The following is a 55,081-nucleotide window of genomic DNA, read 5'->3' as shown; positions in this document are numbered from 1 at the left end:
GGTCTACCGCGTGGCGCGCGTCACCAGCGACATCACGCGGCGCAAGGAGATGGAAGGCCTGCTGCGCGCGGCCGACAGCAACAAGAACGAATTCCTGGCGACCCTGGCGCACGAGCTGCGCAATCCGCTGTCGCCGATCCGCAATGCGGCCGCGCTGCTGGGCTCCACCGGCTCCGCCGCCGCCGAGCTCCAGGCGCGCGCGCGCGAAGTCATCACGCGCCAGGTCGACCACCTGGCCCACCTGGTCGACGACCTGCTGGACGTGGCGCGCATCTCGGAAGGCAAGATCGCGCTGCGCAGGGAAGAAGTCGACATCAAGGGCGTGATCGCGCAGGCGATCGAGACCGCCGGTCCGCTGATCGCGGCGCGCGCGCACCGCCTCGAGGTGGTCCAGCCCGAGCGCCAGGTCTGGGTCTCGGGCGATCCGGTGCGCCTGGCCCAGTCGATGGGCAACCTGCTGCACAACGCCGCCAAGTTCACGCCGAAGGGCGGACTGATCCACGTCGAGGTCCAGCTGGACGGCGATACCGTGCGTATCGCGGTGCAGGACAACGGCATCGGCATCGCCGAGGACAACCTGCCGCGCATCTTCGGCATGTTCGCCCAGGCCGCCGTGCCGCCGGACCGCGCGCCGGAAGGGCTGGGGATCGGCCTGTCGCTGGTCTCGCGCCTGCTCGAGATGCACGGCGGCCGCCTGACCGCCAGCAGCCCCGGGATCGGCATGGGCAGCACCTTCACGGTCGAGCTGCCGGTGCTGCGCACCTCGATGCCGGAACAGGCCGCGCCGGCCGCGGAGGAGGGCGGTCAGGCGGGAACGAAGGGGCGCCGCGTGCTGCTGGTCGACGACAATGTCGACGCCATGGAGATGATGGCCTTCCTGCTGACCGAGATGGGCTACGAAGCCCATACCACGGCCGACGCCAGCGGCATCGTCGAGCTGGCTTCGGCCCTCCGCCCAGAGGTGATCGTGCTCGACATCGGCCTGCCGAACGTCGACGGCTACGAGGTGGCGCGCATGCTCAAGCAGCACCCGGAACTGAAGTCGATCCGGCTGGTGGCCCACACCGGCTACGGTTCGCCGGAAGACCGCCGCAAGGCGCAGGAGGCGGGTTTCGATGCACACCTGGTGAAGCCGGCGGAGCTGGACGACCTCGAAAAAGCCCTGCAGGGCTGATCGAACGATGCGTGGGGTCTTGAGGCCGGGGCCTCAAGACGGGCGTGCCCACGCATTGCGTTCGCCAACGCACGGAATCGCACTGGCCGACGTCCTATTCTGGCGGCATCGCCACCACACGGAGGTCATCATGCCCAAGGGAGCCAGCCCGAAACGCGAGCGCGAGTACAAGAAGCTCGAGACCGAGTTCAAGAAGGAACACCGCTACCCCGGCCGCGAGGAGGAAGTCGCCTCGCGCATCGTCAACAAGCAGCGCGCCGAGCACGGCGAGACCAAGCAGTCGTCGAGCGGCGGCAGCAAGCAGTCGGCCAAGAAGTGATCCGCGGATGAAAAAAGCCTCCCGGGCTCGCACCCGGGAGGCTCTTGCTCGTCCTTGCGAGGGATTACTTGTCGGTGACGGTGAAGTCGCCGAAAGCCTTCAACTGCTCACCCACGGACTTGCTGTCGCCGACCACGACGATCGACTGGTGCTCGGGGTTGAAGTACTTCTTCGAGACGTCGCGCACCTGTTCCGGCGTGACCTTCTGGATCAGCGGCACGTACTGGGACAGGAACTCGGGCGGCAGGCCGACCAGCCAGTTCATCGCCAGGGTGGCGGCCACCGCGCGCTGCATCTGGTTGGACAGCACGTAGCCGCCGGCCACGTAGCGCTTGTGCATCTCCATTTCCTGCGGCGAGATCAGCTCGCCGCCGATGCGCTTGTACTCGTTGAAGTACTCGGTCAGGGCCGCGCCGGTGACTTCGTTGCGTACGTCGGCGCCGCCGACGATGCTGCCGCCTTCGCGCATCATGCGCGCGCCGGCCGAGGCGCCGTAGGTGTAGCCCTTTTCCTCGCGCAGGTTGATGTTGACGCGGCTCGAGAAGCCGCCGCCCAGGATGGTGCTGGCCAGGCGCAGCGGCACCTGGTCGCCGGCGGTGGCGGCGATGCCGGAGCCGGCCACGCGGATGGTCGACTGCACGCTGCCCGGACGCTCCAGCAGGATGTGGACCGGCTTGGCGGCGRCCGGCGCCGTTGCGCTTGCCGCCGGGGCGGAGCCTTCGGCCTTCCAGTCGCCGAAGGCATGCTGGGCCAGCTTCATGGCATCAGCCTCCTTGATGCGGCCGGTGATCACCAGCAGCGCCTGGTCCGGACGGAAGCGCTTGGCGTGCTCGGCGCGCAGCAAGGCTTCGTCGACCGAATTGATGCCTTCGACGGTCGGCGTGGTGTGGCCGTAGGGGTGCTCGCCGAATACTGCGCGGTTGACGGCGCGCTCGGCGCGGAAGCGCGGCTGGGTTTCCTGCACGCGCAGGGACTGCAGCGCGTTGGCCTTGGCCAGTGCCACTTCCTTGGCCGGGAAGATCGGTGTGCGCGCGACTTCGGCCAGCAGCTGCATCATGGCGCCGGCCTGCGACGCCAGGGCGTTGGCGCTGACGGTGATGCCGTCGGCGCTGGCGCCGCCGCCCACCGAGCCGCCCAGGCCCTGGGCCAGTTCGGCGATGGCGCGCGAATCGTGTTTGGCGGTGCCTTCGTTCAGCAGGCCCGCCAACATGCTGGCGAAGCCCGGGTGGGCGGCGTCGTCGGCGATGAAGCCGGCGCCGCGCACGGCCAGTACCATGTCGACGCGCGGCACGCCGTTGCGCGGCACCACCCAGACCTGCAGGCCGTTGGCCAGGGTCTTCTTGGCGATGTGCGGGGAGGGCAGCGGTTTGTCCTTGCCGTAGGCGGGCATGCCGGCCGGCTTGGCCGGGGCGGCGGCTTCGGCGGCGAAGGCCGGGCTTGCAAACGCCATCGAGATGGCGGAAATGAGCATCAGTTTTTTCATCGTGCTCTCCTTATTTCTTGTCGGTTGGGGCCGGGGCGGTGTCGGCCTTGTTGGCCGGCTGCGGCGCGGCCGCCGGTGCGGGCTTCGCCACCGGCCTGCGGTCGATCACGGTGCGGTTGGCCTTCACCAGGTAGGTGGCGGCGACGCGCTGGACATCCTTCGACGTCACGCCTTCGATCCAGCCCGGCACCTTGTTGACCACGTTGGCGTCGCCCCACAGGGTCTGCAGCTTGGCCAGGGTATCGGCGCGGCTCAGGATGTTTTCGAGACCGTTGTTCCAGTCGGACAGCATGCTGGTCTTGACGCGCTTCAGGGTGGCTTCGTCGACGCCGTCCCTGGCGACCTTGGCGATCTCCTCGTCCATCGCGGCCAGCATGGCGTCGGCGCTGCTGTTCGGCTTGTACAGGCCGGTGACGGTGAACAGGGTCGGGCCGTCGTACTCGAACGGCCCGGTCAGGCCGAAGCCGCCGGAGATGTTCAGCGCGATCTCGCGGCCCTTCACCATGCCCTGGTAGAACAGCGAGGCGTCGCCGCCGGCCAGCAGTTCGGCCAGTACGGCCATCGGGGCCTGGTCGGCGGTGCCGCGGGCCGGTACCTTCCAGGCGGCGGCCACGGCCGGCACCTGGGCCAGGGCGTCGCTCTGCTCGATGCGTTTTTCCTGGGTGTTCAGGCCTTCCGAAAAGTCGGTGGCTTTCGGGGTCGCGCGCCTGGCGATGCCGCCGAAGTATTTCTGGGCCAGCGCGAAGCCCTGGGCCGGCGTGACGTCGCCGGCGATCGCCAGCACCGCGTTGTTCGGGCCGTAGTAGTCGCGGTGGAAACCGCGCACGTCGTCCAGGCTGGCGCCCTCGAGGTCTTCGAAGCTGCCGTAGCCGTCGTGGTTGTTCTCCCACTTGTTGAAGGCCAGCTTGCTGATGTCGATCCAGTTGAAGCCGCCGTAGGGCTGGTTCTTCACGTTCACGCGGATCTCTTCCTTCACCACGTCCTGCTGGTTCTTCAGCGTGGCCGGGTTGAAGTCGAGGGTCTTCATGCGGTCCGCTTCCAGCCACAGGATGGGCTCGAGCGAGGACACCGGCGCGGTCTCGATGTAGTTGGTGAAGTCCGGACGGGTCGAACCGTTGTTGCGGCCGCCGCCGCCGGTGATGGTGCGGTCGAAGACGCCCTTCGGCGAATTCGGCGTGCCCTGGAACATCAGGTGTTCGAACAGGTGGGCGAAGCCGGTGCGGTTGCGCGGCTCCAGGCGCATGCCGACATGGTAGACGACCGACACGCCGACGGTCGGCGAGCTGTGGTCTTCGGAGACGACGACCGTCAGGCCGTTGTCGAGCTTCTTGACGTTGACCGGCAGGGTCCACTGGTCGCTGTTCGCGGCGTACGCGGACATCGACAGCGACACCCCGGCCAGCAGGGCGGGTAATAGGCGCATGCGCATTGATAACCTCTGGTTTGGGCTGAACTAGAAACTGCGTCTTTCTGTCCGGATCGTATCCAGGCAGCGGCTAATATTAACGCAATGTCATGCAAATAAGTAACTTTTTGTTTGGGTGGCAACTAAAAGCGGAGACGATTCGATGACAAATCCGTACAGTTTTTCATGGTGGGGCGGCGCATAATGGCCGGTTCCGCCGCGTCTCCGGCCTGCATGTCATTCCCGCCATCGTGTCGCTCGGGGCCCGCTTTCTGCAGTTCGTCGCAATCCCGTGGGCGTGGACGCGCCGGGGCTTTACTCTGACCATGTGTGATGCCATCTTGAAAATTGTCGAACTGGCACAATTTCATCGAGCACGGTACGCTTGCACAACAAGAACATGGATTCGGAGAACTGGATGAACAAGGTTTTTAAGCTCGGCATGGCGGCCGCGGGAATTGTTGCCTGTTTCGGTGTAGCGCAGGCAGCGCCCGAGGTCGCCACCGAGACCCGCCCCATCGATGCGCGCGTGGTGCGCGTGAAGCTCGACGGCGCGGTCGACCTGCGGATCAGGCAGGGCAGCACGGCCACCCTGACCCTGAGCGGCGATCCGCGCTGGCTGGCCAAGACCGTGACGGTGCAGAGCGGCGATACGCTGAACATCGATACCGACGTCCACGGCCGCGTGCGCCTCGGTTCCCTGCACGCCGAGCTGACCCTGCCCGCGCTGCGCGAGGTGAGTTCCGAGAGCCTGGGTTCGACCGACGTCTCCGGTTTCTCCGGCGACGAGCTGGAACTGAGCCTGGATGGCGCCGGATCGATGCGCATCTCGTGTAATTACAGGATGGTGACGGCCAGCCTGGGCGGCATCGGCAGCATGAACCTGACCAGCCTGAGCGGCGAGGGCGTCGACTTGAATCTGCGCGGCGCCGGTTTCGTGACCCTCAATGGACGTGCCAGATGGCTGAAGGCCGACCTCGGCGGCCTGGGCAGCCTGGATGCGAAGGAATTCGTCGCCGACAGCGTCAACGTCGACCTGTCCGGCCTCGGCAATGCCAGCGTCACGGCGCACCAGAACGCCAGCCTGAACCTGTCCGGCATGGGCTCGGTAACGGTGTACGGCAAGCCCCTGAACCGCAAGGTGGCGGTCGACGGCCTGGGCAAGGTCAGTTGGAAGTAGCACAACAATAAAAATACCGTTCCGAACGAGACAATGAGAAAACACATCGTTGCCATCCTGCTGGCCCTGGGGCTGCACAGCAGTGCGATGGCAGGCTTCACGGAAGGCGCCAACGCCTACAACGCCCGCAACTATGCGCTGGCGTTGAAGGAGATCACGCCGCTCGCCAAGGCCGGCGACGCGGATGCCCAGCACTTGCTGGGCCTGATGTATTACATGGGCCGCGGCGTGCAGCGCGACTACAAGCAGGCCTTCGCCTGGCATTACAAGGCGGCCCAGCAGGGCAAGGCCGACGCCCAGTACGTGATCGGTGCGATGTACTACACCGGCAACGCGGTGCCCGTGGACCAGAAGCTGGCCGTCACCTGGTTCCGCAAGGCGGCCGAGCAGGGTCACCCGGATGCCCAGCACGCGCTCGGCCTGATGTACCGCTACCACGTGGCCGGCATGCCCCAGGACTTCGTCATCGCCTACATGCTGTGGAACCTGGCGGCCGCCAGCGGCCACCGCAGCGCCACCGAGCAGCGCGCCCTGATCGCGCGCCAGATGACCCAGGAGCAGGTCGAGGAAGGGCAGGCGCTGTCGCGCAACTGGAAGCCCGGCAGCCCCTTGCCGACCCAGTCCAGAACCGGCAACAACACCCCTTGAGTTGCTTTCAGGTGCAAAGACCAGGCTGACGTGGCTTGAAGGCCCGATCCTACAAAGCCATGGGGCTTTCATGGTGGGCGGGTTGGTGCGTGGTGACTACCATGGTCTTGTCTCAGCCAGTTTTCGAACGGGCTGGTGCATAACTCACCAATTATCGGAGGTAAGCATGGCATCGAACAATCAAGGCGGCGGCAACAAGGGTAACAACCAGAGCGACACCAGCAACCGCGGCTTCGCATCGATGGATCCGCAAAAACAGCGCGAAATCGCTTCGGAAGGCGGCAAGGCAGCACACGCTTCGGGCAATGCCCACGAGTTCAACTCGGAAGAAGCCCGCCGCGCCGGCTCCATGAGCCACAAGAACGACGGCAGCCAGCAGAGCCAGGGCGGCGGCAGCCAGCAGAGCGGCAGCGGTGGCAGCGGCGGCGGCACTCGCGGCGGCTCGTCGGCGCAGCATGCGAAGGCTGGCTCGCAGAGCCACAAGAACGACAACAAGAAGTAATTACCACCAACCACTCGGTAATTACTAACCACCTCGTCCCCGCCTTCGCGGGGACGACCTTTATCCCGGCGTGGCCGCCGCCGGCTGCACCAGCCCTTCACCGCCGCGGTCCCCAGCGAAACGGAACAACTCCAGCGGCACGGCATTCCCCATCGCCTGGTAGCCCAGGCCGTTCGGGTGCAGGTGGTCGCCGCTGGGCGCGGGCGCGCCCATTCCGTTCGAGATCCGAATCCGGACCTTATTTCCTCCGATACTGGAGTGCGCGATCAGGCGCAAGGTCTGGTCAGTGAAGGTCCGGCGGGCCGCCCTGGCCCGCGCTCCAGGTGCCGACCCGGCGCTCGGTGCTCCAGTCCTGGGCCCCCTGTAAGCTCAACTTCATGTTTCGTTCATTGGTGATGGGGAATGCGCTACGCATCAGCCCGCTGAGCCAATCCGGCAGCCGCGACCGTCCCAACACGCCGGCCCGGCACTGTTGTTGAGCTGACGCCAAGCCCCGTTGCATTTTGGCTGCGGCTGAGCATTTAGTTGCGCAATGGTAACGTTATCAGCAATTTCCGGGCGGCAGTTCGCTTGGTCGCAGCTTGCCGGTGGCGTACAATTGCCACTTGTTCAACAGGCCTATCCGCACAGGAGTCTCCATGCACGCAATCGAAATCACCCAGCCCGGCTCGCCCGAGGTGCTGCAGCCCTGCGAACGTCCGCTGCCCGTGCTGAAGGCCGGCGAAATCCTGATCCGCGTGATCGCGGCCGGCGTCAACCGTCCCGACGTGTTCCAGCGCCTCGGCCAGTATCCGGTGCCGCCCGGCGCCTCCGACCTGCCCGGCCTCGAAGTGGCCGGCGAGATCGTCGACGGCGAACTCGGCGACAGCGGCTTTAACAAGGGCGACCTGGTGTGCGCCCTGGTGCAGGGCGGCGGCTATGCCGAATACTGCRCGGCCCCGCTCGAGCAATGCCTGCCGGTGCCGAAGGGGCTGAGCCCGCTGGAAGCGGCCTCGCTGCCCGAAACCTTCTTTACCGTCTGGAGCAATGTGTTCCAGCGCGCCGCCCTGCAGCCGGGCGAGACCCTGCTGGTGCAGGGCGGCAGCTCGGGCATCGGCGTCACCGCGATCCAGCTCGCAAGCGCCATGGGCCACCGCGTGTTCGCCACCGCCGGCAGCGAAGACAAATGCCGCGCCTGCGAGCAGCTCGGCGCCGAACGCGGCGTCAACTATAAGACCGAGGATTTTTCGGTCGTGGTCAAGGAGCTGACGGGCGGGAAGGGCGTCGACGTGGTGCTCGACATGGTCGGCGGCGACTACATCAAGCGCGAGATCGCCTGTCTGGCCGACGATGGCCGCATCGCCCTGATCGCGCTGCTGGGCGGCGCGCGCGCCGAAGTCGACCTCGGCCAGGTACTGCGCCGCCGCCTGACGATTACCGGCTCCACCCTGCGTCCGCGCCCGGTGGCCTTCAAGGCGCAGGTCGCACGCGAGTTGCGCGAACTTGTCTGGCCGCTCATCGAGGCCGGCAAGATCAGGCCGGTGATCTACCGCAGCTTCCCGCTCGAGCAGGCCGCCCAGGCCCATGCCCTGATGGAGAGCAGCGCCCACGTCGGCAAGATCATGCTGCAGGTGGCGCCCGCCTGAGCCGGCGCAGGCTACCGGGAAACGAATACCCACAACTTTGGAAAACACCATGAATGACAAGCCTTTGGTCAGCCTTCGTTTGACCGTCCATTCAACGACCGCTAAAATAGCGGGTTATTTGACCGTGAGGTTCTGATGCGGCCCAAGCTCATCGTAGGTAACTGGAAGATGAACGGTAGCCGTTTGGTCAATGCGGCCTTGTTGGCGGATATCGCCGCGGGACTCGGCGATGCGAAGGCATCGGCCGCCGTGTGTGTGCCGGCACCCTATCTGCAGCAGTGCGAAGACCTGCTTTCAGGCAGTGCCATTGCCTGGGGTGCGCAGGACGTGTCCGCGTATGAGGGCGGCGCCTATACGGGCGAAGTGTGCGCGAAGATGCTGTCCGACTTCGCCTGCCGCTACGTGATCGTCGGCCACTCGGAGCGCCGCGCCTACCATGGCGAGAGCAGCGAGCTGGTGGCGCGCAAGGCGCAGGCGGCGCTGAAGGAGGGGCTGACCCCGATCGTCTGCGTCGGCGAAACCCTGGAGCAGCGCGAGGCGGGGCAGACCTTCGACGTGGTCGGCGCCCAGCTCGATGCGGTGCTGGAGCTGCTGCCGGCCGAAGCGGTGGCGAAGATCGTGGTTGCCTACGAACCCGTGTGGGCGATCGGTACCGGCAGGACTGCGACGCCGGAGATGGCGCAGGAAGTACATGCGCGGCTGCGCGAGCAGCTGCGGGTGCGTAACGCCGAAGCGGCGGATGGCGTGGCCATCCTGTACGGCGGCAGCATGAAGCCGGAGAATGCGCGCGAACTGCTGTCCCAGCCCGACATCGACGGCGGACTGATCGGCGGGGCGGCGTTGAAGGCGCAGGATTTTCTGGCTATTATTCACGCGACCTGAGCATGCCGCCAGAATAGAATTTGCAACGTAGTTAACCTTGGAATGGAATAATAATGAACGTGTTGTTCAATCTGATCGTTGTTCTGCAGGTCGTGTCCGCGCTGGCCATCATCGGCCTCGTGCTCGTCCAGCACGGTAAGGGCGCCGACATGGGCGCCGCCTTCGGTTCCGGCGCGTCCGGCAGCCTGTTCGGCGCCAGCGGCTCGTCCAACTTCCTGTCGAAGTCGACCGCAGTGGCCGCAGCGATCTTCTTCGCCTCGACCCTCGCGCTGGCCTACTTCGGTACCAACCGTCCGGCAGCCAGCATCGGCGGCGGGGTGATGGAGCACGCGACCGTTCCGGCGACTGCGCCTGCAAACAATGCCGGCAATGCCGTGCCGAACACGGCGCCGGCCGCCCAGGCTCCGGCGCCGGCCGCGACCCAGGACGTCCCGGCGGCCGCCGGCGTGCCGTCGGCTCCGGCTGCTCCGGCTCCGGCTCCGTCCAAGTAAGGCAAGCTCCGCTCCGCACGGTCAAATGCGGACCCCTCCGTGCAGGCTTGCGCGGGGTGGTGTAGTATCGGTGGATTCTCTCCGCCAGCAAGCCCTGGCGGCTTCTCGACCCGCCAGGCTGTGAATACAGCGAAAACACAGTAGAGAAAAAACAGTAGTTTTCCTTGATCTAGCGCAATTTGAGCATTGAAAAAAGGTGCTAAGGCAGGGTAGAATACTGGTCTCCAGCCGACGTGGTGAAATTGGTAGACACGCTATCTTGAGGGGGTAGTGGCGCAAGCTGTGCGAGTTCGAGTCTCGCCGTCGGCACCAAGATACAGAAGCCAGCTAGGGCGCACGGGCTCCGCTCCTGCACTAGCTGGCTTTTTTACGAGGATCTCTGAGGATCCTGGAAAACATCCCAGGGTCTTCGGTCGTACGATCCTGGTGGTAGGCAAAAAGCCAGGATTGCGCGATGCGGTGCTGCAGTCAATGCAGTGTTTTATCAACCGATCGTTCAATAAGGCTTTTCTGCTGTGAACCTCGAGAATTACTTCCCCGTCCTTTTGTTCCTTCTTGTCGGCATCGGCGTTGGCGTCGCTCCGCAAGTCCTTGGCCGCATCATTGCGCCGCACCGTCCCGACGCTGCCAAGCTGTCGCCGTACGAATGCGGTTTCGAAGCATTCGAAGATGCGCGCATGAAATTCGACGTCCGGTACTACCTGGTCGCGATCCTGTTTATTTTGTTTGATCTGGAAACGGCATTCTTCTTCCCATGGGGCGTCTCGATTCGCGACCTGGGCTGGCCGGCGTTCGTCACGATGATGGTCTTCATCGCCGAATTCGTTGTCGGTTTCTGGTACATCTGGAAGAAAGGTGCCCTTGATTGGGAATAAGCCATGGCTATTGAAGGCGTTTTAAACGAAGGTTTTGTTACCACCACAGCCGATAAGCTGATCAACTGGGCCCGTACCGGTTCGATGTGGCCGATGACGTTCGGTCTCGCATGCTGCGCGGTCGAAATGATGCACGCGGGCGCCGCCCGCTACGACCTCGACCGCTTCGGCGTCGTGTTCCGTCCGTCCCCGCGCCAGTCCGACGTGATGATCGTCGCCGGCACCCTGTGCAACAAGATGGCGCCGGCACTGCGCAAGGTCTACGACCAGATGGCCGAGCCGCGCTGGGTCATCTCGATGGGTTCCTGCGCCAACGGCGGCGGCTACTACCACTACTCCTATTCGGTCGTCCGCGGCTGCGACCGCATCGTGCCGGTCGACGTCTACGTCCCGGGCTGCCCCCCGACCGCTGAAGCTCTGCTGTACGGCATCATCCAGCTCCAGAACAAGATCAAGCGCACCAACACCATCGCGCGATAAAACCAAGCAGCTAACACCATGACGACAAAACTCGAAGTCCTTGAGCTCGCCCTGAAGAATGCGCTCGGCGAGCGCGCCGCCATTTCGTCGGCTCTCGGCGAAGTAACCGTGGTAGTCAAGGCCGCCGACTATCTTGCGGCGATGCAGACCCTGCGCGACGACAAATCGCTCGCGTTCGAAGAAATGATCGACCTCTGCGGCGTCGACTACCTGAACTATGGCGAAGGCACCTGGGATGGCCTGCGTTTCGCGGTGGTGGTGCACCTGCTGTCGATCGAGCACAACTGGCGCGTGCGCGTCCGCGTGTTCTGCCCGGACGACGAAATGCCCCTGGTCCAGTCGATCACCGGCATCTGGCGCAACGCCAACTGGTTCGAGCGCGAAGCGTTCGACCTGTACGGCATCCTGTTCGAAGGTCACGGCGACCTGCGCCGCATCCTGACCGACTATGGCTTCATCGGCCACCCGTTCCGCAAGGACTTCCCGATTTCGGGTTACGTCGAGATGCGCTACGACCCCGAGCAGAAGCGCGTGATCTACCAACCCGTGACGATCGAGCCGCGTGAAAACATTCCGCGCGTGATCCGCGAAGAAACCTACGGGATGAAATAATGGCTGAGCTTAAGAATTACACCCTGAACTTTGGTCCGCAGCACCCGGCAGCGCACGGCGTGCTGCGCCTCGTGCTGGAACTGGACGGCGAGGTCATCCAGCGCGCCGACCCGCACATCGGCCTGCTGCACCGCGGCACCGAGAAGCTGGCGGAAACCCGCACCTACCTGCAGTCGGTGCCGTACATGGACCGCCTCGACTACGTGTCGATGATGTGCAACGAGCACGGCTACGTGCTGGCKATCGAGAAGCTGCTGGGCGTCGAAGCCCCGATCCGCGCGCAGTACATCCGCACCATGTTCGACGAGATCACGCGCATCCTGAACCACCTGATGTGGCTGGGCGCGCACGCGCTGGACATCGGCGCCATGGGCCCCTTCCTGTACGCCTTCCGCGACCGCGAAGACCTGTTCGACGTCTATGAGGCGGTGTCGGGCGCGCGCATGCACGCGGCCTACTACCGCCCGGGCGGCGTGTACCGCGACCTGCCGGACGAAATGCCGAAGCACAAGCCGTCGCTGGTGCGCAACCAGCGCGCCGTGGACGAGCTGAACGAAATCCGCCAGGGTTCGGTGCTCGACTTCATCGAAGGCTTCACCAAGCGCTTCGACGGCTACGTCGACGAATACGAGACCCTGCTGACCGACAACCGTATCTGGAAACAGCGTACCGTCGGCATCGGCGTGGTGACCCCGGAAGACGCGAAGGGCATGGGCTTTTCGGGCCCGATGCTGCGCGGCTCGGGCATCGCCTGGGACCTGCGCAAGGTCCAGCCGTACGCCGCCTACGACAAGGTCGAGTTCGACGTCCCGGTCGGCACCAACGGCGACTCCTACGACCGCTACCTGGTCCGCATCGAAGAGCTGCGCCAGTCCAACCGCATCGTCAAGCAGTGCGTCGCCTGGCTGAAGGCGAACCCGGGTCCGGTCATGATCGACAATAACAAGATCGCGCCGCCGTCGCGCGTCGACATGAAGTCGAACATGGAATCGCTGATCCACCACTTCAAGCTGTTCTCCGAAGGCTTCCACGTGCCGCCGGGCGAGGTCTACACCGGCATCGAGCATCCGAAGGGCGAGTTCGGCATCTACATCGTGTCGGACGGCGCCAACAAGCCGTACCGCCTGAAGATCCGTACCCCGGACTATGTGCACCTGCAGAGCCTGGACGAAATGGCGCGCGGCCACATGATTGCCGACGCCGTGACCATCATCGGTACGCAGGACATCGTGTTCGGTTCGATTGACCGCTGATCCGGTCGATAAGGAAGAGAAAAAATGTTATCTGAGCAGTGCTTACAAAAAATTGACCGCGAGCTGGCGAAATACCCGGCCGACCAGCGTCAATCGGCCGTGATGGCCGCGCTGGCCCACGCACAAGTCGAAAAGGGGTGGCTGGCGCCTGAAACGATGCAGGAAATCGCCGACTACATCGGCATGCCCGCCATCGCCGTGCAGGAAGTCGCGACTTTCTACAACATGTACAACCTGAAGCCGGTCGGCAAGCACAAGATCACCGTGTGCACCAACCTGCCGTGCGCCCTGTCGGGCGGCGAGCGCGCCGGCCAGCGCATCAAGGATGCCCTGGGCATCGACTACCGCGGCACCACCGAAGACGGCCAGTTCACCCTGCTGGAAGGCGAGTGCATGGGCGCCTGCGGCGACGCACCCGTCATGCTGGTGAATAACCACCGCATGTGCTCGTTCATGAGCGACGAGAAGATCGACGCCCTGCTGGAGGAACTGAACAAATGACCAGCCTGCACGACCGCCACATCAATCCGCTGATCCTGAAGGATCTGAACGGCGACAACTGGCACCTGGCCGACTACGTCAAGCGTGGCGGCTACTCGGCCCTGCGCAAGATCCTGGAAGAAGGCATTCCGCCCGAGCAGATCATCGCCGACCTGAAGACCTCCGGCCTGCGCGGCCGCGGCGGCGCGGGTTTCCCGACCGGCCTGAAGTGGAGCTTCATGCCGCGCCAGTTCCCGGGCCAGAAATACCTCGTCTGCAACACCGACGAAGGCGAGCCGGGTACGTTCAAGGACCGCGACATCATCCGCTACAACCCGCACGCGCTGATCGAAGGCATGGCCATCGGCGCCTACGCGATGGGCATCACGGTGGGCTACAACTACATCCACGGCGAGATCTTCCAGGAATACCTGCGCTTCGAAGAGGCGCTGGAAGAGGCGCGCGCCGCCGGCTTCCTGGGCGATAACATCATGGGTTCGCAGTTCTCGTTCCAGTTGCACGCCCACCACGGCTACGGCGCCTACATCTGCGGCGAAGAAACCGCGCTGCTGGAGTCGCTGGAAGGCAAGAAGGGCCAGCCGCGCTTCAAGCCGCCGTTCCCGGCCTCGTTCGGCCTGTACGGCAAGCCGACCACCATCAACAACACCGAGACCTTCGCAGCCGTCCCGTTCATCCTGAACATGGGTCCTGAGAACTACATGGGCCTCGGCAAGCCGAACAACGGCGGCACCAAGATCTTCTCGATCTCGGGCGACGTCGAGCGTCCGGGCAACTACGAAGTCCCGCTGGGTACGCCGTTCGCCAAGCTGATGGAACTGGCTGGCGGTATGCGCGGCGGCAAGAAGATCAAGGCCGTCATCCCCGGCGGTTCGTCCGCTCCGGTGATCCGCGGCGAAGTCATGATGGACACCGACCTGGACTACGACTCGATCGCCAAGGCCGGTTCGATGCTCGGTTCGGGCGCCGTGATCGTCATGGACGAGACCCGCTGCATGGTCAAGTCGCTGCTGCGCCTGTCCTACTTCTACTACGAGGAATCGTGCGGCCAGTGCACCCCGTGCCGTGAAGGCACCGGCTGGATGTACCGCATGGTCCACCGTATCGAGCACGGCCAGGGTCGTCCGGAAGACATGGATCTGCTGAACAACATCGCCTTCAACATCAAGGGCCGCACCATCTGCGCGCTGGGCGATGCCGCCGCGATGCCGGTGGAAGCGATGATCAAGAACTTCCGCGAGGAATTCGAATATCACATCGAGCACAAGCACTGCCTCGTGCCCGCATACCTTTAAACCAGGTCAGGTAACGATCAAATGGTTGAAATTGAATTAGACGGCAAGAAAGTAGAAGTCCCACCAGGTTCCATGGTGATGGACGCCGCGAACAAACTGGGAACCTATATCCCGCACTTCTGCTATCACAAGAAACTGTCGATCGCAGCGAACTGCCGCATGTGCCTGGTGGAAGTCGAGAAGGCGCCGAAGCCGATGCCGGCCTGCGCCACGCCGGTCTCGCCGGGCATGATCGTGCGTACGCACAGCGACAAGGCGGTGCAGGCACAGAAGTCCGTGATGGAATTCCTGCTGATTAACCACCCGCTGGATTGYCCGATCTGCGACCAGGGCGGCGAATGCCAGCTGCAGGACCTGGCCGTCGGCTACGGCAAGAGCGGCTCGCGCTACAGCGAAGAAAAGCGCGTCGTGACCCCGAAGGAAGCCGGTCCGCTGATCTCGATGGAAGAGATGAGCCGCTGCATCCAGTGCACCCGTTGCGTGCGCTTCGGCCAGGAAGTGGCCGGCGTCATGGAATTCGGCATGGTCGGCCGCGGCGAGCATTCGGAGATCACCACCTTCGTCGGCAAGACCGTCGACTCCGAAGTGTCGGGCAACATGATCGACCTGTGCCCGGTCGGCGCGCTGACCTCCAAGCCTTTCCGCTACTCGGCACGTCCGTGGGAACTGCAGCGCCGCCGTTCGGTGTCGCCGCACGACTCGCTGGGCACCAACCTGATCGTCCAGGTCAAGGGCGGCAAGGTGATGCGCGTGCTGCCGCTGGAAAACGAGAACATCAACGAGTGCTGGCTGTCGGACAAGGACCGCTTCGCCTACGAATCGCTGGACAACGCCGAGCGCCTGGTCAACCCGATGATCAAGCAGGACGGCAAATGGATCGACACCGACTGGCAGACCGCCCTCGAGTACGTCGCCCACGGCCTGCGTAACATCCGTCACGAGCATGGCGCCGACAGCATCGCCGCCGTCGCGACCCCGCACTCGACCGTCGAAGAACTGTTCCTGCTGCAGAAAGCCATGCGCGGCTTCGGCATCGAGAACGTCGACTTCCGCCTGCGCCAGAGCGACTTCGCGCTGGACGGCACGGTGGTCCCGCACCTGGGCATGCCGATCGCCGAACTGTCGACGCTCAAGCGCGTGCTGGTCGTCGGTTCCTTCCTGCGCAAGGACCACCCGCTGGCCGCGACCCGCCTGCGCGCCGCCGTCAAGTCGGGCGCCAAGCTGTCGATCGTCCACGGTTCGGACGACGACAACCTGATCCCGACCCACGGCCGCATCATCGCCGCACCGACGGACTGGCTGGCTGCGCTGTCGGAAATCGCCGTCGCCGTCGCCGCCGCCAAGGGCATCCAAGCCCCGGCCGGTTTCGAAGGCATCGAAGTGTCGGCCGCGGTGAAGGCCATCGCCGCGACCCTGGTGGTCGAGAACGCCGCCGACCTGCCGGGCGCCGTCCTGCTGGGTAACGCCGCCATGCAGCATCCGGAAGCCTCGAAGCTGCACGCCGTGGCCCAGTGGATCGCCGAGCAGACCGGCGCCAAGTTCGGTTACTTCGTCGACGCCGCCAACACCGTCGGCGGCTACCTCGTGAACGCTATCTCGAAGAATGCCGCGAACCTGTTCGCCCAGCCGAAAAAAGCCTATGTGCTGCTGAACGCCGAGCCGGAACTGGACGCCGCCAACCCGCAGCAGGCCATCAAGGCACTGCAGGGCGCCGAGATGGTCGTCGCGATGTCGGCCTTCAAGCATGGCATGGACTACGCCGACGTGCTGCTGCCGATCTCGCCGTTCAGCGAGACCGCCGGTACCTTCGTCAACTGCGAAGGCCGCGCACAGAGCTTCAACGGCACCGTCAAGCCGCTGGGCGAAACCCGTCCGGCCTGGAAAGTGCTGCGCGTGCTGGGCAACCTGCTGGGCCTGTCGGGCTTCGACTACGAGAACTCGGAGTCGATCCGCGACGAAGCGCTGGGCAAGGGCAACACCGATCTGTCGGCCAAGCTGAACAACGTCGCCAAGCTGGCGCCGGTGTCGGCCAAGTACGCCGAAGTCAAGGACGGCGAGCTGAAGCTGGAGCGCCTGGCCGACGTGCCGATCTACTTCGCCGACGCCATCGCGCGCCGTTCGGAACCGCTGCTGCGCACCGCCGACGCCCAGGCGCCGCTGGCCACCATCTCGGCCAAGCTGGCCGAAGTGCTGGGCGTGCAGGCCGGCGACATGGTCACCGTGCAGCAAGGGGAGGGCAGTGCGACCCTGGTCGCCGCCGTCGACGCGCGCCTGCCGGCGAACGTCGTGCGCGTGGCCGCGGCTCACCAGCTGACCTCGTCGCTGGGCGCCATGTTCGGTCCGATTTCGATTGAAAAGGCTTAATAAAAATGTCGATGCCTGACGTACTCAATAGTTTTTACGCTGGCGGCGAACACCTGGTGGGTCCGACCGTCTGGACCTTTGCCTGGACGCTGCTGAAAATCGTCTGCGTCCTGCTGCCGCTGATGGGCCTGGTGGCCTATCTGGTGCTGTGGGAGCGCAAGCTGATCGGCTGGATCCACATCCGCGTGGGTCCGAACCGCGTGGGCCCGCTGGGCCTGCTGCAGCCGATCGCCGACGCGCTCAAGCTGCTGCTCAAGGAAATCGTGGTGCCGGCCAAGGCCACCCCGAGCCTGTTCATCATCGGCCCGATCATGACCATCATGCCGGCGCTGGCCGCATGGGCCGTCATTCCCTTCGGTCCGGAAGCGGCGCTGGCCAACGTCAACGCCGGCCTGCTGCTGCTGCTGGCCATCACCTCGATGGAGGTGTACGGCATCATCATCGCCGGCTGGGCGTCGAACTCGAAGTACTCCTTCATGGGTGCGATGCGCGCTTCGGCACAGATGATCTCCTACGAAATCCCGATGGGCTTCGTGATGGTCGTGATCCTGATGGTATCGGGTTCGCTGAACTTCTCCGACATCGTCGGCGCCCAGACACGCGGCCACTTCGCCGGCATGGGCCTGAGCTTCCTGTCGTGGAACTGGCTGCCGCTGCTGCCGCTGTTCGTGATCTACATTACCTCCGGCCTGGCCGAGTGCAACCGCCACCCCTTCGACGTGGTGGAAGGCGAATCGGAAATCGTGGCCGGCCACATGGTCGAGTACTCGGGCATGTCCTACGCGATGTTCATGCTGGCGGAATACGCCAACATGATCCTGGTGGCCACGCTGGCGTCGATCATGTTCCTGGGCGGCTGGGCGGCACCGTTCTCCTTCCTGGAATTCGGCGCGCTGGGCGGCTTCTTCTGGCTGTTCGCGAAAGCCTTCCTGGTCGTGTCGCTGTTCGTGTGGGTGCGCGGTACCTTCCCGCGTTACCGCTATGACCAGATCATGCGCCTGGGCTGGAAGGTGTTCATCCCCCTGACCCTGGTGTGGCTGGTCCTGGTCGCCGGCGTCATGCAGACGTCGTGGAACCCCTGGAAGTAAAGAGGCGCAAGAAATGACTCGAGTAAAAGACTTTTTCGGCAGCCTGATGCTGTCCGAACTGATCAAGGGCCTGGCGCTGACCGGAAAATACGCGTTTTCGCGCAAGATCACGGTGCAGTACCCGGAAGAAAAGACCCCGATCTCGCCGCGATTCCGCGGCCTGCACGCGCTGCGCCGCTACCCCAACGGGGAAGAGCGCTGCATCGCCTGCAAGCTGTGCGAAGCGGTGTGCCCGGCAATGGCGATCACGATCGAATCGGCGCAGCGCGAAGACGGCACCCGCCGCACCACGCGCTACGACATCGACCTGACCAAGTGCATCTTCTGCGGCTTCTGCGAAGAATCCTGCCCGGTCGATTCGATCGTCGAAACCCAGGTGCTGGAATACCACGGCGAAAAGCGTGGCGACCTGTACTACACCAAGGAAATGCTCCTGGCCGTGGGTGACCGCTACGAGAACGACATCGCCGCCGCACGTGCCGCTGATGCCAAATATCGTTAATCGCGCTAATAACAAGAGGGCTCCTGCGTAAGTCATGGAATTCACAACTGTTCTTTTCTACGTGTTCTCGGCGATCATGGTCATCGCCGGGTTGCGCGTCATTACCGCCAAGAACCCGGTTCACGCCGCGCTGTTCCTGGTGCTCGCGTTCTTCAACGCTGCCGGCATCTGGATGCTGCTGAAGGCCGAGTTCCTGGCCATCGTGCTGGTGCTGGTCTATGTCGGCGCCGTCATGGTGCTGTTCCTGTTCGTCGTCATGATGCTCGACATTAACGTCGACCGCATGCGCGAAGGCTTCTGGGGCTACCTGCCCCTGGCCTCGGGCATCGGCGCGCTGGTCGTGYTGGAGATGGCGGCCGTCCTGTGGCGCGGCTTCCTGGGCACTTCGGAAGCGCCGGCTGAAAGCGCCGTCGGCCACATCGGCGGCACCAAGGAATTGGGCAAGCTGATCTATACCCAGTACATCTACGGTTTCGAGATCGCCGGCCTGATCCTGCTGGTCGCGATCATCGCCGCCGTGGCGCTGACCCTGCGCAAGCGCAAGGACACCAAGGCCATCGACCCGGCCCTGGCCGTCAGCGTCAAGCGTAACGACCGTCTGCGCATCATCAAGATGCAGACGGTGAACCAGAAGGCGATCGATGCAGCCGCAGTGGCCGCCGCAGAAGCCAAGAAGGAGGCTCCATGACTCTGTCGCTCGCTCACTACCTGATCCTCGGCGCGATCCTGTTCGCGATCTCGGTGGTCGGTATTTTCCTGAACCGGAAGAACATCATCATCCTGCTGATGGCCATCGAACTGATGCTGCTGGCAGTGAACCTGAACTTCGTCGCCTTCTCGCATTATCTGGGAGACGCGGCAGGCCAGATCTTCGTGTTCTTCATCCTGACTGTCGCGGCCGCCGAATCGGCGATCGGCCTGGCGATCCTGGTGGTCCTGTTCCGTAACCTGGACACGATCAACGTGGAAGACCTCGACAGCCTGAAGGGCTAAGCGGTTTGGTCTGTGAACTCCTCGATAAACAAGACATAAGGCTATAGAAAATGACGGGGCCAATTAACCCTAACCTCTTGCTGGCGGTGCCACTCGCACCGCTCGCGGGCTCGGCGATCGCCGGCCTGCTGGGCACCAAGTTCTTCGGGAACGTGGTCGGTCGCAAGGTGTCGCATACCGCGACCATCGCCGGCGTGTTCATCGCCATGGTCATCTCGATCATGACCCTGATGGACGTGCTCGGCGGCGCGACCTTTAACGGCGACGTCTACACCTGGATGACCATCGGCAGCATGAAGATGACGGTCGGTTTCCAGATCGACGCGCTGTCGGCAATGATGATGTGCGTGGTGACCTCGGTGTCGCTGATGGTCCACATCTACACGATCGGCTACATGGCCGAGGACGAAGGCTACAACCGCTTCTTCTCGTACATCTCGCTGTTCACCTTCTCGATGCTGATGCTGGTCATGTCGAACAACTTCCTGCAGCTGTTCTTCGGCTGGGAAGCGGTGGGCCTGGTCTCGTATCTGCTGATCGGCTTCTGGTACACCCGTCCGACCGCCATCTTCGCGAACATGAAGGCCTTCCTGGTCAACCGCGTCGGTGACTTCGGCTTCATCCTCGGCATCGGCCTGCTGCTGGCCGCCACCGGCACCATGAACTACGGCGAAACCTTCGCCAAGGCCCACGACCTGGCCGGCATGACCGTGCCCGGCCTCGGCTGGCCGCTGCTGACCGCCGCCTGCATCTGCCTGTTCATCGGCGCGATGGGCAAGTCGGCGCAGTTCCCGCTGCACGTCTGGCTGCCGGACTCGATGGAAGGCCCGACCCCGATCTCGGCGCTGATCCACGCCGCCACCATGGTTACCGCCGGTATCTTCATGGTGTCGCGCATGTCGCCGCTGTTCGAGCTGTCGGACACCGCGCTGTCCTTCATCATCGTCATCGGTTCGATCACCGCGCTGTTCATGGGCTTCCTGGGCATCATCCAGAACGACATCAAGCGCGTCGTYGCCTATTCCACGCTGTCCCAGCTGGGTTACATGACCGTCGCCCTGGGCGTGTCGGCCTATAACGTGGCCGTGTTCCACCTGATGACCCACGCCTTCTTCAAGGCCCTGCTGTTCCTCGGCGCCGGTTCGGTCATCATCGGCATGCACCACGACCAGGACATGCGCAACATGGGCGGCCTGCGCAAGTACATGCCGATCACCTGGATCACCTCGCTGCTCGGTTCGCTGGCCCTGATCGGTACCCCGTTCTTCGCCGGTTTCTATTCGAAGGACTCGATCATCGAGGCCGTGCACGAGTCCCACCTGTGGGGTTCGGGCTTCGCCTACTTCGCGGTCATCGCCGGCGTGTTCATCACCGCCTTCTACTCCTTCCGCATGTACTTCCTGGTGTTCCACGGCGAAGAACGTTTCGGCAAGGCCCATGCGCATGACCACCATGACGACCATGCGCATCATGCAAGCAACCAGGGCGACGAGGGCAAGGACCCGACCGCCCTGCACGAAGCCACCGCCCACCACGAAGAGGACGAGGACGACGATCACGGCCACCACGGCCTGGCCCCGGGCCAGAAGCCGCACGAGTCGCCGCTGGTGGTGACCCTGCCGCTGATCCTGCTGGCGATCCCGTCGGTCATCATCGGTTTCTTCGCGATCAAGCCGATGCTGTACGGCGGCTTCTTCGACAAGGTCATCACGATCAACGCCGAGCGTCACCCGGCGATGGAAAAGCTGGCCGAAGAATTCCACGGCCCGCTGCAGATGGCCCTGCACGGCTTCACCGCGCTGCCGTTCTGGCTGGCACTGGCCGGCGTCGTTGCCGCCTACTACTGCTACATGATCAATCCGCGCGTACCGGCCTGGTTCTACAACAAGCTGCGCCCGCTCCACACCCTGCTGGACAACAAGTACTACATGGACAAGTTCAACGAGGTGGTGTTCGCCGGTGGCGCCCGCGGCGTTGGCAAGGCCTTGTGGCAGGTGGGTGACCGCGTGCTGATCGACGGCCTGGTCGTCAACGGTTCCGCCAAGCTGGTGGGCTGGTTCTCGACCGTCGTCCGCACGTTCCAGACTGGTTATATCTACCACTACGCGTTCGTGATGATCCTGGGCGTGCTGGGTACGCTGCTGTACTTCTTCCCGTTCTGGCGCGCTTAAACAGAGAGAAAAACAAGATGCAGTCCACGATTTCCACATTTCCTCCGTACCTGAGCCTGTCGGTCTGGCTACCGATCATCTTCGGCATGATCGTGCTGGCCGTCGGCCGTGACAGCAAGGCGGGCTTCACCCGCGTGCTGTCGCTGATCGGCGCGGTGGTCAGCTTCCTGCCGACCATCCCGCTGATGTCGAGCTTCAGCAATACCGCCCACGGTCCCCAGTTCGTCGAGAAGGCGGCCTGGATCGAGCGCTTCAACATCCATTACTACCTGGGTATCGACGGCCTGAGCCTCTGGTTCGTGCCGCTGACCGCCTTCATCACCATCATCGTCGTCATCTCCGCATGGCAGGTGATCGAGGAACGCGTGGCCCAGTACATGGGTTCCTTCCTGATGCTGTCGGGCCTGATGATCGGCGTGTTCGTCTCGCTGGACGGCCTGCTGTTCTACTTCTTCTTCGAAGCCACCCTGATCCCGATGTACATCATCATCGGCGTGTTCGGCGGCCCGAACCGTGTGTACGCGGCATTCAAGTTCTTCCTGTACACCTTCATGGGTTCGCTGCTGACCCTGATCGCGATCATCTACCTGTACAACAAGTCGGGCGGTTCGTTCGACATCCTGGCATGGCACCAGTTACCGCTGGACATGAAGGAACAGGTCCTGATCTTCCTGGCCTTCCTGATGGCCTTCGCCGTCAAGGTGCCGATGTTCCCGGTCCACACCTGGCTGCCCGACGCCCACGTGGAAGCGCCGACCGGCGGTTCCGTGGTGCTGGCCGCGATCATGCTGAAGCTGGGCGGCTACGGCTTCCTGCGGTTCTCGCTGCCGATCGCACCGGACGCCTCGCACTACCTGGCGCCCCTGATCATCGTGCTGTCGCTGACCGCCGTGATCTACATCGGCCTGGTCGCCATGGTCCAGAAGGACATGAAGAAGCTGGTCGCTTACTCGTCGATCGCCCACATGGGCTTCGTCACCCTCGGCTTCTTCATCTTCAACGAGATCGGCGTGCAGGGCGGTATCGTGCAGATGATCTCGCACGGCTTCGTATCGGGCGCCATGTTCCTGTGCATCGGCGTGCTGTACGACCGCATGCACTCGCGTGAAATCGCCGACTACGGCGGCGTCGTGAACCGCATGCCGAAGTTCGCCGCTTTCTCGGTCCTGTTCGCGATGGCCAACTGCGGCCTGCCGGCAACCTCGGGCTTCGTGGGCGAATTCATGGTCATCCTGGGCGCCGTGAAGTTCAACTTCTGGACCGGCCTGCTGGCCGCCACCGCCCTGATCCTGGGCGCAGCCTACTCGCTGTGGATGGTCAAGCGCGTCGTGTTCGGCAAGATCGGCAACAAGCATGTGGCCGAACTGACCGACCTGAACGGCCGTGAGTTCTTCATGCTGGGCGTGCTGGCGATCCTGACCATCTACATGGGCCTGTATCCGGCGCCGTTCACCGATTCGCTGCAAGTGTCGGTGGCCGACCTGCTGCAGCACGTCTCGGTCAGCAAGCTGCCGCCGTTGCACTAAGCAGGAAACTACAACGATATGAATCCGATGATTAACAACACTGTATCGGTGGCGTCCATCAACATGGCGCCGCTCGCCGCGGAAATCTTCCTGGTGATTGCCGCCTGTGCGATCCTCCTGATCGACATGTTCCTGAAGGAAGGGAAGCGCAACCTGACCTATATCCTGTCGCTGCTCACCCTGGTGGGCTGCGCGGCGATCACCTGGACCGACTTCAGCGCCGGCACCACGACCTACACCTTCTTCAACATGTTCGTGTCGGATCCGATGGCGAACCTGCTGAAGCTGTTCACCTACCTGGCCGTCGGCATCACCCTGGTGTACTCGCGCCAGTACACCGGCGACCGCGGCATGATGTCCGGTAACATGGGCGGCGAGTTCTACGTGCTCGCGCTGTTCACCATGCTGGGCCAGATGATCATGATCTCCGGCAACAACATGCTGCCGATCTACCTGGGCCTGGAAATGATGTCGCTGTCGCTGTACGCCCTGGTGGCACTGCGCCGCGACCATGCGACCTCGACCGAAGCCGCGATGAAGTACTTCATCCTGGGTTCGCTGGCCTCGGGCTTCATGCTCTACGGTATCTCGATGGTCTACGGTGCCACCGGTTCGCTGGACATCACCACCATCGCCAAGCTGACCGCCGCCGGCGCCGCCAACCACACCATCCTGGTGTTCGGCCTGGTCTTCATCGTTGCCGGCATGGCCTTCAAGCTGGGCGCCGTTCCCTTCCACATGTGGGTGCCGGACGTCTACCAGGGCTCGCCGACCGCCGTGACCCTGCTGCTGGGCGCCGCACCGAAGCTGGCCTCGTTCGCGATGATGATCCGTATCCTGGTCGAAGGCCTGCTGCCGATGGCGGTCGACTGGCAGCAGATGCTGCTGGTGCTGGCCGTGCTGTCGCTGGCCGTGGGTAACCTGACCGCGATCGCCCAGACCAACATCAAGCGCATGCTGGCCTACTCGACCATTGCCCAGCTCGGCTTCGTGCTGCTGGCCATGATGGCCGGCGTTACCGGCGGCAAGGATGCGATCAACGCCGCCAACGCGGCCCCGGCCTACAGCGCCGCCATGTACTACAGCATCACCTACGTGCTGACCACCCTGGGCAGCTTCGGCCTGGTGATGATGCTGGCGCGCTCGGGCTTCGAAGCGGAAGAAATCGCCGACTTCAAGGGCCTGGCCAAGCGCAGCCCGTGGTACGCCGTCATCATGACCCTGCTGATGTTCTCGCTGGCCGGCGTGCCGCCGATGATGGGCTTCATGGCCAAGTGGGCAGTCCTGCAGTCGGTCGTGGCCACCGGCCAGTACTGGCTGGCGATCGTCGCGGTGATGTTCTCGCTGATCGGCGCCTTCTACTACCTGCGCGTCGTCAAGACCATCTGGTTCGACGAGGTGGTGGATGCTTCGCCGATCTCGACCCCGCTCGACATGCGCGTGGCCCTGTCGCTGAACGGCGTGCTGGTGGTGCTGCTGGGCGTGATGCCGAACGGCCTGCTGAGCGCCTGCCTCAACGCCATGACCCAGACCCTGGGTTCGTAAGCGCCTGTGGACCTGTCCCTGGCAACCTGGTTGGTGATCGCGGTCGCGATCGCGTTCGCCAACCTGCCTTTCCTGAACGAGAGCGTGTTCGGCTTCATTCCCCTGAAGCCCGCGCAGGGCAGGGCGCACACGAAGTTCTTCGTCGTGCGCCTTCTCGAGTTGTTTGTCTTATACTTCGTCGTCGGCGGACTCGCCCATGTGCTGGAATCCCGGATCGGCAATACCTTTCCGCAAACCTGGGAATTCTATGCCATCTCGGCCTGCATGTTCGTCGTGCTGGCGTTTCCCGGTTTCGTGCTGAGATACCTGCGCAAGCGCCGGCATTGAGCACCCGCGTCCATGGCGCCGGTGCTGTTGAAAACCTACGCATCACCGGAGCATCAACCATGGATTCCCACCTGAGAGAAACCCGCATCGATGGCGAGCTCGCCTACGATGGCCACTTCCTCAAAGTCTCCCGCGACCGCATCAGGCTGCCCGACGGCTCGGAAAGCAAGCGCGAGTTCATCCGCCATCCCGGCGCCGTCGTGATCCTGCCGTTGCTGGCCGACGGCCGCGTGCTGCTGGAGCGCCAGTACCGCTACCCGAACGACCGCGTCTTCATCGAATTCCCGGCCGGGAAGATCGACCCGGGCGAACTTCCTCTGGCCACCGCCAGGCGCGAACTCGAAGAAGAGACCGGTTACACGGCCACCGAGTGGAATTTCGTCTGCACCATCCACAACGCGATCGCCTATTCCGACGAGCACCTCGAGATCTTCCTGGCGCGCGGCCTGAGCGCGGGCGAGGCCAAGCTGGACGAGGGCGAATTCCTCGAACTCTTCACCGCCACCATTCCCGAGCTGCTCGAGATGGTGCGCAAGGGCGAGATCACGGACGTGAAAACCATCATCGGTACCTTCTGGCTGGAGAAGTACGCCGCCGGCACCTGGACACCTTCCTGAGATGCCGAGACTGGCGCCGTGCCTGCCGCTGTGCCTGCCGTTGCTGATCCTGTTCGCGGCCGCCGACGCGGCGGCGCGCACGCCTTTCGAGGCGCGCTGCGAAGCCCGGCAACTGGGGCTGGACAGCGAAGTGCGGCGCCCCGGCGTCAGCGTCGAGGCCCACGACAACGGCTACCGCGTCGACAGCAGCCTGTCCTACCGCAGCCTCACCCGGATCAAGCCGGAACGCGTGGGCGACTACGTGCTGGGCCTGACCCGCGCCGAGTCGCGGGTGGCGATCAGCGTCGAGGGCGCCATCGTCAGCGACCCGGATACCGGCGAGGAATGCCTGCTGCCCCAGGTCGGCGTGAGCCTGTCCTATCTGCCGATCGTGATCTATGTGGGCAGCGAGTTCGCCCCGGGCACTTGTGCATATCGCGAGATACTTGCGCACGAGATGCGCCATCTCAAGGCCTACGTCGATTACCTGCCGAAAGTGGAAAGCAGGGTGCGCGAGGCGCTGGGGCGGCGTTTCGACGGCCGTCCCGTGTATGCCTTGCACGGCCAGGCCCTGGCCCGCGTGCAGGCCGAACTGGACGGGCGCTGGATGCCCTTCATCAAGCGCGAAATGGGCAAGGCCAGGGCGCTGCAGGCAGGTATCGACAGTCCGCGCGAGTACGCGCGTCTCAGCAAAGTTTGCCAAGGTGAGGTACAGTCTCTTATTGGATCGACAAGACGATCGCCTTCATCAACAAGCTCATAAATGAATCAAGCACCACGTTACTTTGCCTTAATTCCTGCCGCGGGCGTCGGTGCCCGCATGGGCGCGGGCAGCCCCAAGCAGTACATCAAGATCGGCGGCAAGCCGATGCTGCGGCATACCCTCGACGCCTTTCTGTCGAGTGACCTGATCGCACACACCTTCGTCGTGGTGAGCCCGGACGACCCCTGCATCGACGCGGTGGCCCCGAGCCATGGCGTGACCGTCCTGCGCTGCGGCGGCGCGAGCCGCATGGAATCGGTGCGCAACGGGCTGGCCGTGCTGGCCAACACCCTGGCGCCGACCGACTGGGTGCTGGTGCATGACGCCGCCCGCCCGGGACTGACCGCCGAGCTGATCGAGAAGCTGATCACGGCTACCGGCGACCACCCGGTCGGCGGCCTGCTGGGCCTGCCGGTGGTCGACACCGTCAAGCGCTGCATCGAAGGCGAAGCCTGCGGCACCATTCCGCGCAACGGCCTGTGGCTGGCCCAGACCCCGCAGATGTTCCGTTTCCAGCTGCTGCGCGAAGCGCTGACGGCGGCTACCGACCCGAATACGATTACCGATGACGCCAGTGCGGTTGAAGCGCTGGGATTGACCCCCAAGTTGGTCGAAGGGCATCCCCGCAACCTGAAAGTGACGCTGCCGGACGATATCCGGATTGCCGAGCTGTACCTGGCAGTGTCCCAACCTGAACTCGTGTGAACACCATGGCTCTTGCATCGTATAACCCAACTCCGCCGTTCCGTATCGGGACCGGCTATGACTGCCACGCCCTGGTCGAGGGGCGCAAGCTGATCGTCGGCGGCGTCACCATCCCGCACCGCCTCGGCCTGCTGGGCCATTCGGATGCCGACGTGCTGCTGCACGCGATCATCGATTCCCTGCTGGGCGCCGCCGCCCTCGGCGACATCGGCAAGCACTTCCCGGACACCGATCCGATGTTCGCCGGCGCCGACTCGCGCACCCTGCTGCGCGAAGTGGCCTCGCGCGTGCTCGCCACCGGCTATACCATCGGCAACATCGACGCCACCATCATCGCCCAGCAGCCGAAGATGGCGCCGCACATCCCGCAGATGGTCTCGCGCATCGCCGAGGACCTGGGCGTCTCGCCGCAACAGGTCAACATCAAGGCCAAGACCAACGAGAAGCTCGGATTCCTGGGGCGGGAAGAGGGAATGGCCGCGCAGGCTACGGCTTTGCTGGTCAAGGTCTGACTCGTCGCTTTCGCGCACCCCTGCGTCGTCCCCGCGCAGGCGGGGACCCAAGTTTGCCGGCGKTTCGATAGCTCAAGCAGAACATGGGCTCCCCGCCTTCGCGGGGCGACGGTTTTGGGGCATCCCTCTGCAGCTTCCCGCACTCCATGCGACACTGTCGAACACAAACGACAACAAGGGAGCCAAGATGACCAGCCAGACCCCGATGACGCCACGCGCCGCGTGGCTGCTCATCCTGTCCGCCAGTGCGATCCTGATGATCACGATGGCGGCGCGCCTGACCACCGGTCTCTTCCTTTCGCCGATCAATACCTCCACCGGCCTCGGCGTCGCCTCGATCAGCCTGGCGATGGCGGTCGGCCAGTTCATGTGGGGCGCTTCGCAGCCGATCTTCGGCGCCGTGGCCGACAAATGGGGGCCGGCGCGCGTGATCGTGCTGGGCGGCGTGATGCTGGCCGCCGGCCTGGCCGCCACCCCCTTCGTCTCCTCGCAGTGGGGCCTGATGCTGACCCTCGGCGTGCTGTCGGCGGCCGGGGCGGGCGCCGGCAGCTTCTCGATCCTGATCGGCGCCACCGCCCAGCGCCTGCCGCCCGAGCGCCGGCCCTTCGCCGCCGGCTTCATCAATGCGGGCGGCTCCTTCGGCCAGTTCGTGTTCTCGCCGCTGGTGCAGCTCGTGATCCAGGCCAGCGGATGGGTCGTGGCGATGTTCGCGCTGGCCGCCACCACCTTGCTGACCATCCCGCTGGCCGCCCTCGTACGCGGGCGCGCGCCGGCGCCGGCCGCCAAAGCCGGCGCCGCCGTCGACGAGTATTCGCTGGGCCGCCAGGTGCGCGAAGCCATGCGCGACAAGAGCTACCTCTGCCTGCACGCCGGCTTCTTCACCTGCGGCTTCCACATCGCCTTCCTGGTCACCCACCTGCCGGGCGAGGTCGCCCTGTGCGGCCTGCCGGCCGGCGTGTCCGCCACCGCGCTGGGCCTGATCGGCCTGTTCAACATCGCCGGCTCGCTGGTTGCCGGGGCGCTCGGCCAGCGCTACCGCATGAAGTGGCTGCTGGCCGCGATCTATGGCGGACGTGCCGTCATCATCGGCCTCTACCTGCTGGCGCCGAAGACCGCGCTGACCTTCTACCTGTTCGCGGCGGCGCTCGGCTTCTCGTGGCTGGCGACGGTGCCGCCGACGGCCGGCCTGGTCGGCAAGCTGTTCGGCATGCGCTACCTGTCGACCCTGTTCGGCCTGACCCTGCTGTCGCACCAGATCGGCGGCTTCTTCGGCGCCTGGCTGGGCGGACTGGCCTTCGTGAAGTTCGGCGATTATTCCTGGATGTGGTACGCCGACATCCTGCTGGCGCTGGCCGCCGCCCTGGTCAACCTGCCGATCCGCGAGGCGGCCGTGCACAGCGCCGCCGCAGCGGCGGCGGCGAAAGCCTGAGGTGGCGCGCGATCCCTGGGCCTACCGCGAGGTTGCGGTCGAATCGGTGATGGACCCGCGCACCGGGATGCCGCATATCCGGCCGATGGCGGGACAGGCCTACGCGACCTCGATGCGCGTGCATTGCTCGCGCGCGCTGCGCGACCCGGAACTGTACCCGCTCGGGACCCGCTTCCTGATCCACGCCAAGCTGACCGACCGGATGGGCGGCGCGCCTTACCTGTACGCCCACCATGGCGATCCGGTGAAGGTGCTGACGGCGCGCGAAACCGAGTCCTTCCTTGACGAATATCGCCGCCGGCGGATTTGACTTCGAAAAAACCTGAATATATCTCAAGATTTCTTCGGTTTTAGTTTTGGGTGGAAGGCAGTAGTCTGTTGTCTCCACTATTCGAGGAGTTTCACAATGCGTTCCTATCCCACCGACAGTCCCAAGGCAATTTCCAGGCTGCTGGCGCTGACCATGATCGTCGACGGCCACCTGGCGCCCTCGGAACTGAAGGCCATGCACCGCTCGGGCATCCTGCAGCAGGTGGGCATCGCCGAGGACGATTTCGACGACGTGGTGCGCGACCTCTGCGAAGACCTGCTCGCGACCGCCGCCCGGCGCTGCAGCCAGGAAGTCGAGATCGACGTCCACCTGCTCGATGCCCTGCTGGGCGAACTCCAGGACACGACCTTGCGCATGGCGGTCATGAAGGCCATGCTCGACATCGTCCATGCGGACAGCGTGCTGGATACCCGCGAGACCTTGCTGATCGAGCGCGCGTTCAAGGTGTGGTCGGTGCCGCGCCTGCATGCCGCGTGAGCTGGTTACCTCGAAGGGCAAGCAATTTTCCTTTTGCATTATTCGAAAGGGCATAAGGACAGGACTTGAGCAGTATGCGCATCAGTTCGACACACCGGTCGGAAGTGCTGCCCTGCGATAATTGATAAACGCTGTCCCCTAATGCCAGCTCACCGGGAAGCTTCTCGGCTTTCTGAAGCTGCTGGAGCGCACAGGCATTCAATCCCGAGATCTGGAATTCGTTGAAATTGGCGGGTCGGCGCTCCTCGGCAAGCCCACGGTCTTTCCAGTAAACGCCAACGACGTGACCGCCCCGATGAAAAATCGCTACACTTGAAGTACTGACATCCATCCCGCAACCTCGAAAGGAATTTCATGGCAACGCGTAAGATCGCAGTTCTCGTCGGCAGCCTGCGCAAGGAATCGTTCACCCGCAAGCTCGCCAAAAGCCTGATGCTGGTAGCCCCGCCCACGCTGGAGCTGGAAATCGTCAACATCGCCCAGCTTCCGATGTACAACCAGGATGACGAGACCGACACGCCGCCGCCGCGCTGGACCGAGTTCCGCGACCGCATCCGCGAGGCCGACGGCGTGCTGTTCTGCACGCCCGAGTACAACCGTTCGCTGCCCGGGGTGCTCAAGAACGCCATCGACGTCGGCTCGCGCCCCTACGGCAAGGCGGCCTGGAACGGCAAGCCCTGCGCCGTGGTCAGCAATTCGCCGGGCGCAATGGGCGGCTTCGGCGCCAACCACGCCTTGCGCCAGTCCCTGGTCTTCCTCAACATGCCCTGCATGCAGCAGCCGGAGGCCTATATCGGCGGCATCGGCAACAAGTTCGACGGCGACAAGCTCACCGACGAATCGCTGCACGGCTTCCTGCAGCAGTTCATGGAATGCTTCGCCACCTGGGTCGAACGCCATGCCGACTGACATGGGAACCGGCGGCGCGATCAGGATCCGCGAGATCGACCACGTGGTGCTGCGCGTGGTCGACCTGGCGCGCATGCAGCGCTTCTACGGCGAGGTGCTCGGCTGCCGGGAAGTGCGGCGCCAGATTGATATCGGCCTGGTGCAGCTGCGCGCCGGCAGCGCCATGCTGGACCTGGTCCCGGTGGACGGCAAGCTGGGCCGCATGGGCGGCGCCGCGCCGGGGCGCGAAGGGCGCAACGTCGACCACATCTRCTTCCGCGTCGAGCCCTTCGACGAAGCCGCGATCCGCGCCCACCTGGCGGCGCACGGGGTCGAGGCCGGCCCCGTCGAATCGCGCTTCGGTGCCGAGGGGGAAGGCCCCTCGATCTACCTGCAAGACCCGGAAGGGAACATGATCGAGCTGAAGGGGCCGGCCACAAAGTGACGCCGGAACCGCGCGCCGACAAGCCCTACGTTTCGCAGGTTCCGGACTCCTACGGCAAGCCGCCGTCCGGCCTGCGGCGGCGCATGTTCGACGTCATCTTCGAGGCCGACACCCCGGCCGGGCGCCGCTTCGACATCGGACTGGTCTTCGCGATCATGCTCAGTATCCTGGCCGTGGTGCTGGACAGCGTGCCCGGCCTGCACCGCGAGTACGGCGAAACGCTGAACGTGGTCGAGTGGACCTTCACCCTGCTGTTCAGCGTCGAATACCTGGCGCGCCTCGCCTGCGTGCAGCGGCCCTGGCGCTATGCGGCCGGGTTCTACGGCGTGATCGACCTGCTGGCCGTGCTGCCGACCTATTTCTCGCTGCTGCTGCCGGGCAGCAATCTCTTCCTCGACATCCGCATCCTGCGCCTGCTGCGCGTCTTCCGCATCTTCAAGCTGACGCTCTACATCGAGGAGTACACGCGCCTGGGCGAGGCGCTGTCCGCCAGCCGCCGCAAGATCCTGGTCTTCCTGTCGGTGGTGCTGATGGCCATCCTGATCCTCGGCACCGTCATGTACGTGGTCGAGGGGCCGAAGAACGGCTATACCAGCATCCCGGTCGCGATGTACTGGGCCACCGTGACCATGACCACGGTCGGCTACGGCGACATCACGCCGCATACCCAGCTGGGCAAGGCGATCGCTTCCTTCATGATGCTGCTGGGCTGGGGCATCCTGGCGGTACCGACCGGCATCGTGACGGCCGAAATCTCGGCGCGCCGCGGCGACCGCAGGGTCGGGCCGGCACGTCTGCTGGCGACGCGCAAATGCGAGGCCTGCGGCAGTCGTGGCCACGAAGCGGGCGCCCGTTTCTGCAAGGATTGCGGCAGGGAGTTGCCGGCGTCCAAGCCCCAGGCGGGGCCGGGTTCGTCCTCCTGAATTCAAGTCCGGCACGTTTAATCTAGATCAAACTCGTGTACAGCCGCGTCTTTAGTCTTCTAGCTTCATGCCACGGACATGCGGCGATGCAGCAAAACCGCCGCCRTGGCCTTTCAGATTCTTCCAATCATTTATCCTGAAAGCGAGGCAAGGCATGTATCCATTTCCGCAAACCGTCGCCCCGGCAGTGAAGACCCACGTCGACGCCCAGACCGCATTCCTGAACGACATGTCGAAGTCGCTGTTCCGCTCCTTCCAGCAGATGTGCGACCTGAACATCCAGCTGATGCAGACCATGATCGAGGAAACCACGCTGGCCGGCAAGCACATGCTCAGCGCCGACCGCCAGACCGAGCTGCTGAGCGCCGCCGCCGCGCGCGCCCAGCCGGCCAGCGACAAGCTGCGCGCCTACCAGCAGCACATCACCCGCCTGGCGGCCGACGCCCAGGTGGACCTGGCAAGAGTGACCGAGCAGCACGTCCAGAATACCACCCGTACCGCACGGGCCCTGGCCGACGAGGTGGCGCGCGACGCCACCGAGCAGACCGAGCGCGGCCTGCGCGCCCAGCAGGAAACCGAGCGCCAGTTCTCCGATCCCTTCGCGCACGTGGGCAACGGCGCCGCTTCCTCGTCGCAATCGAGCGCCGGCGCGGGCACGCAGAGCGGTGCGGCCAATGCCCAGGGCAGCCCGCAGCAGACGCAGTCCGGCGGCCAGGGCGGCAGCCAGAGCCAGCGCGGCGCAACGACGCACTGAGCGGCATTACCTTCCGGTGCAAGCCCCAGTGACCGCGCCCAGCCTTTCCATCACGGCAGCGCGGTACTGGCGGCTGCAGGGCACGCGGGCGCCGCCGCGCAGCACCAGTTCGCAATCCCCCTTGTCGAGCGGGACCACCCGCTCGATCCACGCCAGCTGCACGGCGGCGCGCCGGTGGCAGCGCAGGAAGGCCGGTTCCAGCCGTTCCGCCAGTCCGGCCAGGGTCTGGCGCAGCAGTGGGCTGCCGGACGGCGTGTGCAGGGCCACGTAGTTGTCCGCGCTCTCGATCCAGCCGATCTCGGCCACCGGCACCACGCGCGTGGCGCCGCGTTCGGAAACCAGCAGCTGTTGCACTGGCAGGGCCGGCAAGGCCTGGGCCCCGGGTGCGGCGATGCGTTCCCGCAGGCGCTGTACGGCGCGCGCCAGGCGGGCCGCATCGTAGGGCTTGAGCAGGTAGTCGATGGCGCCGGCGTCGAAGGCGCGCAGTGCATACTCGTCGTAAGCGGTCACGAAGACGATGGCCGGCGCCGGTTCCGGCAGCGAGGCTGCCAGCTCGATGCCGGACAGCTCGGGCATGGCGATGTCGAGGAACAGGGCGTCCGGCCTGAAGGCTTCGATGCGTTCCAGCGCGTCGATGCCGTCCAGCGCTTCCTCGATCGCGGCGACGCCCGTTTCCTGCGCCAGCAGGCGGCGCAGCTTGTCGCGCGCGGGCTTTTCGTCGTCGACGATCAGAATTCGCATGTGAACCTCAGCATGGCACCCTCAGCTCGGCGCGCACGCCGCCACCGTCGCGGGCGGCCAGGTCCAGCGAGGCGCGCGTGCCGTACAGCGCCGCCAGGCGGGCCCGCAGGTTGGACAGGCCGATGCCGCCGCCCGCGCCGGCCGTGGCGCCGAGACGGCCGTCGTCGTCCACCCGCAGCACCATCGCATCCTGTTCGCGCTGGGCCGAGACCTCGATGCGGGTCAGGCCGCGGCGCTTTTCGACCGTGTGCTTGAACACGTTTTCCAGCAGCGGCTGCAGGCTCATCACGGGCAGCGGCTGGGCCAGCAGGGCATCGTCGATGCGCCAGCCGATCTCGACCCGGCCGGCAAAGCGCTCCGCCATCACGCCGGCATAGCTTTGCGCGATCGCCAGCTCGGCCCGCAGCGGCGCCTCGTGCGCCTCCCCCAGGGCGAGGGTGGCGCGCAGCATCTCGGCCAGTTGCTGGAGGGTGGCGTCGGCCTTGTCGACGTCGACGTGCATCAGCGAGGACACCGTGTTCAGCGCATTGAACAGGAAGTGGGGTTGCATCTGCTGGGCCAGGCGCTGCAGCTGGGCCTGCTGCTGGAGGGCGATTGCCCGCTGCGCGCGCAGCTCGGCTTCGACCAGGGCCAGGTAGGACTTGATGCCGAAGCGGACCGCCGTGAACAGGCCGGCGAAGATCGAGATCTTCATCGACTCGTAGACGAACAGGTGCGGCCATGAATCATGGTAGTAGGTAGTGCCCATCAGCGCATACACGGCGTGGCGGATGCCGAAGGCGAGCGGCGTGAAGACGATCCACCACACCGGCAGCCACAGCGCCTGGCGCGCGAACCAGCGACCGGGACTGYCGAGCAGCGCGTCGTCGCGGCGGCTGAAGCGCAGCTGCGCGAGTACCAGCACGGTCGCCACCAGTGCCGACGAACCCTCCCATAACACCGGCTTCCACAGCTCGGGGCTGTGTTCGTTGCGCTGGAAGTCCTGGACGGCCACCAGCACCATCAGGGTCCAGAACAGGACCCATACCAGGATGAAGACGAGATTGCGGCGAGGAATCTGCATGGCGAAATCATCTGCCATCCTTGCCTGATTGTCAAAATCCAGAATACTGGAATCAATTTTCCAGTTCATCCTCGCCCGGCTTGCGCCCGCGGCTGCGGTCGAGCGGCTCCTTCATGCCCTCGACCTCGCGCATGAATTCGTCGATGCCGTGGTCGCGGCTGACCCGCAGACCGGGCGGCATCAGCACCGCCATGTAGAGCTCGTCCGCCAGGCGTCCGGTGCGCTGCAGGTTGAAGGCCAGGATCAGGCCGGAGCCCAGCACCGCCAGGCCGGCGGCGATCCAGCGGTAGCGCAGGCGGTTCTGCGGCCTGACGGTGCAGAGGTGGAAATAGAGCATGCCGGCCACCAGCAGCGTCGCCGCGTGCGAGACATAGCGGGTGAAGAACTCGACCGAGAAGGCATAGGCGGCGGTGGCGCACAGCATCGCCACCAGGCTCAGCGCAGCCAGCCCGCAGCCGAACACGAACAGGTGGCGGCCCAGGCGCGCATGGCGTCCGAACAGGCGGTTGGCGAAGGACCACACGCCGGCCCACAGCAGGGCCGCGCCGACGCCCCATGCCAGGGCCTCGAAATAGCGCACGAACTCGAAATACTGCGTGTCGCTGAGCCAGCGCGCAAACAGGGCGCAGGCGCCGACCAGCAGGACGCCGGCCGTGCCGGGCAGCGCGCCTTCCCAGCGGTGGAAGGTGCGGTCCTCGAGCTCCGGCGCCACCGGAAAACTCGCCGCCCGCACCCGCAGCGAGGTATGGCCGATGCGCACCACGGTATCCCCGGACAGCACCACTTCCTGCAGCCGCTTGCCGCGATGATTCAGGCCGTTCCTGCTGCCGAGGTCGCGCAACACCAGGCGTCCGGCATTGTCCAGCTCGATGCGCGCGTGGCTGGCGGCCACATAGTCGTCGTCGAGAATCAGCTCGTTATCGTAGCCGCGGCCGATCCGGATCGGCAGGGCGTCCACGCAGTGGCGCTGCAGCACGTCGCCGTTGCGCGCCAGGGTCTCGATATACCAGGGGCCGCTCATCGCGCCAGCCTCCGGGGCTGGGTCCGTCCCAGCGAGGACAGGAAGGCGCGGGTGGCGCGCAGGCCGTTCTCGTAGGAGACGCCGGCCAGGTCGAGGCGGCTCTGCAGGCTGGCATGGCCGTCGTCGGTGCTGGCGGTGAGCAGGGTGAAGTTGTACAGGCCGGCAAACTTGCGGTAGGCGCGCACGCAGGTGACGGCGCGCAGCGGCAGGCTGGCCGTGTGCACGAACTGCTCGGTGCAGGACGGGCGGGTCAGGCGCACGTCGCGCGAGGCGCCGATGCGGTCGACCCGGAAGCGGGCGCTGGCCAGTGCCGCGAACTGCAGCGGATGCATGCCGGCCGAACGCAGGTAGAGGTGGGACATCGACACATGCCCGGTCTGCTGGGAATCGGAGACGTACACCGCCACCTCCATCGCGCAGCTGACGGAATCGCCGGTGAACTCGGCTTCGAGGCGGAAGTTGGTGCGCCCCCAGCAGCGCAGCTGCTGCGATTCGCGCACCGGCACGTGATAGGGCCCCATGGTCTTGATCGACAGCGGCTCGGCCAGCAGGCGGTCGATCATCTCGCGCTGGTGGGCCAGCAGCTGCTGGGCGATCAGCGGATTGAAGTCTTTCGGCGGGTGCGGCTGCGCGGCAACCTTGCGCAGCAGTTCCTGGGCGAAGCGTACCGGCACCAGGAAGCTGACCGACTCGCCGTCGCGGCGCTTCGAGACGTTGATCCCGGCCACGCTGCCGGACGCCGTCACGCTGGGACCGCCGCTCATGCCGGAGTTGATCGGCCCCGTGAAGATCAGCTGGTCGTAGAAGCTGCGCGTGACCACACCGTTATAGGCGCCTTCCGAGATCGCGAAGCCGAGGTCGAGAGGATTCCCCAGCGAGTACAGGTACTGGCCCTGGGTCAGCCTGACCGGACGGTCGGGCACCTGGAAGAAACCGGTGCCTTCGCGGTTCACGCGCACCACCGCGAGGTCGTGCAGCACGTCGACCGCCATCAGCTCGACCGGGCCGGTCCTGCCGTCGGTGTCGACGTATTCGCCGATGTAGACGTCGGGGTCGAGCGCCATTTGCGACACCACGTGGTAATTCGTCAGCACCAGCCTGCCGGTGCCGACCAGGAAGCCCGAGCCGACCGAGGACTGGCTGCGGCCGTTCTTCAGCAGCATGCGGATCTGCAGCAGGTCGGACTTGGCGGCCGAGTACAGGTCCTGGGCGGCGGTGGAGGGCGGCGGCAGGGCCGCGGTTTCGTCGGTTTCGCCGGGGAGGGGAGCGGGCGGCGTGGTGGCGGGCGGCGTGGCGGGAGGGATCACCAGCGGCGGCTGCGGCGCCTGCTTGCCGCCGGCGCCCGTCGAAGCGCTCTTCTGCGCGACAGGCGCGGCGCCGGCGATGGCGCAGAGCAGGCACAAGAGGGTGACAAGCGGGAGCGGGCGCATTCCATTCGTCGCTGGAAAGATGACTGGAGTTCATCTTGCCAGAAGATGCAGGAGGGTAGCGCTCGATGGTGCAACGCCATCCCCGCGAAGGCGGGGACGACGTCAAACACTTACAGCTCGCCGTCCAGCACCGGCTCGGCCGCAGGCGTCATCATATGCCCCAGCTTCGCCTGCTTGGTATTCAGGTAGTTGTTATTGAAAGCGTTGCGGTTCACCAGCAGCGGCACGCGTTCGGCGACGTCGAAGCCGAGCTTGGTCAGGGCGTCGATCTTGCGCGGGTTGTTGGTCATCAGGCGCACCGACCCGATGCCGAAGTGGGCCAGCATCGGCTGCACCAGCTCGTAGTTGCGGGCGTCGGCGTGGAAGCCCAGCTGCAGGTTGGCTTCGACGGTGTCGGCGCCGGCTTCCTGCAGGCGGTAGGCGCGGATCTTGTTCACCAGGCCAATGCCGCGGCCTTCCTGGCGCAGGTAGAGCAGGATGCCGCGGCCTTCGGCGGCGATCTTCTTCAGCGCGCCTTCGAGCTGGGCGCCGCAGTCGCAGCGCTGCGAGAACATCACGTCGCCGGTCAGGCACTCCGAGTGGATGCGCATCAGCGGCGCCTCATTCGTGGACAGGTCGCCCAGCGTCATCGCCAGGTGTTCCTTGCCGGTGGCATGCTCGACGAAGGCGTGCAGCGTGAACTGCGCCCACGGCGTCGGCAGGGTGCACGACGTGACGTAGTCGACGAGGTTGGACGAAGCGGCGGCGTTGTCTTGCATGACTGGTTCCTGAGACGTAGGCAATGATTTCTGCAACAGTAAACCCGAAGTTTACCGGAAATCCGACATGGCCGTGTGGCGCCCGGTGTTTACCCACGTTCACACTGTGTCCGTAGGGCATCATCGTGTGCTACGCTGGCGGCGGCCTTTTCCTCGATGATCCCGATGCCGTCCTCACGCTCCTTTCCCCGCAATCTGCTGCCGCGCCGCCTGGGTGCCTGGCTGGCGCTCGCCTTCACCCTGCTGACCGTTGCCCTGTCCGTGCTGCTCGTCACCGTCATCGAGCGCAGGAATACCGAACAGGTCAAGTCCAACATCGGCCACAGCCTGGCCGAGCTGGCGCTGCAGACCTCCGACAAGCTCGAGCGCGGCATGTACGAACGCTATCGCGAAGTGCACCTGATGGCGCAGCGCCGCGGCCTGCGTCCGGAGACCCCGGTGAAGCGGCGCCGCGAAACCCTCGACCAGTTGCAGGGCAGCTACGGCTACTACAGCTGGATCGGCGTGGCCGGCATGGACGGCAGGGTACAGGTGGCGGCCAGGGGCCTGCTGGAAGGCGCGGACGTGTCGAAGCGCCCGTGGTTCGGCAGCGCCCTGAAGGGCGTGCACGCCGGCGACGTGCACGAGGCGGTGCTGCTGGCCAAGTTCCTGCCGCAGCAGCAGGAACCCTGGCGCTTCGTCGACGTCGCCTTCCTGGTACGGGACGATGCCGGCCGCGCAGAGGGCGTGCTGGGCGTGCACCTGTCCTGGCAATGGGCGCGCGACGTCGAGCGCTCGGTGATCGCGCCGATCGCCGCGCGGCGCCAGGTCGAGGCCCTGATCGTCGATGCCAAGGGCGTGGTCCTGCTCGGCCCCGCGGGCTTGCAGGGCAAGACCCTGTCGCTGGCCAGCCTGAAGTCGGCGCAGACGCAGAAGGAGGACGGCTACCTGGTCGAGAAGTGGCCGGACGGCGTCTCCTACCTGGTCGGCTTCGCGCGCGGCCACGGCTATGCCGAATATCCCGGCCTCGGCTGGACCGTGCTGGTGCGCCAGAACGTCGACGACGCCTACGCGCCGGTACGCCGGCTGAGCGAATACGGCCTCACCGCCGGCATCCTGCTGGCGGGCCTGTGCTCGATCGCCGGCGTGCTGGTGGCGCGCCGCATCACCCGCCCGCTGGACGAACTGGCGCGTTCGGCGCGCGGCATCCGCGAGGGCGAGCCGGTGACCATCAGCCCGGGCCGCGGCGGCTACGAGGAAGTCGAGACCCTGTCCGGCACCCTGAACGCGCTGGTGGCCGACCTGGTCCGGCGGCGCGGCGAGCTGGAGGACCTGAACGCGACCCTCGAACTGCGGGTCGAACAGCGCACCCGAGAACTTGAGCAGGCCCTGAGCACGGTGCGCGCCAGCCAGCAGCGCATCGTGAACATCATCGAGACCGCCCAGGACGCCTTCATCAGCGTCGATCTCGACGGCCGCATCACCGACTGGAACTCCGCCGCCAGGGACATGCTGGGCCGGACCCGCCAGGAAGCCGTCGGCCGGATGCTGGTCGACCTGGCGATCCCGGAACGCCATCGCGCCAGCGCGCTGCGGGCCCTCCAGCATTTCCGCGAGACCGGCGAGCTCGCGCTGCTCGGCCACCGCGTCGAGCGCAACCTGGTGCGGCGCGACGGCGCCGAGATCACGGCCGAGATGACGGTGGGCCTGGTCGGGACCGGCGAGGGCGTGTTCTTCAGCGTGTTCCTGCACGACGTCTCGGAGCGCAAGCAGATCGAGCGCATGAAGAACGAGTTCATCTCCACCGTCTCGCACGAGCTGCGCACGCCGCTGACCGCGATCAGCGCCTCGCTGTCGCTGCTGAAGGACGGCATGGCCGGTGAGCTGCCGGCGGATGCGCAAGGCCTGGTCGGCGTCGCCTGCGCCAGTTCCGAGCGCCTGGTGCGCCTGATCGGCGACGTGCTCGACATCCAGAAGATGGAAGCGGGGCAGATGGACTACCGCTTCGAAGCGCAGCAGGTGGCGCCGGTGGTGGAGGGCGCGGTGGCGGCAATGGACAGCTTCGCGTCCCAGGCCGGCGTGCGGCTGGCCGTCGAGGCGGCGGGCGATGCGCAGGACCTGCGCGCGAAGGTCGACCGTGACCGCTTCACCCAGGTGCTGACCAATCTGCTGTCCAATGCGATCAAGTTTTCCGCGCCGGGCAGCGAGGTGCTGACCCGCCTGGAACGCGATGGCGGGATGCTGAAGATCGCCGTGACCGACCATGGGGCCGGCATTCCGGAAGCCTTCCGCGAGCGCATCTTCCAGCGCTTCGCCCAGGCCGATTCGGCCGACTCGCGCCAGAAGGGCGGCACCGGGCTGGGGCTGAACATCTGCAAGACCATCGTCGAGGAACACGGCGGGCGCATCCGCTTCGAGAGCGTGGAAGGCGAGGGGACCAGTTTCTTTGTCGAGCTGCCGGCTTTAACGACGGCTTAAGTGTTCGAGCCTTGCGTTCGTGTTAAGTTGTGATCCAGCCCATTGTCGACGAGTCCGACRCCATGATCCTCGACCTTCTCTTCCAGGCAGGTGCCGAAGTCGCGCTGAACGTCGCCGCGCGGCGCAGCAGGGCCGTGCGCAGCTCGCTCATCGCCGCAAGCGTGCTGGTGGTGGCGGTGACCCTCGCCTATGCGCTCGCCTGAGCCGCCCCGGGTAGTCCGCTGGAAGGCCGTCGAGGGCCACGGCCTGGAACACCTGCTGCTGCGCGCGGACGAGCGCGGTGTGAGCGCGGACGGCATGATCATTGGGGAGCGCTTCGGCGGGCGTTTCGGCGAACCCTACGCCGTGCGCTACAGCATCCTCTGCGATGCCGCTTGGCGCGTGCGCAGGCTGAGCGTGGACAGCATCGACGGCGGCGGACTGGTCCTGCTGGGCGACGGGCAGGGCCGCTGGACCGATGGCGCCGGCCAGCCGCTTGAAGCACTCGACGGCGCCATCGATGTCGACCTGACCGCCAGCTGCTTCACCAATACCTTGCCCTTGCGCCGCCTCGGCAGGGCGCTGGCCGGGCGCACGGTCATCGAGGTGGCGTATGTGCATATTCCCACGCTGGACTGTGCGCCGGCGCGGCAGGCCTATACCCGCATCGCGCCGGGCCGTGTCCTGTACGAAGGAATCGGCAGCGACTTCCAGGCCGAACTGGATGTGGACGAGGAGGATCTCGTCCTGCGCTATCCCGGCCTATTCGACCGTATCGAGGCCTAGGCGACCGCCGAGCCTTCGCCGGTACAGGGGCAGCACGTGATCGCGGGTCAGTGGGGCGAGTTCGAGAGCCGTCGCGGAATCGGCATCGACCCAGACCGCCTCTTCGATCTCGGCCGCGGGCACGACCGGAGGGTCCACCCGGATCTCATACAGCTCGCAGCACACTTCGAAGCCCGGCTCGTTCGCGGCCGGCGCACTGAACCGGCCAAGAAAGCGCGCCTGCGCGATATCGGCATCGATATCCAGCTCTTCCTTCAACTCCCTGCCGAGCGCGTCTTCGGGACGCTCATCCGCTTCGATCTTCCCGCCGGGCTGCATGAAGGCGGCGGTGCCGCGCTTGCGCACCAAGAGCGTTTTTCCTTCGGCGTTCAGGAGCAGGGCGGCGGCAATATGGAGGCGTCTGGTCATGGCGGTTTCGGCGGATGTAAGCGGCCGCATATTGTAATGGACGCCGCTGTCGGGGACCCAGGCCGCCCGCGCCTGCGCATAGGAGGCGTCGTTGGCAGGCGCTTCGCGCACGGACACCGGCTGCTCCGCCGCCAGCAGGCTCGCCATCGCCGGCAGATCCCGGCCGTTGATCGTGGCCTGGAAGCGGCGCCGCGGGCGGTCGATCGACTGGTCCTGCACGACGTCCTCGGCAGGCCAGCCGTGCAAGCGGATCGAAAAGGACTCCGACCGCGACAATTACATGGCGACCAGCCAGGGCGTGGCATATGGACTGATCGACCGCGTACTCAATTGCCGCGCCTGAGTCGTTCGCTTCAAATGGCGGCGTTGCAGGCCATCCAGTCCGCGAGCTCCGCGGCCATGATGGGCTTCGAGATGCGGTAGCCCTGGCCGACGTCGCAGCCGTTGGCGCGCAGCCAGTCCAGTTCCTCGGCGGTCTCGACGCCTTCCGCCACCACCGACAGCCCCAGCGCGTGGCTGAGCATGATGGTCGACTTCACGATGGCGGCGTTGCGCGGCGAGTCGGCGATCGCGGTGACGAAGCTGCGGTCCAGTTTCAGTTCATTCACCGGCAGGCTTTTCAGGTAGGCCAGCGAGGCCTGGCCGACGCCGTAGTCGTCGATCGAGAGTTTCACCCCGAGCGCCGCCAGCGCGTTCAGGTGGGACAGGGCCAGCGCCGGCTCGTCCATCAGGGCGCTCTCGGTGATCTCCAGGCACAGGCGCGCCGGCGGTACGCGGTGGAACTCGAGCAGGGCCTTCACGCGCCGCGGCAGTTCCGGATCCAGCAGGTCAAGGGTCGACAGGTTGGCCGAGACCGCGATGTCCAGGCCCTGCGCCTGCCATTGCGCCAGCTGGCGGATGGCGGCGTCCAGCACCCAGGGCGTGATCTCGCGGATGAAGCCGGTCTGCTCGGCGAAGGGGATGAAGCTTCCCGGCGCGACCATGCCGCTGCCCGGACGGCGCCAGCGCAGCAGGGCTTCGGCGGCATTGACGCGCCCGCTCACCAGGTCCAGCTTGGGCTGGTAGGCCAGCAGGAATTCGCCGTTCGCCATCGCGGCGCGCATGTCGCCGATCAGGGACAGCTGCTCCGGCGCCGGCTCGGCGCCCGCCTCGTGGGCGAAGGCCAGGCCCGAGCGGCGCCGCTTGGCCGCCGCCAGCGCCAGTTCGGCGCGCCGCAGCAGGGTGCCGGCGTCCGTACCATCCTGCGGATACAGGGCGATGCCGATGCTGCCGCCGATGTCGAGTCGCTGCCCGTCCAGCGTGATCGGATCGTGCAGCTGCTCCAGCACCGCGCGGGCAAAGCCGCGCGCGCAATCCTCGGTCTCGATCTCGAGCAGGAAGGCGAAGTGGTCGCCCCACAGCCGCGCCACCATCAGCGGCGGCCGTTCCAGCCTGGAGATGCGTTCGCCGACTTCGCGCAGCAGGCGGTCGCCGACCTGGTAGCCGAGCGCATTGTTGATCATCGCGAAGCGGTCGATGTTGAGCACCGCCACCGCACGCGAGGTGCCGGCCGGCAGGCGCGCGAAGGTCTCGAGGAAGCGGGTGCGGTTCGGCAGGTCCGTCAGGCCGTCCACGTAGGCCAGGCGCACGATGCGTTCCTCGCGGCTGGCGATGCCGTCGCGCATGTGGGCGAAGCTGGTGGCCAGCCGGCCGATCTCGTCCTGGGGCAGGGCCGGCAGCGCCTGGCCGTAGTCGCCCTGGGCGATGCGGTGCGCGGCAGCCGACAGTTCTTCGAGCGGCTTGACGATGCGCCGCGCCAGCGTGATGCTGCCCAGCGCGAACACCAGGATCGCGATGCCGACCACCCACAGCAGGCGCTGCAGCAACTGGCTGAACGGCGCTTCCACCGTCGAAACCGGCAGCTGCAGCACGGCCTGCATGGCGCCGTCCAGCGGCAGGCGCATGGTGCGCCAGGTTTCGCCGCCGACGTCGAGCAGGGCCTGCCGGCCGGCCGCCGGCAGGCCGCCCAGGCTCAGCGCGGCGCGCTGCTTCGCATCGAAGGACGAGGCCAGCAGGACCGGGCCGCGCGCGCCGAAGCGCACCACGTGCACGGCCAGTCCGGTCACCTCGGCCATGTCGCGCGCCCAGCCGTCGTCGACCCGGAAGGCCATCGCCACCCAGGCGATGCGGCGCGGCGCCATGATCGGCACCAGCACCACCTGGTAGAGCTGGCCGTTGCGCATCTGGCGGAAACCGGCGCTGCGTCCGCTGGATTCGGCCTCGAGCAGCAGGTCGGGGAAGGGGAAGGCGTCGCCGGCGGCGGTTTCGCGCTGGGAGCTGGCGATCAGGGCGCCGCTGGTGTCGGCCACCATCATGACCTGGGCGTGGATGCGCTGGCCGTGGTTGCGGATCACCGAGCGCATGGTGGGCTGGTCCTGGGTCGCGATCGCTTCGCGGAAGGCGAAGTCGGCGGACAGCACGCCGGCCGCCGTCTCCAGCTGGCGCTGGTTCTGGTCGAGCAGGCGCTGGAACACCTTGGCGCCCACCACCAGGCCGTTGCTGCCTTCGCTGCCGACGATGCGCGCGCTGCTCTCGCGCACCAGGGTCAGCACCAGGCCCATGACGAGCACCAGCAGGCCCACGAACACGAGGACGATGCGGCGCTGGAGCGAGGTGAGACCCATGAACGATGCTTCCTTGGTTTCAGTAACTGTCCTGGTCGATCGCCGTGTGCGGCTTGGGCTCGCGCGCCCGTGCGTCCAGTACCAGGTTCAGCCTGGCCGGGGCGGCCGCGAGTTCGATCTCACTGGCCGCCGCCTGCGCCTTCTGCAGCGGATGCCAGAGCTGCAGGCGGTAGCGCCCGGCCGGCAGGTTGGCGATGCGGACCTGGCCGTCGGGCCCGGTCTTGCCGAAATACGGCGACTCCACCACCAGCACATAGGCTTCCATCCAGTCGTGGATATTGCAGCCGATGACGACCTCGCCCGGCTTGTCGAAAGTGATGGGCTGGCCCGGCTTGCCGGCATAGAGCTTGATCTCGAAGCGCTTGGGCTGGGAGAAGGAGTAGACGTGGTGGCGGACCGTGTCGTTGTTCGGGAAGTCGACCGCGGTGCCGGTCTGCACGACCGTCACCCAGGGAGAAAATTCGGCGCCGCGCTGCTCGATCACGGCATGCGGGCGGTTCTTTGCCGCCGGTACGGCGCCCGCGAGCGGTTCGAGCACCACGACGGCGTCGGGCACCGGCTTGCCGGCCGGCGTCGCCACCCGCGCGTCCAGGGTGGCGCCGGCCGCGCTTGATGCCAGGGGCAAGCCGAGGACGACCAGCAGGGCCGGCAGGGACGCGCGCAGGAACATCGGCGTCCTTATTGGTCGAGCTGCATGGCAGGGGCGATCTGCCAGAGTTCGGTGGTGAGTTCGCCGTCGCGGTAGGTCAGGACGTGCAGGACCTTGAGCGGCAGCTTGCCGCCGTAGTCGGCGCGCTGCTGCACCGAGGCGCCCTTCGGATTGGCGAAGGCGCTCAGCTTGCCGAAGGTGGCGGGACGGGGCTTGCCCTCGTTGACCGCGATGAATTTCTGCCAGACTGCGCGGATCGCTTCCTTGCCGCGGTAGCGGCCGTCGAGCGGGCCGCCGACCCATTCCATATAGGCATCCTCGGGATAGTCCTTCATCAGGGCCTCGAGGTCGCCGGCGGCGACGGCGTCGAGGTGGGCGCGCGCCTTGGCTTCGTCCAGCGGACCCGCGACCGCCTGCGTGGCCGGCAGGCAGGCCAGGACCAGGGCCAGCGTCATGCAGCCTTGCTTGAGTTTCCGGAACGTCATGAGCCTCTCCTTGGCGTGATCTGGTTTGTATTTATTACCGGAAATTAATAATACACGGAAAGAAGATGGTGTTCTATACACGATGGGAAGCGTTGTTTTCAGGCCGTAAATACTCGCGCGATGGTTTGACGCAGCTTCAACGCAGCTCATGCAGGGCGATGCCGCCGAAGGCGCCATCCCAGGCGCTGAAGTCGGATTCCAGTGCCGGGAGAAGGCGCAGCAGGGATTGTTTATCTCGGTGGAAGCTGGTGGCGCTGCCGTCGATCTCGCGCGTCGATTGCAGGCGGAAAGCCTCGGCGTCCGCCGCCGCGGCCACGGGTTCGCGCAGTAGGGCCAGCACCTGCTGGCCGCCGACCTTCAGGCGCAGCAGGCCGGCCGCTTCGCCCGCCTGGGCGCGCACGTAGCGGCGCTGGGTTTCGGCGGCAATCTCGCCGGCTTCCAGCGCGATGCGCACCTGCCTGCCATGGCGCGCGCCCCAGTCGAGGAAGGGCATGGCGAATTCGCTCACCTGGGCCGGATCGGTGCGGTAATCCATCACGGAGAGGGTATCGACCAGCGGTGCCAGGCCGTCCAGCAGGGCGGTCTTGCCATCCCACCAGAAGGGCACCACCAGCTCCAGGTGCAGGCTGCCGGCCGCCTCGCGCAGGGTGTGCGCCATCGCCAGGTAGCGCGCGTCCCAGTCGACCTTGCCGGCGCCGTGCTCCAAAAGCTGATAATCGGGTAGCAGGTAGGGTTCGACGTCGAACTGCAGGCCGGCCAGGCGCGCGGCCGGTTCGACGCCGGCGTTGTAGTTCAGGTAGGCGCGCACCATGCGCGCCAGCGCCGGCTGCTGCTCGGGCAGCACCATGTGCGGGTCGCCGTCCACGCTCAGCACGCGGATGCCGCGCGCGTTCGCACGCCGGACGAAGGCGGCCAGGCGCGCCGGTTCCCGGACCGCCTCGTTCCTGAACGGCACGGTGACGAACAGCTCGCGCACCCGCTGCGCCGCGGCCCAGTCCAGCAGCGCGGCGCCATGCTCGCGCCAGTCGGCCGCCTTCCAGACCCAGGTCGAGCGGGCCGCCGGCCGGGCGGTCGGTGAGGGATCGGGTTCGATGGCGAGATAGTCCAGCGCCAGGCTGGCTGGCTGGGCCGGGCATTGCAGGACGAAGTGCTTCCAGCTTGCGCGGTCCAGGGTGTCCGGCAGCGCCGGCGTGAAGATCTGCGGCGAGGTGGCGGCCGGATGCGCGGGCAGTTCGCCCAGATTCAATGCGGTTTCGCGCGCGGCGCGGACGCCATCGGCGGCCTGCAGCGAGAAGCCGGCGCCGCCCGCATACGAGGCCGCCAGGCGCAGGCGCGCGCGCGGCAGGTACCAGGGGCCGCTGAGCAGCACCCCGGCCGGCCGGGTGCCGGCGCCGCAGTCGACGGTCAGCCGGCCGCCCTCGAGCTTGAGATTGACCCGCTCCTCCACCCCGAAGGCGCGCGCCTGCATGCGCTCCAGCAGGTTGGCGCGCAGCGGCATGATGCCGGGCTTCTGGACGCCGGGGCGCGAAGAGGGCAGCAGGTGCTCGCTGACCGCAAAGCGGCCTTCGCGCACGCGGCCGTGCAGCAGGATGGTGCGCTCGATGGCTTCGGTGGGGCCGAGCGGGAACAGGGTCTCGACCCGGGCGCCGGCCGGCAGGGCGATGCTGGTGCAGCCGGGGTGTGCGGCCTGGCTGTCGGCCTGCCAGCGCAGGCGCGCGCTGTCGGCGCCGACAGTATCGGCAAACGGCGTGGCCGACGGCGCGGCAGCCGCTGCGGCGCTTTGCGGGCACAGGTGCAGCCAGGCGGCATGGGCGGGAGCGCTCATCGCGAACAGGGACAGCAGCAGGGCGCGCGCGATCACGGCTTGTCCGCGAAGCTGCCCTTGCGCGCCATGGTGCCCCAGGTCGCTTCCTTCTGCATCGCCCAGCGGAACAGGCCGACCAGGCGCCACCAGGTGTTCAGCTGGCGGTAGCCGAGGTTCTCGACCAGCACCACCACGCCCAGGGCCAGCAGCTGCTTGCCGCGCGGGTAGATGTGGAAGGACATCTCTTCCAGCAGCAGGCCGGAGGCGGACAGCAGGATGCCCAGCCCGATCGCCACGAACATGAAGGTCGAGAAGGCCTGCCAGGAGATTTCGCCGGCCAGGAAAGAGACGATCATGAACAAGTAGCCGCCAACCTCGACCAGGGGCCCCAGCCACTCGAACAGCAGCATGAACGGGAAGGCCAGCCAGCCGGGCACGCCGCCGTTGCGCGAGAACATCAGGCCCCAGTTGGCGTTCAGGCTCTCGGCCAGGCCGCGCTGCCAGCGGATCCGCTGGTTCTTCAGGGTCTTGAAGTCTTCCGGCGCCTCGGTCCAGCACACGGGATCGGGCACGAATTCGATGCGGTAGGGCTGGCGCCGCGCGCGCAGCAGGCGGTGCAGGCGCACGATCAGTTCCATGTCCTCGCCGATGGTGTCGGGGCGGTAGCCGCCGACGCTGACCACGGCATCCTTGCGGAACACGCCGAAGGCGCCGGAGATGATCAGCATGCCGTTCACGGCAGACCAGCCGAGGCGGCCGAACAGGAAGGCGCGCAGGTATTCGACCACCTGGAGCAGGGCCCAGGGATTACGCGGCAGGCCCACCCGGGTCAGGAAGCCGCCGCTGACTTCGCAGCCGTTGGCGATGCGGATGGTGCCGCCGGTGGCGACCACGGTCGGGTCGCGCAGGAAAGGCTGGGTCACGCGTTCCAGGCTGTCGCGCTGCAGGACCGAGTCGGCGTCGACGCCGCAGAACAGCGGATAGCGCGCGGCATTGATGCCGGCATTCAGCGAGTCGGCCTTGCCGCCGTTGAACTTGTCGATCACGCGCAGGTTCGGGAAGCGCGTCGAGCGGTAGATCGCGCGGATCTCCTTTGTGGGAATCTGGCGGCGGTAGGCTTCCGGGAAAGGCAGCAGGCCGAACTCGCGCTTCAGCACCTCCAGGGTGCCGTCCTTCGAGCCGTCGTTGACCACCACGACCTCGTATTCGGAATAGGTCAGCTGCAGCATCGAGCGCACCGAGGCGGCGATGCTCGCTTCCTCGTTATACGCCGGCACCAGGATGCTGACCGGCGGCTCGAGGCCGGAATAGGCGCGCGGCAGGTCGTCCAGCATCTCTTCCTGGCCCTTGCGGTGCAGGGTGCGCAGCGACAGCAGGTTGAGGAGCAGGTAGCCGCCGTTCAGCAGGATGAAGTAGCACAGCACGAACCAGGTGACGAACTGGATCAGCAGGTGGTGGGTGTTCATGCGCCCGCCATCTCCGGGTTCGCCGGCGCCTCGTGCTTCGCATTCGCGGCGTCCTGTTCGGCCACCACCTGGGCCAGCATGTCGGCCGCGTAGCGGTCTTCCAGCGAGGCGTGCAGGGCGTCGAGGTCGGCGCGCTCCAGCCAGGGCAGCCCGGCCAGCGCCTGGGCGGCGCGGTAGCGCACCCACCATTCGCGGTCGGCCAGCAGGTCCGCCAGGCGCTCGACGTCGCCGCGCTCGCCGATGCGGCCCAGGGCCTTGGCGGCCTGCACCCGCACCTGCCAGTCGGCGTGCGCGAGCAGGGCGCGCACCTGGTCCTGCAGCAGCGGCGTGTTCACGATGCGCAGGGCGGCGGTGACCACGGCGACGGCGTCGTTGGCCAGCGCGCCGGCCAGGGTCGCGGCCGGCAGCTCGACGCGCAGGGCCTCGGCGATGCGCAGGGCGCGCGGCAGGCGATCGGGATTCAGGCGCGGCAGCATCCCGGCCAGCACCGCCGCCACCGGCGTGCCGGCGTGCTGCAGGATGCCGGCCACGTGCGACATGCCCCAGTCCTCGCGTTCGACGAAGAGCGGGGTCAGGTATTCGGCCGCGGCCTCGGGATCGATCCGCACCAGCGCCCACAGCGCGGTCAGCGACAGGGTCGGGTCGTCCAGGCCGGCCAGGCGCAGCAGTTGGGGCCAGGCTTCGCGGTCGCCCAGGTGGCCCAGCATCAGGGCCGCCAGCAGGCGCTCGGTGCGGGCGCGCCGGCCCAGCATGGCGCGCGCTTCGGCATCGAGGCCCATGCGACGCGCGATGGCGTTGAGGGCGGCGCCGGCCTCGCCGCGCAGCGAGGATTGCAGGTGCACCCACAGCTTGATGAAGTGCAGGCGTTCGGAGGCGAGCAGGCGCGGCAGTTCCTGCGGACCGTCGCCGACGATGGCGGCGTTCAGCAGCGGCCGCCAGCGCGCCAGGGTGCGTGCGCGGCGCCGTTCGTTCGCGCGCAGCGAGATGCGCAGGCGCACGATCTGCAGGCCGAGCAGGAGGGTCAGCAGCAGGGCGGCGATGCCGGTCCAGAAGGCCGCCGCCAGGATCGGATCGGAGGGCGCGCCGAAGCCGGGCGCGATCGCAAGCGTGGGAAAGGTCACGGACAGAGCGCGGAGAGGCCGCCCCGTCAGGCCGCGGTCTTGAGGAAGCGGCGCAGGCGCGCCAGCAGTTCCTGGGGCTGGAAGGGCTTGATGATGAAATCGTCGGCGCCGGCATCGAGCGCGCGCACGGTGTCGCGTTCGGTGTTCTTGGCGGTCAGCATGATGACCGGGGTCTCCTGCCAGCCGGCCTGGGCGCGGATCAGGCCCACGATCTCGAACCCGTCCACATAGGGCAGCATCACGTCCAGCAGCACCAGGTCCGGCGCCGGATTGCCGAGCACGTGCGCGGTCGCGGCGCGGCCGTCGGCGACGTGGGTCACCAGATAGCCCTGGCGTTCCAGCATGAAGGTGAGGACGTGGGCGATGTGGGCGTCGTCCTCGACGACGAGGACGGTGGGTTGTGCGCTCATGAAAAGGGCGGAAAAGTTGCTCTGAGGCTCGATTCTATACCGAGCCGGGACAACAAGCCCTTTCCGGACGCCGCTGTGTGGCCTGCATGCGACTACCCTTGGCAGGCCGACCACCAGGGTGGCCAGCCTGCCGAGCAGGGATTAACGCGGCAGGTCGAACAACAGCAGTTCGGCGGCGTCGGCGTTCGCGAAGCTGATGCTTTCCTCGTCGCCGATCTTGACGGCGTCGCCGCCTTTCAAGGCGACGCCATTCACCTCGACCTGGCCGCGGATCACGTGCACGTAGCCGAGGCGTCCGCGCTGCAGGGCGTGCTCCAGCTTGTCCTCGCCGTTCAGGATGGCCGCGTACAGCGAGGCGTCCTGGTGGATCAGCACCGAGCCTTCGCGGCCGTCGCTGGAAGCGATCAGGCGCAGCCTGCCCAGTTTCTCATCCCTGTCGAAGTGCTTCTCTTCGTAGCTCGGCGGGATGCCCTGCACGCTCGGCTGGATCCAGATCTGCAGGAAGTGCACCGGCTCGGTCTGCGAACCGTTGAACTCGCTGTGCCGCACGCCGCTGCCGGCGCTCATGCGCTGGACGTCGCCGTAGTGCAGGACCGAACCGGTGCCCATGCTGTCCTTGTGCTCCAGCGCGCCGTCCAGCACGTAGGAGATGATCTCCATGTCGCGGTGGCCGTGGGTGCCGAAGCCGGCGCCGGCGGCGACACGGTCTTCGTTGATCACGCGCAGCGGGCCGAAGCCGACGTGGCGCGGATCGTAGTAGTCGGCGAAGGAAAAGCTGTGTTTCGATTTCAGCCAGCCGTGGTTGGCGTCGCCGCGGTCTTCACTTTTGCGAATTTCGATCATGATTTGCTCCCTGTGTGTGTTCTCGATGGAAGCCAGTATAGCGAGGCCGCACCGGGAAGAAAAACGAGTAGTTTTGCGGACTATGATCGAAAAAATCGATTATCAACGTTTTAACGGATCCAGCAGCCCGCGCAGGGCGTTGTGATCGATCTCGTACATCAGTTCGAGCAGCTCGCCCAGCTCGCCACGGGGAAAGCCTTCGCGCGCRAACCAGGCGAGGTAGTGGCCGGGAAGGTCCGCGATCTTCTTGCCCTGGTATTTACCGAAGGGCATTTCGCGGACGAGGAGGAGTTGCAGGTGTTCGGGTTTCATGGTGCCGCCAGTGTAGTAGCATGACCGCGAGGAGGAAAGCAGCATGGACACCGACTACGACCTGCAACGCTTCGTGGACGCCCAGCACGACGTCTACGCCACCGCGCTCGCCGAGCTGCGCGCCGGGCGCAAGCGCAGCCACTGGATGTGGTTCGTCTTCCCGCAGCTGGAAGGGCTGGGACGCAGCGGGATGGCGCAGCGCTACGCGATCCGCTCCGCCGACGAGGCCGCGGCCTACCTGGCCCACCCGGTGCTGGGCAAGCGCCTGCGCGAGTGCGCCTCCGCGGTCGCGATGCACGAGGATCGCGATGTCGACCAGATCTTCGGCGAGCCCGACAACATGAAATTCCACTCCAGCATGACCCTGTTCGCCGACGTCGCCCCGGACGAGGCGATCTTCCAGGCCTGCCTCGACCGCTTCTTCGGCGGCGAGCCCGATCACGCCACCATCGAGAGGCTGTCGTGAACGCGCGGCTTCCGCATCCGCTGGCGGCCTTCGTCGGCGGCCTCGAAGGGCTGGTCGACGGCGGCGCCGACGAAGCCACGATCTTCCGCGACGGCCGCACCCTGCTGGCCGGCCTGATCGCGCACGACGACTGGCTGCCCGCCGCGCTCACCGAGCCCGACCCGGCCAGCTACCGCATCCACCTGCTGCACCGCGATCCGGCGGGACGCTTCTCGGTGTCGGCCATGGTGTGGGGGCCGGGTCAGGGCACGCCCATCCATGACCACACGGTGTGGGGCATGGTCGGTGTGCTGAGGGGGAGGGAGCGCTGCGAGGAGTTCGGCCTTCCAGCCCGGCCGGGCGCGTCGCTGGTTCCCGGCCACGTGCATGAGATGGAACCCGGTGATATCGATTTCGTATCACCCAGCGTCGGTGATATACATCGCGTATCGAATGCGCTTGTCGGCGGCACCTCGGTCAGCATTCACGTCTACGGGGCCGACATTGCCGCCATCACCCGCTCGCGCTGGGAAACGGATGGCCGGGTCACGCCTTTCGTCAGTCCCTACGCCTCCTGCCTGCTGCCCAGTCGTGCGAGCTGAGGTGGATTTCCCGTTGTTGCGTATAATCCGCCGAATAGCTTGCCCAACAACACATTCTCACTAACAACACATGGCTTCATCTTCAGAAAACATCAGCATGGCGGTGTTCTGCGACTTCGAGAACGTCGCACTCGGCGTGCGCGATGCGAATTACGAAAAATTCGACATCAAGCCCGTCCTCGAACGCCTGCTGCTCAAGGGCAGCATCGTGGTCAAGAAAGCCTATTGCGACTGGGACCGTTACAAGGGCTTCAAGGCCACGATGCATGAAGCGAACTTCGAGCTGATCGAAATTCCGCACGTGCGCCAGTCGGGCAAGAATTCGGCGGACATCCGCATGGTGGTGGACGCCCTCGACCTGTGCTACACCAAGGCCCACGTCGATACCTTCGTGATTATCTCCGGCGACTCCGACTTCTCGCCGCTGGTCTCCAAGCTGCGCGAAAACGCCAAGCGCGTGATCGGCGTCGGCGTCAAGAATTCGACCTCCGACCTGCTGGTCGCCAACTGCGACGAATTCATCTTCTACGACGACCTGGTGCGCGAAGTGCGCCGCGCCGCCGCCAAGCGCGACGAGCGCAAGAGCCAGCCGCAGCAGGGCCGCCGTCCTTCCGACGAGAACAACCGCAAGAAGGAAGAGATGGAGGCGCGCAAGCTGCAGGCCCTGGAGATGGTGGTCGAGACCTTCGACGCCCTGGTCTCCGAGCGCGGCGACACCGGCAAGATCTGGGCATCGCTGCTGAAGGACACCCTGAAGCGCCGCCGTCCGGATTTCTCGGAAACCTATTACGGCTTCCGCACCTTCGGCAACCTGCTCGAAGAGGCCCAGACCCGCGGCCTGTTCGAATTCGGCCGCGACGAGAAGTCGGGCACCTATGTCTACCGCAGCGCCCAGGCCATCGAGGCACTCGGCGCCGTGCCGGAAGCGGAGCCGCTGCCGGAAATGGCGGCCCTGGATGGCGCGACGCAGGAGCGCGGCGGCGACGTGGCCGAGGAGACGCAGGGCGAGCAGCCGAGCGAAATTCCGGCGATTGCTGCGCCGGCACGCGAGTCGCGCCGCCGTGGCGGTCGTGGCCGCAAAGGGCGCGACCAGGCGGCCGAGCAGGCAGCGGCCCCGGTGGCGGATACCCGGGCTGCGCCGGAAGACGTGCAGGAAGACCTCGGCATGCCCACCTGGCCGGCGCCGACGCCGGATCTGGTGGAGGAAGCGGACGATACCGCGGCCGCGCCGGTGGAGGTGCAGCCGGAAGCCGCAGCCGAGACCGCAGCCGAGCAGCCGGCCGCGCCGGTGAAGGAACGCCGCCGCGCGCCGCGCAAGCCGTCCACGCGCAAATCCGCGGCGGCACAGGCTGCGATGGCCGCCGCCGCGCCCGAGGCCGGAGCCGACAATGCGGCGGTCGCCACTGACGCCGTGGTGGCGCTGGACAAGGCCGTGGCCGGTATCGATGGCGGCGCCGAAGCCGGCGCCGACGGCGTGACCGACGCCGACCCGTCCGATCCGGCGCCGGCCGAAGAACAGGGGGAGGCCCAGGGCGACAAGCCGGCGCGCAAGAAGTCGTCCCGTCCGGCCCACAAGGCGTCGCGCAAGCCGGCCACGCGCGCCCGCCGTCCGGCCAAGCCGAAGACGCCGGAAGGCGCCTGATCCGGGCCATACGCGCGCCGGGCAGGCTCGGGGATGTGTGATAATGACAACGCACTCTCAAGCTTGCCCGTTTGCGCAAAGGACCGACATCATGCGACCGCTCACCGGACTGCTCGTTTCCGCCGCCACCCTGGCCGCCGCGCTCGCGGCGCCGTCCGCGTCCGCCGCCGCACCGTCGGCCTCCCATCCGCTGCTCGGGATCTGGGTCCTCAGCATCCCCCAGCTCGGCTGCTCCGAGACCTACCACTTCCGCGGCGACGGCACCACCCTGGTCAAGAGCGCCCAGGAAGTGTCCGAGAGCGAGTTCACGGTGGCCGAAAAACCCAGCGCCAAGGGCTTCTACAAGCTCGAAGACCGCGTCGTCAAGGACAACGGCAAGCAGGACTGCTCCGGCGAAGTGATGCAGGTCGGCACCCGCGCCACCAACTACCTGCGCTTTCACCCGTCGGGAGCGCGCTTCGTGATGTGCCGGGAAGAGTCGATGGAGGCTTGTATCGGGCCTTTCGAGCGGATGCCGGCGCAGGGGATCTGATCCGCCGTCATTCCGCGAAAGCGGGCATGACGGGTGCTGACGGTAGTCCATTGCCCAGCTTCGGTGTATATTGCTCGGCGATTAGTCAATCGTCATTATCGGAACCCTGATGTCCCCGGCACTCCTCTTCTGCATCCTCATCGCTTATTTCGCACTGCTGCTCGGCGTCGCCTGGGCGACTTCGCGCAACGCCAACAACGACAGCTTCTTCATCGGTAACAAGAGCAGCAACTGGATGCTGGTCGCCTTCGGCATGGTCGGCACCACGCTGTCCGGCGCCACCTTCATCAGCGTGCCGGGCGCGGTCGGCATCGACGCCTTCGGATATGGCCAGGTGCTGATCGGCTATGTGTTCGGCTACATCGCCGTGGTCTACCTGCTGCTGCCGCTGTACTACCGGCTC

62 protein-coding genes and 1 tRNA gene (2 of these 63 only partly in view) are annotated in these 55,081 nt (G+C 66.0%); 44 read left to right on the top strand and 19 right to left on the bottom strand.

The genetic code is table 11. The annotated features are described in order from the left end of the window. On the top strand, positions 1-1,174 hold the 3' portion of the coding sequence (locus AC1DIX_RS05315) for a hybrid sensor histidine kinase/response regulator (RefSeq protein WP_477322548.1). The gene continues 716 nt to the left of window position 1, outside the view; 1,174 of the gene's 1,890 nt are visible here — the last part of the coding sequence; the start codon falls outside the window, past its left edge; the stop codon is at positions 1,172-1,174. Positions 1,175-1,304: 130 nt separating this feature from the next. Then, complete coding sequence (locus AC1DIX_RS05310; RefSeq protein ID WP_075796307.1) at positions 1,305-1,493, top strand: hypothetical protein; 189 nt, start codon at positions 1,305-1,307, stop codon at positions 1,491-1,493. A gap of 64 nt (positions 1,494-1,557) precedes the next feature. Here AC1DIX_RS05310 and AC1DIX_RS05305 read toward each other — a convergent pair whose 3' ends face one another. Both AC1DIX_RS05305 and AC1DIX_RS05300 read right to left on the bottom strand, forming a co-directional pair. Continuing rightward, positions 1,558-2,976 carry a M16 family metallopeptidase gene (locus AC1DIX_RS05305; RefSeq protein ID WP_477322546.1) on the bottom strand — a complete coding sequence of 473 codons (1,419 nt, stop codon included), beginning with the start codon at positions 2,974-2,976 and terminating at the stop codon, positions 1,558-1,560. 10 nt (positions 2,977-2,986) lie between these two features. After that, positions 2,987-4,399 carry a M16 family metallopeptidase gene (locus AC1DIX_RS05300; RefSeq protein ID WP_442121799.1) on the bottom strand — a complete coding sequence of 471 codons (1,413 nt, stop codon included), beginning with the start codon at positions 4,397-4,399 and terminating at the stop codon, positions 2,987-2,989. 400 nt (positions 4,400-4,799) lie between these two features. On the opposite strand from AC1DIX_RS05300, the gene AC1DIX_RS05295 reads away from it, so the two are divergent. The 3 genes from AC1DIX_RS05295 to AC1DIX_RS05285 all read left to right on the top strand — a co-directional run bounded on the left by AC1DIX_RS05295 (position 4,800) and on the right by AC1DIX_RS05285 (position 6,711). After that, the gene (locus tag AC1DIX_RS05295; RefSeq protein ID WP_477250949.1) at positions 4,800-5,561 is read left to right on the top strand and encodes a GIN domain-containing protein; all 762 of its coding nucleotides are present in this window, start codon (positions 4,800-4,802) and stop codon (positions 5,559-5,561) included. 33 nt (positions 5,562-5,594) lie between these two features. Further along, positions 5,595-6,209, top strand: coding sequence for a tetratricopeptide repeat protein (locus tag AC1DIX_RS05290; protein WP_477322544.1), 615 nt, complete (start codon positions 5,595-5,597; stop codon positions 6,207-6,209). A gap of 166 nt (positions 6,210-6,375) precedes the next feature. Next, positions 6,376-6,711, top strand: coding sequence for a KGG domain-containing protein (locus AC1DIX_RS05285; protein ID WP_442121796.1), 336 nt, complete (start codon positions 6,376-6,378; stop codon positions 6,709-6,711). Positions 6,712-6,771: 60 nt separating this feature from the next. On the opposite strand, the gene AC1DIX_RS05280 is transcribed toward AC1DIX_RS05285, so the two are convergent. Next, a complete protein-coding gene (locus tag AC1DIX_RS05280) occupies positions 6,772-6,924 on the bottom strand; it encodes a hypothetical protein (protein WP_477322542.1) in 153 nt (50 codons plus the stop codon). A gap of 425 nt (positions 6,925-7,349) precedes the next feature. On the opposite strand from AC1DIX_RS05280, the gene AC1DIX_RS05275 reads away from it, so the two are divergent. From AC1DIX_RS05275 to AC1DIX_RS05150, 26 genes are all read left to right on the top strand, one after another. Next, complete coding sequence (locus AC1DIX_RS05275) at positions 7,350-8,336, top strand: NAD(P)H-quinone oxidoreductase (protein ID WP_477322540.1); 987 nt, start codon at positions 7,350-7,352, stop codon at positions 8,334-8,336. A gap of 135 nt (positions 8,337-8,471) precedes the next feature. Then, positions 8,472-9,218: a triose-phosphate isomerase gene (tpiA, locus tag AC1DIX_RS05270; RefSeq protein WP_442121794.1), complete on the top strand. Its 747-nt coding sequence runs from the start codon at positions 8,472-8,474 to the stop codon at positions 9,216-9,218. 53 nt (positions 9,219-9,271) lie between these two features. Further along, complete coding sequence (gene secG, locus AC1DIX_RS05265) at positions 9,272-9,709, top strand: preprotein translocase subunit SecG (protein ID WP_442121793.1); 438 nt, start codon at positions 9,272-9,274, stop codon at positions 9,707-9,709. Positions 9,710-9,936: 227 nt separating this feature from the next. Then, positions 9,937-10,021: transfer RNA gene (locus tag AC1DIX_RS05260), tRNA-Leu, on the top strand. Positions 10,022-10,224: 203 nt separating this feature from the next. Next, positions 10,225-10,584 (top strand): NADH-quinone oxidoreductase subunit A, encoded by a 360-nt coding sequence (locus AC1DIX_RS05255; protein ID WP_442121792.1) that lies wholly within the window; start codon positions 10,225-10,227, stop codon positions 10,582-10,584. Positions 10,585-10,587: 3 nt separating this feature from the next. After that, positions 10,588-11,064 carry a NuoB/complex I 20 kDa subunit family protein gene (locus tag AC1DIX_RS05250; protein WP_135190173.1) on the top strand — a complete coding sequence of 159 codons (477 nt, stop codon included), beginning with the start codon at positions 10,588-10,590 and terminating at the stop codon, positions 11,062-11,064. A gap of 18 nt (positions 11,065-11,082) precedes the next feature. Beyond that, entirely contained in the window at positions 11,083-11,676 is a 594-nt protein-coding gene (locus AC1DIX_RS05245; RefSeq protein ID WP_442121791.1) for an NADH-quinone oxidoreductase subunit C, read from the top strand. After that, on the top strand, positions 11,676-12,929 hold the full coding sequence (locus AC1DIX_RS05240; RefSeq protein ID WP_442121790.1) for an NADH-quinone oxidoreductase subunit D: 1,254 nt from the start codon (positions 11,676-11,678) through the stop codon (positions 12,927-12,929). The genes AC1DIX_RS05245 and AC1DIX_RS05240 overlap by 1 nt, the downstream gene beginning before the upstream one ends. A gap of 24 nt (positions 12,930-12,953) precedes the next feature. After that, entirely contained in the window at positions 12,954-13,430 is a 477-nt protein-coding gene (gene nuoE / locus AC1DIX_RS05235; RefSeq protein ID WP_442121789.1) for an NADH-quinone oxidoreductase subunit NuoE, read from the top strand. Then, positions 13,427-14,722: an NADH-quinone oxidoreductase subunit NuoF gene (nuoF, locus tag AC1DIX_RS05230; RefSeq protein ID WP_477250938.1), complete on the top strand. Its 1,296-nt coding sequence runs from the start codon at positions 13,427-13,429 to the stop codon at positions 14,720-14,722. The genes nuoE and nuoF overlap by 4 nt, the downstream gene beginning before the upstream one ends. Before the next feature lie 21 nt (positions 14,723-14,743). Next, a complete protein-coding gene (gene nuoG / locus AC1DIX_RS05225; protein WP_477322538.1) occupies positions 14,744-17,086 on the top strand; it encodes an NADH-quinone oxidoreductase subunit NuoG in 2,343 nt (780 codons plus the stop codon). 5 nt (positions 17,087-17,091) lie between these two features. Beyond that, a complete protein-coding gene (gene nuoH, locus AC1DIX_RS05220; RefSeq protein ID WP_477322536.1) occupies positions 17,092-18,174 on the top strand; it encodes an NADH-quinone oxidoreductase subunit NuoH in 1,083 nt (360 codons plus the stop codon). A gap of 13 nt (positions 18,175-18,187) precedes the next feature. Beyond that, positions 18,188-18,676 carry an NADH-quinone oxidoreductase subunit NuoI gene (gene nuoI / locus AC1DIX_RS05215; RefSeq protein WP_442121785.1) on the top strand — a complete coding sequence of 163 codons (489 nt, stop codon included), beginning with the start codon at positions 18,188-18,190 and terminating at the stop codon, positions 18,674-18,676. A gap of 34 nt (positions 18,677-18,710) precedes the next feature. Further along, positions 18,711-19,364, top strand: coding sequence for an NADH-quinone oxidoreductase subunit J (locus tag AC1DIX_RS05210; protein ID WP_442121784.1), 654 nt, complete (start codon positions 18,711-18,713; stop codon positions 19,362-19,364). Continuing rightward, positions 19,361-19,669, top strand: coding sequence for an NADH-quinone oxidoreductase subunit NuoK (gene nuoK, locus AC1DIX_RS05205; RefSeq protein WP_036168632.1), 309 nt, complete (start codon positions 19,361-19,363; stop codon positions 19,667-19,669). Before AC1DIX_RS05210 ends, nuoK begins: the two co-directional genes overlap by 4 nt. Positions 19,670-19,719: 50 nt before the next feature. Next, the gene (nuoL, locus tag AC1DIX_RS05200) at positions 19,720-21,840 is read left to right on the top strand and encodes an NADH-quinone oxidoreductase subunit L (RefSeq protein WP_442121783.1); all 2,121 of its coding nucleotides are present in this window, start codon (positions 19,720-19,722) and stop codon (positions 21,838-21,840) included. A 17-nt stretch (positions 21,841-21,857) separates the two neighbouring features. Next, positions 21,858-23,366: an NADH-quinone oxidoreductase subunit M gene (locus tag AC1DIX_RS05195; RefSeq protein ID WP_442121782.1), complete on the top strand. Its 1,509-nt coding sequence runs from the start codon at positions 21,858-21,860 to the stop codon at positions 23,364-23,366. Between the two features lie 27 nt (positions 23,367-23,393). Further along, positions 23,394-24,911 (top strand): NADH-quinone oxidoreductase subunit NuoN, encoded by a 1,518-nt coding sequence (nuoN, locus tag AC1DIX_RS05190; protein ID WP_477322534.1) that lies wholly within the window; start codon positions 23,394-23,396, stop codon positions 24,909-24,911. A gap of 6 nt (positions 24,912-24,917) precedes the next feature. Beyond that, positions 24,918-25,238 carry a DUF2818 family protein gene (locus tag AC1DIX_RS05185; protein WP_442121780.1) on the top strand — a complete coding sequence of 107 codons (321 nt, stop codon included), beginning with the start codon at positions 24,918-24,920 and terminating at the stop codon, positions 25,236-25,238. 59 nt (positions 25,239-25,297) lie between these two features. Continuing rightward, the gene (locus AC1DIX_RS05180) at positions 25,298-25,855 is read left to right on the top strand and encodes an NUDIX domain-containing protein (protein ID WP_442121779.1); all 558 of its coding nucleotides are present in this window, start codon (positions 25,298-25,300) and stop codon (positions 25,853-25,855) included. 1 nt (position 25,856) lies between these two features. Further along, positions 25,857-26,597: a hypothetical protein gene (locus AC1DIX_RS05175; protein WP_477322532.1), complete on the top strand. Its 741-nt coding sequence runs from the start codon at positions 25,857-25,859 to the stop codon at positions 26,595-26,597. Further along, on the top strand, positions 26,598-27,302 hold the full coding sequence (gene ispD / locus AC1DIX_RS05170; RefSeq protein ID WP_442121777.1) for a 2-C-methyl-D-erythritol 4-phosphate cytidylyltransferase: 705 nt from the start codon (positions 26,598-26,600) through the stop codon (positions 27,300-27,302). Between the two features lie 5 nt (positions 27,303-27,307). Beyond that, positions 27,308-27,814 carry a 2-C-methyl-D-erythritol 2,4-cyclodiphosphate synthase gene (ispF, locus tag AC1DIX_RS05165; protein WP_442121776.1) on the top strand — a complete coding sequence of 169 codons (507 nt, stop codon included), beginning with the start codon at positions 27,308-27,310 and terminating at the stop codon, positions 27,812-27,814. A gap of 187 nt (positions 27,815-28,001) precedes the next feature. After that, positions 28,002-29,243 (top strand): MFS transporter, encoded by a 1,242-nt coding sequence (locus tag AC1DIX_RS05160; RefSeq protein ID WP_477322530.1) that lies wholly within the window; start codon positions 28,002-28,004, stop codon positions 29,241-29,243. Position 29,244: 1 nt separating this feature from the next. Next, entirely contained in the window at positions 29,245-29,553 is a 309-nt protein-coding gene (locus AC1DIX_RS05155; RefSeq protein WP_477322528.1) for a hypothetical protein, read from the top strand. A gap of 96 nt (positions 29,554-29,649) precedes the next feature. Next, positions 29,650-30,051 (top strand): tellurite resistance TerB family protein, encoded by a 402-nt coding sequence (locus tag AC1DIX_RS05150; protein ID WP_442121773.1) that lies wholly within the window; start codon positions 29,650-29,652, stop codon positions 30,049-30,051. Here the strand turns inward: AC1DIX_RS05150 and AC1DIX_RS05145 are convergent. Then, the gene (locus tag AC1DIX_RS05145) at positions 30,014-30,382 is read right to left on the bottom strand and encodes a hypothetical protein (protein ID WP_477322526.1); all 369 of its coding nucleotides are present in this window, start codon (positions 30,380-30,382) and stop codon (positions 30,014-30,016) included. The genes AC1DIX_RS05150 and AC1DIX_RS05145 overlap by 38 nt on opposite strands. Before the next feature lie 23 nt (positions 30,383-30,405). Between AC1DIX_RS05145 and AC1DIX_RS05140 the strand changes: the two genes are divergently transcribed. From AC1DIX_RS05140 to AC1DIX_RS05125, 4 genes are all read left to right on the top strand, one after another. After that, a complete protein-coding gene (locus AC1DIX_RS05140) occupies positions 30,406-30,960 on the top strand; it encodes an NADPH-dependent FMN reductase (RefSeq protein ID WP_442121771.1) in 555 nt (184 codons plus the stop codon). Next, positions 30,950-31,384, top strand: coding sequence for a VOC family protein (locus AC1DIX_RS05135; RefSeq protein ID WP_477322524.1), 435 nt, complete (start codon positions 30,950-30,952; stop codon positions 31,382-31,384). The genes AC1DIX_RS05140 and AC1DIX_RS05135 overlap by 11 nt, the downstream gene beginning before the upstream one ends. After that, complete coding sequence (locus AC1DIX_RS05130; RefSeq protein ID WP_477322522.1) at positions 31,381-32,307, top strand: ion transporter; 927 nt, start codon at positions 31,381-31,383, stop codon at positions 32,305-32,307. The genes AC1DIX_RS05135 and AC1DIX_RS05130 overlap by 4 nt, the downstream gene beginning before the upstream one ends. Positions 32,308-32,461: 154 nt before the next feature. Further along, entirely contained in the window at positions 32,462-33,061 is a 600-nt protein-coding gene (locus tag AC1DIX_RS05125) for a phasin family protein (protein WP_477322520.1), read from the top strand. A gap of 6 nt (positions 33,062-33,067) precedes the next feature. Here the strand turns inward: AC1DIX_RS05125 and AC1DIX_RS05120 are convergent, their stop codons facing one another. The 5 genes from AC1DIX_RS05120 to ribA all read right to left on the bottom strand — a co-directional run bounded on the left by AC1DIX_RS05120 (position 33,068) and on the right by ribA (position 38,074). Beyond that, complete coding sequence (locus AC1DIX_RS05120; protein WP_477322518.1) at positions 33,068-33,802, bottom strand: LytR/AlgR family response regulator transcription factor; 735 nt, start codon at positions 33,800-33,802, stop codon at positions 33,068-33,070. Positions 33,803-33,809: 7 nt separating this feature from the next. Then, complete coding sequence (locus AC1DIX_RS05115; RefSeq protein ID WP_477322516.1) at positions 33,810-34,865, bottom strand: sensor histidine kinase; 1,056 nt, start codon at positions 34,863-34,865, stop codon at positions 33,810-33,812. Positions 34,866-34,917: 52 nt separating this feature from the next. Further along, positions 34,918-35,886 carry an FHA domain-containing protein gene (locus AC1DIX_RS05110; protein ID WP_477322514.1) on the bottom strand — a complete coding sequence of 323 codons (969 nt, stop codon included), beginning with the start codon at positions 35,884-35,886 and terminating at the stop codon, positions 34,918-34,920. Next, positions 35,883-37,316: a S1 family peptidase gene (locus tag AC1DIX_RS05105; RefSeq protein WP_477322512.1), complete on the bottom strand. Its 1,434-nt coding sequence runs from the start codon at positions 37,314-37,316 to the stop codon at positions 35,883-35,885. Before AC1DIX_RS05105 ends, AC1DIX_RS05110 begins: the two co-directional genes overlap by 4 nt. 110 nt (positions 37,317-37,426) lie before the next feature. Then, a complete protein-coding gene (ribA, locus tag AC1DIX_RS05100; RefSeq protein WP_442121765.1) occupies positions 37,427-38,074 on the bottom strand; it encodes a GTP cyclohydrolase II in 648 nt (215 codons plus the stop codon). Between the two features lie 165 nt (positions 38,075-38,239). Between ribA and AC1DIX_RS05095 the strand changes: the two genes are divergently transcribed. Genes AC1DIX_RS05095 through AC1DIX_RS05085 form a run of 3 tightly spaced genes read left to right on the top strand, consistent with a single transcriptional unit; the run spans position 38,240 to position 41,296 of the window. Continuing rightward, positions 38,240-40,531, top strand: a complete 2,292-nt coding sequence (locus tag AC1DIX_RS05095; RefSeq protein WP_477322508.1) for a sensor histidine kinase — start codon at positions 38,240-38,242, stop codon at positions 40,529-40,531. 29 nt (positions 40,532-40,560) lie between these two features. After that, the gene (locus AC1DIX_RS05090) at positions 40,561-40,734 is read left to right on the top strand and encodes a hypothetical protein (RefSeq protein WP_477322505.1); all 174 of its coding nucleotides are present in this window, start codon (positions 40,561-40,563) and stop codon (positions 40,732-40,734) included. Further along, positions 40,721-41,296 carry a putative glycolipid-binding domain-containing protein gene (locus tag AC1DIX_RS05085; RefSeq protein WP_477322503.1) on the top strand — a complete coding sequence of 192 codons (576 nt, stop codon included), beginning with the start codon at positions 40,721-40,723 and terminating at the stop codon, positions 41,294-41,296. Before AC1DIX_RS05090 ends, AC1DIX_RS05085 begins: the two co-directional genes overlap by 14 nt. Here the strand turns inward: AC1DIX_RS05085 and AC1DIX_RS05080 are convergent. Then, positions 41,273-41,950 (bottom strand): NUDIX hydrolase, encoded by a 678-nt coding sequence (locus tag AC1DIX_RS05080; RefSeq protein WP_477322500.1) that lies wholly within the window; start codon positions 41,948-41,950, stop codon positions 41,273-41,275. The genes AC1DIX_RS05085 and AC1DIX_RS05080 overlap by 24 nt on opposite strands. On the opposite strand from AC1DIX_RS05080, the gene AC1DIX_RS05075 reads away from it, so the two are divergent. Beyond that, on the top strand, positions 41,877-42,047 hold the full coding sequence (locus AC1DIX_RS05075; protein ID WP_477322498.1) for an ATP-dependent Clp protease proteolytic subunit: 171 nt from the start codon (positions 41,877-41,879) through the stop codon (positions 42,045-42,047). The two genes, AC1DIX_RS05080 and AC1DIX_RS05075, sit on opposite strands and share 74 nt — an antisense overlap. A gap of 10 nt (positions 42,048-42,057) precedes the next feature. Here the strand turns inward: AC1DIX_RS05075 and AC1DIX_RS05070 are convergent, their stop codons facing one another. From AC1DIX_RS05070 to AC1DIX_RS05030, 9 genes are all read right to left on the bottom strand, one after another. Then, positions 42,058-44,367 carry a putative bifunctional diguanylate cyclase/phosphodiesterase gene (locus tag AC1DIX_RS05070; RefSeq protein WP_477322496.1) on the bottom strand — a complete coding sequence of 770 codons (2,310 nt, stop codon included), beginning with the start codon at positions 44,365-44,367 and terminating at the stop codon, positions 42,058-42,060. A 19-nt stretch (positions 44,368-44,386) separates the two neighbouring features. Then, a complete protein-coding gene (locus AC1DIX_RS05065) occupies positions 44,387-45,037 on the bottom strand; it encodes a methylamine utilization protein (protein WP_477322494.1) in 651 nt (216 codons plus the stop codon). Positions 45,038-45,045: 8 nt separating this feature from the next. Beyond that, positions 45,046-45,501, bottom strand: coding sequence for a nuclear transport factor 2 family protein (locus AC1DIX_RS05060; RefSeq protein WP_442121757.1), 456 nt, complete (start codon positions 45,499-45,501; stop codon positions 45,046-45,048). A gap of 136 nt (positions 45,502-45,637) precedes the next feature. Further along, positions 45,638-47,362 carry a hypothetical protein gene (locus AC1DIX_RS05055; protein ID WP_477322492.1) on the bottom strand — a complete coding sequence of 575 codons (1,725 nt, stop codon included), beginning with the start codon at positions 47,360-47,362 and terminating at the stop codon, positions 45,638-45,640. After that, positions 47,359-48,771 carry a glycosyltransferase family 2 protein gene (locus AC1DIX_RS05050; protein WP_477322490.1) on the bottom strand — a complete coding sequence of 471 codons (1,413 nt, stop codon included), beginning with the start codon at positions 48,769-48,771 and terminating at the stop codon, positions 47,359-47,361. Before AC1DIX_RS05050 ends, AC1DIX_RS05055 begins: the two co-directional genes overlap by 4 nt. Next, on the bottom strand, positions 48,768-49,892 hold the full coding sequence (locus AC1DIX_RS05045) for a HEAT repeat domain-containing protein (RefSeq protein WP_477322488.1): 1,125 nt from the start codon (positions 49,890-49,892) through the stop codon (positions 48,768-48,770). Before AC1DIX_RS05045 ends, AC1DIX_RS05050 begins: the two co-directional genes overlap by 4 nt. Positions 49,893-49,918: 26 nt before the next feature. After that, a complete protein-coding gene (locus AC1DIX_RS05040) occupies positions 49,919-50,302 on the bottom strand; it encodes a response regulator transcription factor (protein WP_442121753.1) in 384 nt (127 codons plus the stop codon). A gap of 141 nt (positions 50,303-50,443) precedes the next feature. Continuing rightward, positions 50,444-51,145, bottom strand: coding sequence for a pirin family protein (locus AC1DIX_RS05035; RefSeq protein ID WP_442121752.1), 702 nt, complete (start codon positions 51,143-51,145; stop codon positions 50,444-50,446). Between the two features lie 102 nt (positions 51,146-51,247). Next, positions 51,248-51,457, bottom strand: coding sequence for a DUF3820 family protein (locus AC1DIX_RS05030; protein ID WP_442121751.1), 210 nt, complete (start codon positions 51,455-51,457; stop codon positions 51,248-51,250). 43 nt (positions 51,458-51,500) lie between these two features. On the opposite strand from AC1DIX_RS05030, the gene AC1DIX_RS05025 reads away from it, so the two are divergent. The 5 genes from AC1DIX_RS05025 to AC1DIX_RS05005 form a co-directional block, all read left to right on the top strand. After that, complete coding sequence (locus tag AC1DIX_RS05025; RefSeq protein ID WP_477322483.1) at positions 51,501-51,923, top strand: DUF1810 domain-containing protein; 423 nt, start codon at positions 51,501-51,503, stop codon at positions 51,921-51,923. Continuing rightward, positions 51,920-52,504 (top strand): cysteine dioxygenase family protein, encoded by a 585-nt coding sequence (locus AC1DIX_RS05020; protein ID WP_477322481.1) that lies wholly within the window; start codon positions 51,920-51,922, stop codon positions 52,502-52,504. The genes AC1DIX_RS05025 and AC1DIX_RS05020 overlap by 4 nt, the downstream gene beginning before the upstream one ends. Positions 52,505-52,574: 70 nt before the next feature. Then, on the top strand, positions 52,575-54,146 hold the full coding sequence (locus AC1DIX_RS05015) for an NYN domain-containing protein (RefSeq protein WP_477322479.1): 1,572 nt from the start codon (positions 52,575-52,577) through the stop codon (positions 54,144-54,146). 91 nt (positions 54,147-54,237) lie between these two features. Continuing rightward, positions 54,238-54,678 (top strand): hypothetical protein, encoded by a 441-nt coding sequence (locus AC1DIX_RS05010; protein ID WP_477322477.1) that lies wholly within the window; start codon positions 54,238-54,240, stop codon positions 54,676-54,678. 109 nt (positions 54,679-54,787) lie between these two features. Beyond that, on the top strand, positions 54,788-55,081 hold the 5' portion of the coding sequence (locus AC1DIX_RS05005) for a sodium:solute symporter (RefSeq protein ID WP_477250896.1). The gene runs 1,176 nt beyond the window's last position; the window shows 294 of its 1,470 coding nt (coding positions 1-294); the start codon lies at positions 54,788-54,790; its stop codon lies off the right edge, out of view.

The sequence above is a fragment of the Massilia sp. 05N420 genome (assembly GCF_056397205.1).
Note: the sequence above shows the minus strand (reverse complement) of the source record. Positions and strands in the feature narration are given on the sequence as shown.

Excerpts from the sequence above, each read along its gene's own strand:
- AC1DIX_RS05290 (WP_477322544.1), top strand. The coding sequence starts at position 5,595 with ATGAGAAAACACATCGTTGCCATCCTGCTGGCCCTGGGGCTGCACAGC.
- nuoE (WP_442121789.1), top strand. The coding sequence starts at position 12,954 with ATGTTATCTGAGCAGTGCTTACAAAAAATTGACCGCGAGCTGGCGAAA.
- ispF (WP_442121776.1), top strand. The coding sequence starts at position 27,308 with ATGGCTCTTGCATCGTATAACCCAACTCCGCCGTTCCGTATCGGGACC.
- AC1DIX_RS05295 (WP_477250949.1), top strand. The coding sequence starts at position 4,800 with ATGAACAAGGTTTTTAAGCTCGGCATGGCGGCCGCGGGAATTGTTGCC.
- AC1DIX_RS05145 (WP_477322526.1), bottom strand. The coding sequence starts at position 30,382 with ATGGATGTCAGTACTTCAAGTGTAGCGATTTTTCATCGGGGCGGTCAC.
- nuoI (WP_442121785.1), top strand. The coding sequence starts at position 18,188 with ATGACTCGAGTAAAAGACTTTTTCGGCAGCCTGATGCTGTCCGAACTG.
- AC1DIX_RS05250 (WP_135190173.1), top strand. The coding sequence starts at position 10,588 with ATGGCTATTGAAGGCGTTTTAAACGAAGGTTTTGTTACCACCACAGCC.
- AC1DIX_RS05105 (WP_477322512.1), bottom strand. The coding sequence starts at position 37,316 with ATGCGCCCGCTCCCGCTTGTCACCCTCTTGTGCCTGCTCTGCGCCATC.
- AC1DIX_RS05120 (WP_477322518.1), bottom strand. The coding sequence starts at position 33,802 with ATGCGAATTCTGATCGTCGACGACGAAAAGCCCGCGCGCGACAAGCTG.
- AC1DIX_RS05125 (WP_477322520.1), top strand. The coding sequence starts at position 32,462 with ATGTATCCATTTCCGCAAACCGTCGCCCCGGCAGTGAAGACCCACGTC.
- AC1DIX_RS05095 (WP_477322508.1), top strand. The coding sequence starts at position 38,240 with ATGCCGTCCTCACGCTCCTTTCCCCGCAATCTGCTGCCGCGCCGCCTG.
- AC1DIX_RS05110 (WP_477322514.1), bottom strand. The coding sequence starts at position 35,886 with ATGAGCGGCCCCTGGTATATCGAGACCCTGGCGCGCAACGGCGACGTG.
- AC1DIX_RS05195 (WP_442121782.1), top strand. The coding sequence starts at position 21,858 with ATGCAGTCCACGATTTCCACATTTCCTCCGTACCTGAGCCTGTCGGTC.
- AC1DIX_RS05060 (WP_442121757.1), bottom strand. The coding sequence starts at position 45,501 with ATGACGTTCCGGAAACTCAAGCAAGGCTGCATGACGCTGGCCCTGGTC.
- AC1DIX_RS05025 (WP_477322483.1), top strand. The coding sequence starts at position 51,501 with ATGGACACCGACTACGACCTGCAACGCTTCGTGGACGCCCAGCACGAC.
- nuoF (WP_477250938.1), top strand. The coding sequence starts at position 13,427 with ATGACCAGCCTGCACGACCGCCACATCAATCCGCTGATCCTGAAGGAT.
- AC1DIX_RS05050 (WP_477322490.1), bottom strand. The coding sequence starts at position 48,771 with ATGAACACCCACCACCTGCTGATCCAGTTCGTCACCTGGTTCGTGCTG.
- nuoK (WP_036168632.1), top strand. The coding sequence starts at position 19,361 with ATGACTCTGTCGCTCGCTCACTACCTGATCCTCGGCGCGATCCTGTTC.
- AC1DIX_RS05010 (WP_477322477.1), top strand. The coding sequence starts at position 54,238 with ATGCGACCGCTCACCGGACTGCTCGTTTCCGCCGCCACCCTGGCCGCC.
- AC1DIX_RS05175 (WP_477322532.1), top strand. The coding sequence starts at position 25,857 with ATGCCGAGACTGGCGCCGTGCCTGCCGCTGTGCCTGCCGTTGCTGATC.
- AC1DIX_RS05040 (WP_442121753.1), bottom strand. The coding sequence starts at position 50,302 with ATGAGCGCACAACCCACCGTCCTCGTCGTCGAGGACGACGCCCACATC.
- AC1DIX_RS05285 (WP_442121796.1), top strand. The coding sequence starts at position 6,376 with ATGGCATCGAACAATCAAGGCGGCGGCAACAAGGGTAACAACCAGAGC.
- nuoH (WP_477322536.1), top strand. The coding sequence starts at position 17,092 with ATGTCGATGCCTGACGTACTCAATAGTTTTTACGCTGGCGGCGAACAC.
- ispD (WP_442121777.1), top strand. The coding sequence starts at position 26,598 with ATGAATCAAGCACCACGTTACTTTGCCTTAATTCCTGCCGCGGGCGTC.
- ribA (WP_442121765.1), bottom strand. The coding sequence starts at position 38,074 with ATGCAAGACAACGCCGCCGCTTCGTCCAACCTCGTCGACTACGTCACG.
- AC1DIX_RS05070 (WP_477322496.1), bottom strand. The coding sequence starts at position 44,367 with ATGGGTCTCACCTCGCTCCAGCGCCGCATCGTCCTCGTGTTCGTGGGC.
- AC1DIX_RS05140 (WP_442121771.1), top strand. The coding sequence starts at position 30,406 with ATGGCAACGCGTAAGATCGCAGTTCTCGTCGGCAGCCTGCGCAAGGAA.
- nuoN (WP_477322534.1), top strand. The coding sequence starts at position 23,394 with ATGATTAACAACACTGTATCGGTGGCGTCCATCAACATGGCGCCGCTC.
- AC1DIX_RS05035 (WP_442121752.1), bottom strand. The coding sequence starts at position 51,145 with ATGATCGAAATTCGCAAAAGTGAAGACCGCGGCGACGCCAACCACGGC.
- AC1DIX_RS05150 (WP_442121773.1), top strand. The coding sequence starts at position 29,650 with ATGCGTTCCTATCCCACCGACAGTCCCAAGGCAATTTCCAGGCTGCTG.
- AC1DIX_RS05085 (WP_477322503.1), top strand. The coding sequence starts at position 40,721 with ATGCGCTCGCCTGAGCCGCCCCGGGTAGTCCGCTGGAAGGCCGTCGAG.
- tpiA (WP_442121794.1), top strand. The coding sequence starts at position 8,472 with ATGCGGCCCAAGCTCATCGTAGGTAACTGGAAGATGAACGGTAGCCGT.
- AC1DIX_RS05065 (WP_477322494.1), bottom strand. The coding sequence starts at position 45,037 with ATGTTCCTGCGCGCGTCCCTGCCGGCCCTGCTGGTCGTCCTCGGCTTG.
- AC1DIX_RS05310 (WP_075796307.1), top strand. The coding sequence starts at position 1,305 with ATGCCCAAGGGAGCCAGCCCGAAACGCGAGCGCGAGTACAAGAAGCTC.
- AC1DIX_RS05245 (WP_442121791.1), top strand. The coding sequence starts at position 11,083 with ATGACGACAAAACTCGAAGTCCTTGAGCTCGCCCTGAAGAATGCGCTC.
- AC1DIX_RS05300 (WP_442121799.1), bottom strand. The coding sequence starts at position 4,399 with ATGCGCCTATTACCCGCCCTGCTGGCCGGGGTGTCGCTGTCGATGTCC.
- secG (WP_442121793.1), top strand. The coding sequence starts at position 9,272 with ATGAACGTGTTGTTCAATCTGATCGTTGTTCTGCAGGTCGTGTCCGCG.
- AC1DIX_RS05280 (WP_477322542.1), bottom strand. The coding sequence starts at position 6,924 with ATGGGCGCGCCCGCGCCCAGCGGCGACCACCTGCACCCGAACGGCCTG.
- AC1DIX_RS05180 (WP_442121779.1), top strand. The coding sequence starts at position 25,298 with ATGGATTCCCACCTGAGAGAAACCCGCATCGATGGCGAGCTCGCCTAC.
- AC1DIX_RS05015 (WP_477322479.1), top strand. The coding sequence starts at position 52,575 with ATGGCTTCATCTTCAGAAAACATCAGCATGGCGGTGTTCTGCGACTTC.
- AC1DIX_RS05160 (WP_477322530.1), top strand. The coding sequence starts at position 28,002 with ATGACCAGCCAGACCCCGATGACGCCACGCGCCGCGTGGCTGCTCATC.